We start from the raw sequence: 56,044 nt of genomic DNA on the forward strand, positions 1-56,044 counted from the left end.
ACACTGCGGCGTTGACCTGCAAGGTTTGCTTGTTCATGTCTGTCTCCTTGTTTCGAAACCGATCTGCGCCGGCTTGAAGAGAAAGAAACTATCGCTGAGGGCTGGGCACTGGCTTCGACAAGCTCAGCCCGAACGGGGGGGACTCGTGGACTGGCTTCGACAGGCTCAGCCCGAACGGGCGGGGGCGGGTCGGGGTCTCTGTCCGGGTCGGGGCCGGGATGAGACCATCCAAATCATCCTGCCCCGCTTCCCCCTGCCTTCCCCCCCACCCTCCAGGGCGTAGCGAGCGGGATCAGCTGCTAGGCGGACGGAGCACAGGAACCGGAACGTACTTCCTGTACGTGAGGGTTCCGAGCACCGCCCAACGACGCAGATGATCCGCGCAGTAGCCAACCCACTACAACGCCTCGATGATGCCGGCGGCGCCTTGTCCTGTCCCTACGCACATGGTGACCATGCCGTACTTCAGCTTGTGCCGGCGCAGCGCATGCACCACCGTCGCCGCCCGGATCGCACCCGTGGCGCCCAGCGGGTGTCCCAGTGCGATCGCGCCGCCCATCGGGTTCACCCGGCTCGGGTCCAGCCCCAGCGTATTGATCACGGCAAGCGACTGCGCGGCAAAGGCTTCGTTCAGCTCGAACCAGCCGATGTCTTCGTGCTTCAGGCCTGCATATCGCAGGGCCGCAGGGATCGCCTCGATGGGGCCGATGCCCATGATCTCGGGCGGCACGCCGCGGGCTGCGTAGCTCACGAAGCGGGCCAGGGGCGTAAGACCGAACTGCTTGACCGCCTTTTCGCTGGCCACTATGAGGGCACCGGCGCCGTCGCTGGTTTGCGAGCTGTTGCCCGCCGTGACGCTGCCGCGCGCCGCAAACACGGGCTTGAGCTTGGCCAGGCCTTCGAGGGACGTATCGGGGCGCGGACCTTCATCCAGGCTCACGGTGCGGCGCTTTTCCACCACTTCGCCGGTGGCAAGGTTGGGCGTGCGTTCCACGACCTCGAAGGGCGTGATTTCGTCGGTGAACTCACCGGCCTTTTGCGCCTTGATGGCGCGCAGGTGGGATTCGAGGGCGAACGCGTCCTGTGCCTCGCGGCTGACCTTCCACTGCTGGGCCACCTTCTCCGCCGTGAGGCCCATGCCGTAGGCAATGCCCACGTTCTCGTCCTTCGCAAAGATCTCGGCGTTGAACGACGGCTTGTTGCCGCCCATGGGCACGAGGCTCATGGACTCGGCGCCGCCGGCGATCAGCACGTCGGCCTCGCCCACACGGATGCGGTCGGCGGCCATCTGCAGCGCGGTGATGCCCGAGGCGCAGAAGCGGTTCACGGTCACGCCGCCCACGGGGTGGTCGAACGCCAGGCCCACGGCGATGCGGGCCATGTTCATGCCCTGCTCGCCTTCGGGGAAGGAGCAGCCGATGATGGCGTCTTCAATCGCCTTGGGGTCCAGCGTGGGGACCTGCAGCATGGCGCTCTTGATGGCGGCGACCAACAGGTCGTCGGGACGGGTGTTCTTGAAATAGCCGCGGCCCGAGCGCCCGATGGGCGTGCGCGTGGCAGCGACGATGTAGGCGTCCTGGACTTGTTTTTGAGCCATGGTGTTGAAACTCCTTCAATGCTTGGCGGGGCGGCTGGAAGGAATCCAGGCCCACGTAAATACACATTCGACCGGCTCCACGCCGGCTTCGTCGGTCACGGTGACTTGCACCTGCACCTCGCCCTTGTCGCTGGCCTGCATGGCGGCACGCTGCTCGGCGGTCAGCGTGGCCACGGCCTTCAAGCCGCCGGTGGCGCGCTTTTTGAACGCCATGGACAGCTCCTTGGCCAGCGGGATGCAGTCGTCGCGCACGTTCATGCCGACCACCATGCCGGTGGCCGTTTCGGCCAGCAGGTTCATGGCCGAGGCGTGCACGCCGCCGATGTGGTTGTGCACGCGGTGCTCATTGGGCAGGCGCACTTCCACACGCTCGGGCGTGAGCGACACGAACTTCACCCCGGCCGTGCCGGTGAAGGGCACGGCCCGGCGCAGGATGATGTTCTGCACGAAGCCGCGCATGAAGGCGGGTGCCTCGTCCAGGCGCATCAGCGAGCGCTGGAGTTTGTTGGGGGCGTGGTCCGTCATGGTGATGGCGGTCAGTTGCGGACTGGCTTGCCTGTCGAGAGCATGCCCAGGATGCGTTCATGCGTCTTGGGCTGGGCGATCAGGTGGCAGAACACCTTGCGCTCCAGCGTGAGCAGGTATTCCTCGCTCACCATCGCACCCGCATCCACATCGCCGCCACAGACCACCTCGGCGATCATCGCTGCGATCTTGAAGTCATAGGCGCTGATGAAGCCGCCGTCGCGCATGTTCACCAGCTGCGCCTTGATGGTGGCCAGACCGCTGCGGCCCGCCACGGGGAACAGGCGCTTGTGCGGCGCACGCCAGCCGCTGGCGGCCATGGACTTGGCTTCGTTGATGGCCACGAACAGCAACTCGTCCTTGTGCGGAACAATGACGTCGGACTCCAGCAGGTAGCCCAGCTTGCGCGATTCGAGCGCGCTGGTGCCCACCTTGGCCATGGCGGCGGCGGTGAAGCCTTCGGTGAGGAAGGGCAGTATGTCCTTGCCCGTGGATGCCGCCATGTTCTCGGCGGCGCGGCGCGCGATGTAGGTCAGGCCGCCCGCGCCGGGCACCAGGCCCACGCCCACTTCGACCAGGCCGATGTAGCTTTCCATGTGCGCCACGCGCTTGGCGGAGTACACGGCCAGCTCGCAGCCACCGCCCAGCGCCATGCCGTGGATGGCAGCCACCACGGGCACCTGGGCGTAGCGGATGCGCATCATCAGGTTCTGCAGCTCCTGCTCGATGCTTTCCACCGCATCGGCGCCGCCAACCATGAAGGCGGGCATGGTGGCTTCCAGGTCGGCGCCCACGCTGAAAGGCGCGTCGCCAGACCAGATCACCATGCCCTGGTACTCGGACTCGGCCAGTTCCAGCGCTTCCATCAGCGCTTCCATCACTTCGGGGCTGATGGCGTGCATCTTGTTCTTGATGCTGGCAATCAATACCTGGCCGTCGAGCGTCCAGGTGCGCAGGGCCTTGGACTCGGCAATGGTGGTGCCGGCGGTGCGCCAGTCGGGCAGGCTGGTCTCGCCCAGCAGAGCCTCGGGGAAGATCTGGCGCTCGTACACGGGCAGTTGGCGGCGGGGCACGAATTGGCCTTGCGACGCACTCCAAGAACCTTGTGCCGTGTGCACGCCACCGGCTTCGGCCACCGGGCCCTTGAAGACCCACTCGGGCAGCGGTGCCTTGCACAGCGCCTTCCCGGCGTCGATGTCTTCCTGGATCATCTTCGCGACTTCGAGCCAACCGGCTTCCTGCCACAGCTCGAAGGGGCCCTGCTTCATGCCGAAGCCCCAGCGCATGGCCTGGTCCACGTCGCGGGCGTTGTCGGCGATGGTGCCCAGGTGCACGGCGGCGTAGTGGAAGCTATTGCGCAGGATGGCCCAGAGGAACTGGCCGGGCGCGCCTTCGGCGTTGCGCAGCAGCTTGAGGCGTTCGGCGGCGGGCTTCTTGAGCATGCGCGCGTACACCTCGTCGGCCTTCTGGCCGGCGGGCACGTACTCTTCGCTTTCCAGCTCAAAGCGCATCACATCGCGCCCGACCTTCTTGAAGAAGCCTGCCTTGGTCTTCTGACCCAGGTTGCCCAGTTCCAGCAGCTTTTTCAGCACGGCGGGCGTGCCAAAGCTTTCGTAGAACGGGTCCGTCTCGATGCTCAGGTTGTCCTGCAGCGTCTTGATGACGTGGGCCATGGTGTCCAGGCCCACCACGTCGGCGGTGCGGAAGGTGCCGCTCGATGCGCGGCCGAGCTTCTTGCCCGTGAGGTCGTCCACCACATCGAACGTCAGGCCGAAGTTCTCGACCTCCTTCATCGTGGCCAGCATGCCGGCGATGCCGACACGGTTGGCCACGAAGTTGGGCGTGTCGTGCGCACGCACCACGCCCTTGCCCAGGCCGCTGGTGACGAAGGCTTCGAGCTGGTCGAGCACTTCAGGCTGGGTGGTGGGGGTGTTGATCAGCTCCACCAGCGTCATGTAGCGCGGAGGGTTGAAGAAGTGGATGCCGCAGAAACGCGGCTTGATGCTCTCGGGCAGCACTTCGGACAGCTTGGTGATCGACAGGCCCGAGGTGTTGGACGCCAGGATGGCGTGCTTGGCCACGTGGGGCGCGATCTTGGTGTACAGGTCGAGCTTCCAGTCCATGCGCTCGGCAATGGCCTCGATCACGAGGTCGCATTCCTTGAGCAGGTGCATGTGCTCTTCGTAGTTGGCCTGCTGGATCAGCGCCGCGTCGTCGGCCACGCCCAGGGGCGAGGGCTTGAGCTTCTTGAGGCCTTCGACGGCCTTGGTGACGATGCCGTTCTTCGGACCTTCCTTCGCAGGCAGGTCGAACAGCACCACGGGCACCTTCACGTTGACGAGGTGGGCAGCGATCTGCGCGCCCATCACGCCTGCGCCGAGCACGGCGACTTTCTTCACTTGGAATCTGGACATGGTTTGTGTCATTTCAAAACCGTTCGGGCTGAGCTTGTCGAAGCCATGGCGAGGAGTTTGCAACCAGCCCTTCGACAAGCTCAGGGCGAACGGAGTGTTGATAGGGAGTGGCGCTTACTGGACGCGCATCCAGGTTTGCGTGCGGCCGAACGGGCCGATCGAGCCGCGCACTTCGAGCTTCTTGCCCCCCTCGACGGGGGTCATGCGCAGGGTGTAGTTGCGGCCGTTCTCGGGATCGAGAATCTTTCCGCCCTCCCACACCTCTTTTCCGTCGGCCTTCTTGGCGCCGCGGATGATCTCCAGGCCCAGAATGGGCTTGCCCTTGCGGTCGTCCGAGCATTCGTCGCAGACCTCATCGGGCTTGGCATCCTTGGACAGGCGCTTTTCCAGCGCTCCGTTCAGCACGCCGCCGCCAATGTCGCGGATACGGATTTCGGCCTTGGCCTCGCCGGTCTTGTCGTCGATGTTGCGCCACAGGCCTTCGGGCGTTGCCTGCGCCCACGCGGGCACCGCCGACGCTACAAAAACAATAGCTACTACCGCTTTATACATAAGCGCTCCGTGCCAAAAAAGCTTGAAATCCGCAGATCCACCGGTCAGGCCAGGGCCAGATCCGTGTCCATCAGCACCTTGCTGCCCGCACGGGCCGTGCGCATCAGCGTGACGGTTTCGGGGAACAGCTTGGCGAAGTAGAAACGCGCGGTCTGCAGCTTGGCGCCGTAGAACGGGTCGGTGTTGCCGGCAGCGATCTCACGCAGCGCAACCTGGGCCATGCGGGCGAACAGGTAGCCGAACACCAGGTGGCCGGCGACGCGCAGGTAGTCCACGGCGGCAGCGCCCACTTCGTCGGGGTTCTGCATGCCCTTGAAGCCGATCTCGGTGGTGAACTTGGTCATCTGGTCGCCCAGCATCGCGATCGGGTTGATGAACTCGGCCATCTTCTCGTTCACGCCTTCTTCTTCCACCAGCTTGCCGATCAGCTTGCCCAGCTTCTTGAGCGTGGCACCGTTGTTGCCCAGGATCTTGCGGCCCAGCAGGTCCAGCGACTGCACGGTGTTCGTGCCCTCGTAGATCATGTTGATGCGGTTGTCGCGCACGTACTGCTCCATGCCCCATTCCTTGATGAAGCCGTGGCCGCCGAAGACCTGCATGCAGGCGTTGGTGGCAATGTGGCCGTTGTCGGTGATGAAGGCCTTCACGATGGGGGTGAGCAAGGCCACCATCTCTTCGGATTCGGCACGCACCTTTTCGTCGGGGTGGCTGTGCACCTTGTCCAGCAGCAGCGTGCAGAAGATCTGCAGCGCGCGGCCGCCTTCGGCGTACGCCTTGGCGGTGAGCAGCATCTTGCGCACGTCAGGGTGCACGATGATGGGGTCGGCGTCCTTGTCCTTGGCCTTCACGCCCGAGAGGCTGCGCATCTGGATGCGGTCCTTGGCGTAGGCCAGCGCGTTCTGGTAGGCCACTTCGGTCAGGCCCAGCGACTGGTTGCCCACGCCCAGGCGGGCGGCGTTCATCATCACGAACATGGCGGCCAGGCCCTTGTTGGGCTGGCCCACCATGGTGCCGATGGCGCCGTCGATGGCGATCTGCGCCGTGGCGTTGCCGTGGATGCCCATCTTGTGCTCCAGGCCCGTGCAGTAGATGGGATTGCGCTCGCCCAGCGAGCCGTCGGCCTTCACGTTGAACTTGGGCACGACGAACAGGCTGATGCCCTTGCTGCCCTTGGGCGCATCGGGCAGGCGGGCCAGCACCAGGTGCACGATGTTGGCGGTCATGTCGTGCTCGCCGGCGCTGATGAAGATCTTGTTGCCGGTGATCCTGTAGGTGCCGTCGACCTGCGGTTCGGCCTTGGTGCGCAAGAGGCCCAGGTCCGTGCCGCAATGGGGTTCGGTCAGGCACATGGTGCCGGTCCACTCGCCGCTGGTGAGCTTGGGCAGGTAGATCTTCTTTTGCTCTTCGGTGCCGTGGGCGTGCAGGGCTTCGTACGCGCCGTGCGACAGGCCGGGGTACATGGTCCAGGCCTGATTGGCCGAGTTCATCATTTCGTACAGGCACTGGTTCAGCACGAAAGGCAGGCCCTGGCCGCCGTAGGCGGGGTCGCACGACAGTGCCGCCCAGCCGCCTTCGACGTACTTGGCGTAGGCGTCCTTGAAGCCCGATGGTGGCTTGACCTCGTGCGTGGCCTTGTCGAGCACGCAGCCTTCGGTGTCGCCGCTGATGTTCAGGGGGAAGGTCACTTCGGCAGCGAACTTGCCGGCTTCTTCGAGCACGGCATTGATGGTGTCCACATCCACCTCGGCGTGGGGCGGCATCGCCTTGAATTCATCGCTGACCTTGAGCACTTCGTGCATGACGAATTGCATGTCGCGCAGGGGCGGCGTGTAGGTAGGCATGGGGTTTACTCCTTGGAGGTGGTGGTTTGGTTGGAAACTTTGCGGCGCTTGGCGACGGCAGGGGTGGCTGCGGGCGCGGCGGCCGGGGGACTGGTTTGTGCGCTGCTGTAGCGCGCCAGGATGTTCTGAAAGCCCTGCACGGCCCGGCCCATGGAGCCTGGTGTCTGCAGGAATCGCGCCTCGTAGTGCAGCGCGAGGATGAGGCCGTGGATCTCGAAAAGCATCTGCTCGGCATCGGTGTCCACTCGCAATTCGCCCAGGCCCTTGCACTGCTCGATGGCACGGCGCATGGCGGCGTGCCAGGTCAGCACCGAGCTGGCCAGCGCGTCGCGCACGGGGCCAGTGCGGTCGTCGAATTCAACGGCGCCACTGATGTAGATGCAACCCGAGTCGATTTCGATGGAAGTGCGCTTCATCCAGTTGTCGAACAGGGCCGACAGGCGCGCCACGCCACGCTCGGCGGACATGGCGGGGTAGAAGACTTCCTGCTCGAAGCGGGTGTGGTACTCGCGGATGACGGATATCTGCAACTCTTCGCGCGAGCCAAAATGGGCGAAAACGCCCGACTTGCTCATGCCGGTGACGTCAGCCAGCGCCCCGATGGACAGGCCTTCCAGCCCGATGTGCGTGGCCAGGCCCAGCGCCGCCTCGACGATGGCCGCCTTGGTTTGCTGGCCCTTTTGCAGGGCACGGCCGGTGCTGCTGCGGGCGCGTGGGGCGCGGCTGGCCTGGCTGGATTCAGAGGTGGCTGGCATGCTGGCAAATAAAAACGAACGTTCGTTCTATTCTGCAGCAATTTCAGGGCACCACCAAAACCCCTGAAAAAAATAGGGAGGGGCGTCCAAACAGGCGTTGCGATGGCGCCACCCCCGGGCGGGGCCGCCTCGCCCTCGGGGGCTGCTGCCGCAGCCCGCGTGACGGGAGACTGCTACAGCATCAGCGCGAGGCTGGCCTCGAGGTGTTCGGACGGCAGCCGCTTGAAACCCGAGCGGGCATAGCGCTGCAGGCGCCCCACCGCAAAGGCGGTGAGCACGCTGGCCGCCACCTGCGCATCCACCGTGGGCGTGGCCGACGCGGCCGTGGCGGGCCGCAGGCACTGGCGCAAGGTGGATTCGATGCGGTCGAAGAACTGGTTCATGCGCTGCTGCAGGCGTTCGTGCTCGAACACCAGGGCGTCGCCCACCATCACCCGCACCATGCCGGGATTGCGCTCGCCGAACTGCAGCAGCAGGCCCACGATGCGCGCAGCCTGGCGTGCGCCGACCTCCGCAGGCTGGTCTGGGTCGGGCACGTCGCGCCCCATGATCTGCGCCACCAGGGTGAAAACGGTCTGCTCGATGAAGTCGATGAGCCCCTCGAACATCTGGGCCTTGCTGGCGAAGTGGCGGTACAGCGCCGCCTCGCTCACCGACAGGCGGGCTGCCAGAGCGGCGGTGGTGATGCGCTCCGCGCCCGGCTGCTCCAGCATGGCGGCCAGGGCCTGCAGGATCTGCACGCGCCGCTCGCCCGGCTTGGGCCGCTTGCGCGCAGCGGGGGCGCCCTCCGCGTCGTCGGTGGAGACTGGCTCGGGCAGGGGCGAAAGTTCAGACATGCAGGACAGGCGCTCAGGTAGGGCCCGGCCGTCCATCCGCACACGCCATCGGCATCTGCGGCTTTACAGCAGGGCAAGGATCAACACGGCTTGCGCATCGGTCGGGCAGTGATGCCGCCCTCTGTGGCCAACGACCAAGGCCGTTGCCCATGTTTGCACAAGTCAATCTTGTATGTAAATGATTCTCGCACAGGGCTTTGCCCCGGCCGCAGCGCTTGTCGCTACGGCGGAAACACCACCGTGACGATCAGCCCGTGGCCTTGCGCGCCCGTGCCTAGCGTGAGGGAGGCCCGGTGCACACGAGCGATTTCGTCCGCAATGGCCAGCCCCAGGCCCGTGCCCTCCCCCACTGTGCCTGGCACGCGGTAGAAGCGCTGCATCACGCGCGCTCGCTCCGCCTCCGGTACGCCGGGGCCGTCGTCTTCGACCTCCAGGAACACGCGTGGCGGCCCCGTGCGCCCCTGGCGCATGCCGCAGCGGATGGTGACGATGCCGCCTGCGGGCGTGTACTTGATGGCGTTGTCCACCAGGTTGGAGAGCAGCTCGCGCAGCAGCCAGCCGTGGCCCGTGACGTGCACAGGCTGCACCTCCTGGCCCAGGTCCAGTCCCTTGCCGGTGGCAGGGTCGAGAAAGGTTTCGAGCAGCGTCTCGCACAGGTCCTTCAAATCCACCCGCTGTGTCTGCTGCGCATCCAGGCTGCGCGCGTCCGCGCGCGACAGGGCGAGTAGCTGGTGCGCCAGCTGCGAGGTACGGCGCGTGGCATTGCGCAGCTTCTCGATCTGATCAACTCCTAAAACAATAGCACCTTGCGCCCGACCATCGGGGGCTAGCGCCTGTTTTCCATAAAAATCTGGCAAAGACACCCGGGGCGGTGCCGCCGCCTTGGCCATCATGGCCCAGGCTTCCACCTGGGCCTGCAGGCCGGCCAGCGGTGTGCGCAGCTGGTGTGCAGCGTCGGCCACGAAGCGGCGCTGCCCTTCCGCCTGCGCATTGACGAGGGCGAACAGCCGGTTGAGCGAGTGCACGAGCGGTCGCACCTCGGCCGGGGACGAGGCTTCGTCGATGGAGCTCAGGTCACGGGGGGACCGGTCTTCCACCGCTTCGGCCAGGTCCACCAGCGGTTTGAAGGCCCGCCCCACGGCCCAGTGGATGGCCAGCGCCGCCGCCGCCACCAGCACGAGGTTGGGCAGCAGCACGCGCAGCAACAGTTGCTGCGCCCATTGCTGGCGCGGGTCGGAGCCATCGGCCAGGGCCACCACCAGCTCGCCGGCCCCGGTGCGCCCGCGCTGCACGGCCACGCGGTAGGTCACACCGCCGAACTCCACGCTGTGGAACTCCGGCGCCTGCGTGGTGGGCACGGCGCTGTGCACCCAGTCGTCGCCCAGCAGCAGCTTGCCCGACGGGTCGCGCACGCTGTAGCCCGAGAAGCCGGCGTTCTGGCGCAGGAAGTCCTCCACGGGCGGGGCCAGCAGCAAGAGGGGAGGCTCGTTGTCGCGGATGGCCGGGGCCAGCACCGAGTCGGACAGCGCGGGCAGCAGGCGCAGCAGGCGCTGGTCGTGCCGGTTGGCGGCCTCGTCGGCCGAGCGGTAGTCCAGCCACACCCCGACCATCGCCAGCACGCACAGTGGCAGCACGAGCAGCACCAGCAGCCGGTTGCGCAGGTCGGAGGTCATCGCGCGCAGACCGGGCCGCTGAGAGGGGGTGGGCCGGGTTTGCGTCATGGCGGTCAGGCAGACGGATAGAAGAAAAGAGAGGCAGGCAGGGCTGCGGGGGAAATGGATCGAAGACGCGGTGCCGGGTCAGGCCGCCTGGAGTTCAAGCCGGTAGCCGAACCCGCGGATCGAGCGCAGCGCCACCCCGTGGGGCTCGAGCTTGCCGCGAAGCCGGGAGACATAGACCTCGACCGCGTTGGGCGTGATCTCCTTGTCCCAGCCGGTGAGCGCCTGCAGCAGTTTGTCCTTGCTGGCGGGCTTGGGGGCGTTGATGAGCAGGTATTCGAGCACCGTCCACTCACGCGGGCCGAGCTCGATGACCTGCTCGCCCTCGCCTGCGCGCACCGTGGCACGGCGGCCTGCGGTATCGAGCTCCAGCGGGCCGAAGCTGAGCACCGCCGTGGTGGCAGCCTGCGAGCGGCGCAGCAGGGCGCGCAGCCGGGCCAGCAGCTCGGGCAATTCGAAGGGCTTGACCATGTAGTCGTCCGCCCCCAGGTCCAGGCCCTGCACGCGGTCGTGCAGCGCGTCCCGCGCGGTGAGGATCAGGACCGGCATGGACGGACTGGCCATGTCGGGGCGGCGCAGGCGGCGGGTGAGTTCGAGGCCGTCCATGGCGGGCAGGCCGATGTCGATGATGGCCGCATCGAACGATTCGGTGCGCAGCACTTCTTCGGCGCGCTCGCCGCTGCCCACCCAGTCCACCGCGTAGCCCGCGTCGGTAAGGCCCAGCTTGATGCCGCTGGCCACCATGACGTCATCTTCGACAAGCAGAAGTCTCACGCTTGCTCCCCCTGGTGGTCCACCGAAAGACGGCCCCCGCCCCGCATCATTGTGGCCTCAGTGGGAGCGGATCATGGTGCCGTAGGCCTGATCCGTCAGGATCTCCAGCAGCATGGCATGCGGCACCCGGCCGTCGATGATGTGCACGGCGTGCACGCCAGCCTTGGCGGCATCGAGCGCACCGGCGATCTTGGGCAGCATGCCGCCCGAGATGGTGCCGTCCGCGAACAGCGCGTCGATCTCGCGCGCGGTCAGGTCCGTGAGCAGGTTGCCCTGCTTGTCCAACACGCCGGGGGTGTTGGTCAGGAGCATGAGTTTTTCAGCCTGCAGCACAGTGGCGAGCTTGCTGGCCACCACGTCGGCGTTGATGTTGTAGCTCTCGTTGTTCTCGCCGAAGCCGATGGGGCTGATGACGGGGATGAAGGCGTCGTCCTGCAGCGCCTTCACCACACTCGGGTCGATGGAGACGATGTCCCCTACCTGGCCGACGTCGTGCTCGATGGCGGGGTTCTTGTTGTCCACCATCTTGAGCTTTTGCGCACGGATCATGCCGCCGTCGCGCCCGGTCAGGCCCACGGCCTTGCCGCCGGCCTGGTTGATCAGGCCTACGATGTCCTGCTGCACTTCGCCGGCCAGCACCCATTCGACCACTTCCATGGTTTCGGCGTCGGTCACGCGCATGCCCTGGATGAACTCGCCCTTCTTGCCCAGGCGGTTTAGGGCCGTCTCGATCTGCGGACCGCCGCCGTGCACGACCACGGGGTTCATGCCCACGAGCTTGAGCAGCACCACGTCTTCGGCGAAGTCGGCCTGCAGGGCAGGGTCGGTCATGGCGTTGCCGCCGTATTTGATGACCATGGTCTTGCCATGGAACTTGCGGATGTAGGGCAGCGCCTGGGCCAGAATTTCAGCCTTGTCGCGCGGTGCAATCGAAAGAAGGTCGGTCATGGAGGCGTGCCACCCGGAAGAAGAAAACTGTGAAGCGCAAATTGTGCCGCATTCGGGTCATGAGCAGCCAACCAGGGCGCCGCGTGGGCTTTTTGAGGGCCGATCAGTGCCGCAGCCAGTGCGGGACCTTGAATCGCACGATGGCGAGGTAGGCCATCACGTAGCTGATGACGAACAGGCCGCAGAACGCCATGAGCAGCGGCGTGTTGTTCCAGAACAGGACGGCAGGCACCACGGTCAGCAGCGTGAAGCCCCACAGATAGGGCGAAGTGCGGTTGTTGCGCATCAGCACCCGGCGCGATTCATCGTCATGGAACACGCCGCGCACGATGCGGCGATAGATCAGCTGGTGGAAATGCAGTGCGTCCGCCACGCCGGGAGATACGCCACGCACCGCTTTGCGGTAGATGGAGAAGATGGTCTCCCACACGGGGTAGATCAGCAGCAGCATGGGAAACCACGGCGAGACATCGGCGTTGCGCTGCACCAGCGAAATGCTGGCCAGGGCGATCACCACACCCCACACATACGCCCCACCATCTCCGGCAAAGAGCATCCCGCGGGGGTAGTTCCAGACCAGAAAGCCCCCGGTGGCGGCGGCCGTGGACACCAGAAGCGCCGCCAGGGCACGGTCGCCAACCTGCAGCGCCACATGGGCCAGCGCGAGACAGACGATCAGGGCCACCATGCCGGCCAGACCGTTGTACCCGTCGATGATGTTGAAGGCATGCGGCAGGCCCGCCACCGCCAGTACCACGATGGCGACACCGATCCACGGGGCCGCCGCCAGTGCGGCATCCAGCCAGGGCCAGCCCATGCGCGGCAGTGTCAGGTCCAGCAGCATCACCGCAAGGACGCCAGAGGCTCCTGTGAGTATCAGGCGGTAGCGTACCGAGAGCCGCTGGGTCATGTCTTCGGCAATGCCGCCCAGCGCCGCCGGCAGCAGCACCACCAGCCAGCCACCCACCCAGATCCCCAGGCGCAAGGAGCCGGGATCTCCCCATTTCAGGGACTGCAGCATTCCCAGGCCCCATCCGCACCCAATGCCGACAAGCAAGGCCGCGCCGCCCAGCCGGGGTACGTCACCCAGGTGAAAGCGCTGAGGCATGCCGTTGCCATAGACCGCGGCATGGCTGCGCATCCACCGTACGATGTAGCCAGCAGCCAATGCTGCGACGATGAATGCGACCACAGACAACCAGATCATGAGCGGCCGATGGTAACTGCACTCGGTACACACGCCTGTAATAAAGCGCTAGAGCGGGCGTCCTTCCGCAGCGACAGCCACCCTCCCAGGTGAAATGATGCCTTTTGCGGCGACTGGCCGGCAGATGCCGTGCGCCCAGGACGACAAGCCCGGGTTGCGCAGGGCCGATTCGACTCGCAATACACCATCGAGAGGACGCCTGGCCTTGTGGAGCGGGGGGTCAGCGGACCAGCCCGCGGTAGAAACGCATGACCTTTTCCACGTACTGCTGCGTTTCCGGATAGGGCGGTATCTTTCGGCCGTGCTTGATGACAGCGCCCTCGCCTGCGTTGTACGCCGCCAGCGCGAGTTCCTTGTCACCATCGAACATGCGCAGCAGATCTGCGAGATAGCGGGTACCGATCTGCGCGTTGACCTTGGGCTCCATGGCTGCATGCTCGCCCTCGTGGGCCGGACGCGACGCCACCCCGTACCGCTCGGCGGTGGCGGGCATGACCTGCATCAGGCCGAGCGCGCCCTTGCGCGACACGGCCTTGACGTTGAACGCGGACTCCGCAGCCGCGACCGCGATCACGAGCGCGGGGTCCAGCGACTGCGCCTCGGCTGCGGCCTCCAGGTGTTGCTTCACATCGCCGTATCCCGCAAACTGCGACGCGGAGCTGCCGCGAGGCTCCTTGCCCTTGGCCGACGAGGCGGCTGGCACCCGGCTGAGCCACACCAGCCCCCGCGGCGCCGACGAAGGAGGCACATTGCCGATATGGGTCACGCCGTCCTTGTCCACAAACTCCCAGACCTGGTCTGCGCGGGCGGCCGACACCCCTCCCCACAGAAGGAGCAGCAGGAGCGCGACACCCCACAGCCTGTGCGCCATGCCGTGCCTTGACTCGACCTCGTCAGAGCGCCTTGGCCAGATGCTTGCATTCATTGGGAAACACGCCCCATCCCTAGTAAACCCTTGAGTCTTGACATCCACCGCTGACGCAGGCCGGCCACCGGAGGCTGGCTCGCGCCGGCCCAGGCATCGCCCCGCCGGGCACGGATCAGGCGGGCAGGAACTCCCGCAGCCACCATGCCTGCGGGCACGTCTTGGCGCACCACGGACCCCGCAGCGACCACCGCCCCGCGGCCGATGGTCACGCCCTCCAGCACGATCGCGCCGGCACCGATCCAGGCGCCGTCTTCCACCACGATCTTTGCGCGCGTGATGCGGTTGCGCGCAATGATCACGTCAGCGCCCTCGTCGATGGCGTGGCCTGCGGACAGAATCTTGGCATGCGCACCAATGAGGACGTCCTCACCGATGTCCAACCCGCCCTCGCCCGAGAGGTACGCGCCCACATTGACGATGGTGCGCGCGCCAATCCGCATGCCCACGCATTCGTCTGCAACCACATCACCCAGAACGAGCCGCGTATAGGAATAAAGGCTCACGCCGTCACCCAGCCGCAGCACGCCCTCCCGCTGGCTGAAGCGCATCACGGACACCGTAGGGTCCACCCGGCAATCCACACCCATCTCGTCAATACCGGGGTGGGACCGGGTGAAGTCCGGCACACCCAGCAACGTGGCCTGCGTCATGGAGTATCCGCCCCCTCAGGCCTGGCCCTTGGAGCCCAACCAGCGCCGCATCCTGGATGCAGGGCGCGCAGCTGCCTCGGCCTGCGCCGCGAGCTTCTCCTGGCGCAGGGCCTCTGCCTCACGCTGGGCAGCCTGCAGGTCTGCCTGCATCTTCTCGATGATGGTCTTGGCTTCGGCAAACGCTTTCTGGTGCTCCAGCAGCGATGCATGTTCGCTGGCGTGCACCAGTGTCAATGCCTGCAGCTCGTCCCGCATTTTCTCGCTGGCAACCCGTGCCTCGCGCACGGCCCAGGCGGATGCGTCCACCAAGGGCGTGGCAACCACCATCCACTCATAGACATCAAAATCCACGCAACCCGAGGCAAGGCTTTGCCGCTGCGCTTCGGAGATGGCGTTCCAGCACGATGCGAACTCGCTGGCCTCGATGGGGTGCCGGTACGGCTCCCAGTAGCGGGGCGACCAGCCCAGCTCCAGCAGCGACTGCTCCATGCTGCGGCGCGTGAAGAACCGCAGGTGGGTGCGATCCAGCAGCCCGATATCGGTGTAGTCGAAGACACCATTGATCAGGCCCGCAACCACACCGCCGTACGACACATTGGGTATCGAAATGATCAACGCGCCCGCAGGCTGCATCATCGCTGAAAGAGCCTTGAGCACGGCGTCCGGGGATCGCAGGTGCTCCAGCACGTCGCAGGCCAGGATGGCATCGAAGCGGCGCCCCTGCAACGCTGCGATCCAGCCGTCGCCGTCCAGGTCGGCGTTGATGACCTCCACGCCCATCCCGGTCAGGCTTGGCAGGGCGCCCGGATCGTTTTCCACCACGGTCACGCTGTAGCCGCGGTCCACCATGACCTTGGTCATCGCGCCCGGGCCGGGGCCCAGTTCGAGCACGGCGCCTTGCGGAGGAAGGCGACGCAGCAAGCGGGCAGCCCACGCATCCCCATCGGGATCGAAGGCGTAGTTGTATCTATCAATGTCTGTCAAAGCCGTTCCTCCCCATTTGTCCGCTGCCACATGTTGTCCAGAACCCCCCATTGCCACCAGGCCCAGGGGCGCTCTCGAACATCCCGCTCCAGCCGCTGGATGACAGCATCCACGGCGGCTTTGGGATCTTCCGGCAGAGGGTCCACGTCCACCCGCAGGTGGTCCACCGCCTGCGTGTAGCTGATCGCATGCACCAGGGGCACACCCGTGGACTTTGCCAGACGCTCGATGCCGGTGGGCAGGCTGATTTCCCCACCCAAAAAAGGATGTTTTCGCAACCGGCCGAATGTGGGCTGCCAGACATCCGCCAGAATGATCCAGACCTCGCCGGCGGCCAGCCCTTCGTGCACGGGACGCAGACTCTCGCTGGTGCTGCGGTACTGCCCCTGCATCACGCCCACGAGGTTGTTGACCTTGCGGGTCAGGAACCGGCGGTGCACCGGATCCAGATCGGGGTTGTCCAGCACCGGCATCGTCAGGGCATTCATCTTCAGGCCCTTGCGCGCGAACGCCACCAGGCTTGTCATCAGCCGGTCAAAGTGGGTCAGGACAATGATGAAACCTTTTTTCCGGTCCACCAGCCTCTGCACATGCTCCCACCCCTCAAGTTCGATGGAAGGCCCGTTGGCGCCGCCAAGGCGTGGCAGGGCCGTGCCGTCGATCATTTCCAGGGCCAGCATGTCCATGTGGGCACAGGCCCACTGCATGCGCTGCGCCGGCGTGGACTGCGGGAACATCTGCTCGAAACGCATGAGCAGGAAGTCCTCCGTGGAACGGCGCGCTTCGCGCGGGTCGCGCCCCAGGCGAGGCGCCAGCTTCCAGGGCAGGGTTCCCGGCAATCTGGCCAGGCCAGGGTAGCCATATTGCATCCGCCAGTCGTTGCTCATTCGACCGCCACCCATTCATGGTCCAGGGCCACCAGCCCGAATTCCGTGTTACGCAAATTCAGTACCGTGAAGGGCTGTACCAGCTCGGCCATGTCCAGCATCTGGATGGCCGTATCGTCCAGGGTGTAGACACTCCAGAGGTACTCCCCCGACAGCAGGGGCAAAGACGGGAACTTCACCCGCAGGCGGTGAAGGCCCACGCCCCGCAGGCCGCCCTTGGGCTCGCGGAACTGCGTGCCCGTTCCGAAGACGTTGTCCTTGTCCGGCCGCACGATGAAGAAGGCCACATGGAACGGTGCGTCGGTGTACGCCTCGACCTCGATCTCCACCGACAGGTCCTGGAACGAATCCACCTGTGCCGGATTGATGCCGTCGCCCGTTTCGGTGGTGATGCGCACGATCTTGACCAGCGGCGTGTCCACAGGCACGGGCGCTGCGCTTGCCATCTGCGGGGCGCCGTCCGCAGGCCGTTCCGAGGATACGCTGGCGCGTAAATAGGCATAACGGCGGCGCTCGTGGGCTTCGTAGGCGGTCACTACATCTTCGGTCTTGCCCATGGCCTCCACGCGCCCGCCATGAATCCATGCGGCTCGCTGGCACAGGCTGCGAACCTGGTAGAGGTTGTGGGAGCAGAACAGCACCGTCGCACCGCGCTCGCGCAGCCCCAGGATGCGGTCCAGGCTCTTCTTCTGGAAATGCAGATCCCCGACGGACAGCGCTTCATCCACGATGAGCACGTCGGGGTCGATGGCCGTCGCAGCCGCAAACGCCAGCCGCATGAACATGCCCGATGAATAGGTCTTCACAGGCCGCTCCAGCGTCTCGCTCGACAGCTCCGAGAATGCCGTGGACCGCACGATGAAATCTTCCATCGCCGGCCCCTCCAGGCCATGGAGTGCAGCCATGAAGCGGATGTTGTCGTGGCCCGATTCTTCGGGGTGAAAGCCCGCTCCCAGCTCCAGCAACGCGGCCACCCGCCCTGCTTTCGTGACATGTCCGCGCGTGGGCCGTATCGTGCCCGCAGCGATTTTCAGCAAGGTGCTCTTGCCTGCACCGTTCTCGCCGATCAGGCCGAATGTCTCGCCGGCCTGGACCTCGAAGTCCACGCCGGTCAAGGCCACATGCACCCGGTGGCGCGGGCGGCGCGTCACCCATTCCCACAGCCTGTCCTGGGGACGCGTGTACACCTTGTAGGTTTTCTCGATGCCGTCAAAGCGTATGGTCATGGCTTACAACGCCTCGCCGAGTGCAGATTTCATCGACCGGAAGAACCACCAGCCGCCTCCGCCGAGCAGCACCACCCAGATGGCCAGGGCCACGGGGGTCCCCGGCGGCACGGGCATGTGCAGTACGGTGCCCTGCACCATCAGCACCAGGCACGCGACGGGGTTGAAGAGAAACCAGCCGTGAAAGCGCTCTGGCACCTGGGACAGCGGGTAGACGATGGGCGTGATGTAAAACCACAGCTGCAGGGCAAAGGCCACCATCGAACCCACATCGCGCCACATGAAGTGCGCCATGCTCAGCAGCAAGGTCAGGCCAAAGGTCAACACGATCTGCGCCACAACCAGCACAGGCAACCAGGCCAGCGAGAAATAGGGCCCCACGCCCTGCGCGGCCGAGAGCACCAGAAGCAATCCGTAACCGATGCCCAGCACCAGCAGGCTGCCGCCCACCGATACCGCCGGAAGTATCTCGGCCGGCATGGGCTGCTTGCGCAGGAAGTCCTCGTAGGCGACCAGGCTGCCGACTCCGCGCCCTATGGCATCGGTGAAAGGCAGCCACACCGCCAGGCCCGCCAGCAGATGCAGCAGGTAGCCATTGTTGACATCCAGGCCCGGCACGCGCACCGCCAGCACCAGGCCGAACAGCACATAGAAAATCGCCAGTGTGGCCAGGGGCTGCACGAAGGCCCAGGCAAAGCCCAGCACCGAGCCCGCATAGCGGGTCTTGAACTCGCGCACCATCCAGTAGCGCCACAGCACCCACAGCTGCCGCGCCCGCTGGGCCCCGGCAGGTTGCACAGCCGCCAATGAAGAAGATTCGGAACGCGTCATGAAATGGTTCGCAGCCACTGCACTGCCATGGCCATGCCATCGTCGAACGCCGTGGTGGGCGCCCAGAGCAGCTCATCCTTGGCGCGCTGAATGTCCAGCACATTGACCGGCGGATCAAATGGGCGCGCGGGGAAAATCCTGCGCTCCACGGGTTTGCCCAACAGTTGCTCGAGCGTCTGGATGATGTCATTGACGCTGTGCCCGGAGCCGCCACCGATGTTGAATGTGCGCGTCTCGCCTTCATGCCGAGCCGCGCGCACGAAGGCGCTCCCCACATCCGCCGCGTACACGAAATCGCGAACCACGGAGCCATCACCCCAGACGTCCACGGGCTGACCGCGCAAAGCCCGATGGGCAAATACGGCAATCACCCCTTGCACGCCGTAAGGCTGCTGCCACTCGCCGTACGGGTTGCTCAAGCGCAGGATGCGGCTTGGCAGGCCATGCAGCGCCTCTTCGATGCGCAGGTGGTGTTCAATGGCCAGCTTGGTCGCCCCGTAGGCGCCCATGGGCATGGCAGGATGCGTTTCTGCGAGTGGCACGAACTGGGGCCTGCCATACACCGCACCGCCGGACGAGGCATACAGCAGCCTGGGGCGCGCATCTCTCTTGCGAAGCTCTTGCACCAGACGCAAGGTCCCCACAAGGTTGGCTTGAACATCCTGAATCGGGTCTTCGGTGGCCGTGGCGGGCACGGAGGACGACGCCAGATGGACGATGACGTCGGCACCGCCAACGGCATCCCACCACGAGCCCAGGTCCAGGGCATCGGCCTGCAGTTCTCCCGCCAGCCAGGGTGCGCTTCCCGGCGCCGGCAACGCGCGGTCCACCGACCATACCTCGGCACCGTCTTCGGCCATGGCTCGGCCAATGTGGTGGCCCAAAAACCCAGCCCCGCCCAGGATCACGCACCGCATCAGGGCTGACTCCGTGCCGTACCCTGGTCGCGTGCCTGCAGTAACGCATCCTCGAACTCCTGCGCCACGGCTTCCCACTGCATTGCATTGGCGAAGGCCTCGGCGCGTTCGGTCAGCGCGCGGCGCTTCTCGTCGTCCTGCATCAGCGTACAGACTGCGTCCGTCAGGGCTTCGGGCGACATGTGCGCGAGAAGGGCCACATCGTCGTTGAGCAACCACTCGACGTTCTCGCCGCGGTTGGACACCACGGCGCAACCGCAGGCCATCAGTTCAAGCGGCAACAAGGATGCATTGGTCAGAGACAGCACCAGCGCGACGTCGCACTGGGCATAGAGGTCCGGCAGGTCATCGAGCGACACCGTACCGCACGAGAGGTGCGGGAAGGGGATGCGGTAGCCGGTGGTGTCCCAGCCAGCCAGCACGAATTGCACGTCCGGCATGCGCTTCCACACCTCATTGAGTACCAGCAGTCCAATCTCGAAGGCACGGCGGGGTGTGGGTGGGCGGGCGTAGAAGAACACCCGGCGGATCTCCGGCTCGCGGCGCGGCAAGCGGCGGTAGCGGCTACGTTCCACGCCGAAGCCCATCGAGCGGGTGGTCATTCCGTATTCCTGCGCCAGCTTCGTGCTCAGCCACGTGCCTGCCGTGATGCCGAAAAACCCGAAACCGTAGGTATTGGATGCCAGCACGGACTCCGATCCCACCGGAAAGAAATGCGGCTCGTAGTCCTGCACAAAGTACAGCTTGTGCGCCGCACCCGTGAACGCGCGCACCTGGTAGGCGGTGTCCCATCCCGTGGCCACGGCGAATTCGCTGGCGGGCAGGTCGTCAAAGCCCATCACCACCCGGGCCTTCAGCGGAAAGAAATGCTCGCGTATGGCGTGTTCCGCCTCCTGTACATTGATGTGCACCGCCGGGTGGCCGATCACGATTGTCGAGGTATAGCCCTTCTTCTCCAGATGCCAGATGGTTCGGAAGATGTTCAGGTGCCCACCCGAGCCGAGGTTGAAGTCAGGAATGAACCACAGCAGGGTATTTGGCTTGGCCTCCCCGGGCAGAGGCGGCAGTTCGTAGGGCAGAGCGAAAGAGTAGTGCCGCAGGACGTCGGTGTAGTGGGTCGGCCCCTGTCGAAGGCGGCGCACCACGGCACGTACTGCCGCTGGAATGCCTTCCTTGCGTGCCATTTCCCTCACGCGCCAGATTTTGTGTGCGATTTTCGAAGCCATGGTCATCGGGCTCCCGCGCGCTGCAATTGTTCGTCGCGCGACACCGAGCGCAACACCCACATGGGCAACCGGTCGTGGCGGGTGCCCAGATACTGACCAGCGACCCGCGCCATTTCAATGAAACTCATATAAAGCGCATTCTTGAACAGGCGCCACCCACGAAGGCCGCCCGTGCGCAGCCAGGCGAAGTCTCGCTTGGCCAGGTACGCGGCGGACTTCACGGCATTGCGGAGGTTGTCCTGAATGCGGTATCCGAAGTAGAGGTTGAAAGATCGCGCTTCGTCAAAATTGCGCTGCAATGTTTCCCACACGCCAAAGTCGTGGGAATGAAAAACCACCGCATCCGGAACAAAGGCCTTGGAATGGCCTGCCTCGATGGCGCGCAGGGCCCAGGTCTGGTCTTCCGCAAACGCCACTTCCGGCAACGGAAGCTGCTCCCAGACCGAGCGGCGGATACAGGAATTGTTGCTGGAGAAGAAGTGCAGGAACTGCCGGTAGCCGGGGTCTGAGTCGAACCGGGCCCGGTCCTCCAGTCGCACCACCGAGAGCTTGTCGCCAAATCCGGCGAAATGCTGGTTCAGCTCACAATGTGTGACATGCCGGGCTTCGGGGTGCGCGCGGTGCGGGCCGAAAGCGCCCGCCACTGCAGGCTCTGAATCGCAACCGCGCACCATGTTATGCAGCCATTGCGGGCTGGCGGGCCTGGCATCCTGGGTGATGAACACCAGAAACTGACCCGAAGCCATCGACGCCATCAGGTTGCGGGTGCGGCCATGTGCGAATTCGGCCGCAGGAATCGTCTCCACCCGCACGCCCCGCGCGCGCGCCAACTCCACCGAACCATCCGACGAGCCCGAATCCACCACGATCACCTCGAAGGGCCAGGGGGTCTGCTGGGCCAGCACGGCGTCCAGCACCTCACCGAGCAAAAGACCGCCATTCTTGACGGGGATCAGCACGGAGGCGTGTATTGGATTCATTGTCTGGTTGCTGCTCATGTTTGCTCGAGGTCTCATGCCCGAGCGCCCACAAGCAACTCACGTCAACAGGACACGGCATTCCACGGAACCGCACATTGTACTGTGCGTCCCCGGCAGGACAAGGCGCACGGACGCCCGCCCTTGTATCGGGCTGTGACCTACTTTGGAGAATCCGGGCGCTTGAACATGTCCCGGATGGCGGCCTGGTCCAGCACCACGCCGTACTTTTCAAACAGCCGTGCCTGCAACTGCTTGTTGGACTGCTCGCGGCAGTAGCGCACCGCACGGTTGGGCACCGAAGCGGCCACATCCTCCCAAGCCACCTGGCGCGCTTCGCGCTTGTCGAGGATGGAGAAGAAGTACACGAAATTGCCCTCGCGCACCGGCCCCACCATGTCGCCGGCCTTGGCATCGCCCAATGCCCGCAGGATGGAGAGGTCATCCGTCAGGGTCACCCAGCCCAGGTCGCCCTGCGGGTCCAGCTTGTAGATCGTGTTGGCACGCTCGACGACATCCTCGAACTTGCGCTTGCCGGATGCGACGGATTGGGCCTGCCCCATCAGCCAGGCGCCTGCCTTCTCGCCGTCCACCATCTCCTCCACAGGCAACATGACACGGCTCACGCGCGCCATGGGCGGCACGCGGAATGCCTGGGGGTTGGCATCGAAGAACTGACGGGCAGCCGCCGCATCTGCGGGAGGCTCGCACGCGGGTGCCAGCTTCTTGTAAACGGCCAAGCTGTAGACGTCATCGAACCGGTCGGTCTCTTTGCCCTCACGACGACGCTCGCCCATGGCTTCGCCTTCGAGCACCAGAGCGCGGCCCATGGCCATTTCCTGCAACGCCGCCTGCACGCCAAAGGAGCTGCGGCTGGCTTGCCGCATGTCGATGCGGCGCGCAAAGAAGTCTGAGAGATCTTGCTGGGTGATGGTCTCTCCGTTCTTGAAGTTGACCAGCACGGTCTTGTCGGCTTGCGCCATCGCTGCGCTGACCATGCAGAAACCCAGGGCGGCCAGCGCCCCACGAACGAAGTTCCGGTTCAATCTCATCACACTTGTTCCTTTTATTTCTTCACCACAGGGCGCTGCAGCGCCCGTTCCCACAAGGGGCCATAGATCACGTCGGACTTGGTGCCGGCCGAGTTGAGCACGACCGCGTCAAGCACACCATCACCATCCACATCCAACACCTGCAGGTCGGTGGAGAAGCCGCTGGCGGGCAACTCGCCCGACTCCAGCACCGCACCCTGCGCATCCAGCCGCTGCATGATCAGCCGGCTGTCCTCACCCCAGAGCACCAGGTCATCAGACAGCGCCACCACCGACACCGACCCATTCGGAGAAGCTGCAATCCACTGAAGTTCCCCGGTTTGCATGTCGATACGGGCATTGCGCGAGCCCGTCTCCAGGCCCACATACAACCAGCGTCCCGATGGCGATGGCGCCACGCGGCGAGGGATGGCATTGAACGTGGCCAGCACCGTGGGCGTGGCCATCGGGTCGCTGTCCGGCACGGCCACCACACGCTTGTCATCCAGGCAGGCCACCACCACGCCACCGCCACTCATTTTGGGAAGCTGGCTCACCTTGGCGGGGTGCCAAGGGGATTTGCACCAAGCCGCAGGCGTCACCTTGGCTGCGCCGCCCACTCCGTCAAGCAAGTCGATCCACGCTACTTTGTTGCCGCTATAGGGTGTGGCGAGCAGGCGATAACGCCCCGCCCCCGCCTGAATCAACGTCACATCACGTGGCCCAAACGCGAGTCCGACCCCTTGAAGTTTGACCAATTTTTCATCTACCAAGCGGAAGATATCTACGGTGGCACCGTCTTCGACGGCGGCGGCCAGGATATCGTCTTCAAGCCACACTGCCGAATCCGGATGGTAAGGAACGCTGAACTTGGACAATAAGCGCGAAGTACGGTTCTTATCCAGCCTGTGCACCACAACGGTATTTTTCTCGTGTTCCACCGCCGCCAGCAAGCAGCCGGACGCACCACAGCGCACATCACCGCCCCACGCATCAGGGAGGTCCAACTGCAGCCGGCCCTTGTCAGCAGCAACGCTTTCAACCCCTGACGCAGGGTTCTTGGGCGCCACCTTCTGCGGCTGTGTCTGGCAACCCGCCAACACCACACCCACCGCCATCATCGACAACACCCGCCACACTCTCTTGGACATCACCATGAAATCATTCCTTCAAAAAAAATAGCGCCTTGCGGCGCTATTTTGGGCGATCTGTTTAACGAGATCGCTGGCTTTTCGAGCCGGAGATGACGCAAGCGCCACCCCCAGCCTACGAAAAATTACAGGTGTGCACCCAGGATGGTTTGCGCAGCACCGAAGGCAGGAGCGTTGATCACGCTGTACGTGAACACGGAACCACCGACGGCAAACAGGGAACCGGCACCACCAGCTGGCGTGTAGTCAGCTGGCAGAGCAGCCACAGGAGCCCACTCGATGAAACCGTCAACGAAGGCAGCAGGACGGCCAACGATGGTTTCTGGATCGAACCAGTCCAGTTCAGCGTGGTCCAGCTTGAAGTTCACCGACTTACGCTCTTGCGCGTCGTTGTACATGTTCACGGTGTGGGTGCCCTTGTGGCTGCCGGTGGACCAGACCACCACGCGGGTGTCAGCACCGCTGTCAACCACGCCGTCCACGTAGTAGCGCATGCTGAACGACACTGGATCAGGACCAGCAGGAACTTGCAGAGCGCCAGCAACAACGGTCAGATTGTCTGGACCCATCGTGCTCAGGTCGCCAGTGATGGTCAGAGGACCGTCGATCACGGGGGTGTAAGCCACGTCCTTGGCAGCCAGGTCCACTTGGAACGCGCTAGCGGAGATCAGAGCAGCTGGGTCTTGAGCAGCGGAGTTAGCTGCTTGGCAAGCGTTGGCAACGGTAGGAGCAACGACTGGCAGGCCAGCGGCGAACACCAGGTAACCGCGCTTACCTTCCAGGCCCACGCCGGAAGCTGCAGACCACACGAAAGCGTGCGTGTCCTTGGGGGTCAGGGGGAAGCAACCGTCGGTCACGTGGTTGGAGTCTTGGTCGAAGAACGTCCAGAACACAGGCACAACAGCGGCGGTTTGGTTGATCAGGCCCACAGTGGTGGTCGCAGTCGCGCCGGTGTGGATCACGTTAGGAACCACCACGCCGTTGGAGAAAGTACCTTGCGTGTACGCTTGGGCAACGCCTGCAGTCATTGCTGCTGCAGCGACGGCTGCCATTGCAAATTTTTTCATCTCTAAGTCCTTAGATAATTGAACGAAGCTTCCCCACGATTGCGGGATATGCAACCCATCCGTCACTTCGTTTGGGTTGAGGCTATCTTAGCTGTAGCGACATTGGTTTTCAACCAAATACACTCAGAAATCGGATTCAGCGTCATTTGTTGCAACAAAGCGACGCTTCAGTTCTTGGAGTCGGGGAAATTGGCGCTTCGGCGCAACACGTGGTGCCACACCCCATCAATCTTGCGCCACTTGTCTTGCACTACACCCTCCTGGTTTTTCAAGCGCAGCAGGGGCAGGCTGTAGCGCATCCAGACATCCAGCACGGCTTCATCGCCCTCGATGCTGCGCACACCACGCACTTCCACAGCGTCGTAGGTGATGCCACCGCGCTTGATGTACCCCTCCAGGGTCATGGACTGGCCCTTGGAGACATCCTCATAGGGCCAGGCGGCCACGCTGTCATTCACGCGCGATAGGTCCCAGTAAGTCTGGGCACGCTTTTGCAGCGCAGCTTTCTCAGCTTCCAGAGACACCGGCGCAGCACCCGTAGCGGCGCAACCTGCCAGGACCACAGCCACCATTGGCGCAGCCAGCGTCATGACAAAACGGCGTCGGAGGGGGGATTGTGACATGTAACAAATCTCCTATTTGGCTAAATACATGTAAAAAGAGGACTGTGCAACCGTTAACTTCAAGGCACGGGCCTGGAAGGAACTTCTTGCGTCCCGGCGGGGAAAGGCTTGGATTCCAACGACAGCGAGCGCATGCGGTCGCGCATTTCGGCGCTGGCCGCGCGCAGCTGGTCGTCGTTTTCGAGCACACGGGGGGTCAGCAGGACCAGCAGCTCGGTACGGTTGTTGTTGTCGGTGGTGTTTCCGAACAGAGCTCCAACCACCGGCAGGCTCGACAGCACAGGCACACCGGCGCGGCCCGTCGTTCCGTTTTCGCGGATCAACCCCCCCAGCACCACGGGCTCGCCAGAGCGAACCGCGACTCGGGTGTTGATCTGCCGCGTGAGGAACGCACGTTGCTTGGTGACGGTGTCTTCTTCACCCGCATCGGTGACCTGTTGCGAGATATCCAGGCTGATGAGCCCGCCAGCATTGACCGATGGCGTCACGGACAGCATCACCCCCGTGTCCTTGTATGTGATGGATTCCGTCACCACGTTGCTCCCCGTAGACAGGGCTGTGGAAGTCTTGATAGGCGTTTGCTGGCCGACCAGGATGTTGGCGTTGTGGTTGTTGAGCACCAGCAGCGAGGGGTTCGACAACAGCCGCACCTGGGATTTTTCGGCCAGCGCATTGAGCGTGGCACGGACCATGCCGGCCTTGTTGAAGATGGTGTACGAGAACCCTGGCTGTTGCGGACCGATGGAGCCCGAGTTCCGCATGTTCAGCAGCGCCTGCCCTTCGCGGCCGTTGGAAAGGCTGTTTTGCACAAACCACTCCACGCCGTACTGCAGATTGCCCGTAAGGCTGACTTCGACAATGCTGGCTTCGATCAGCACCTGGGACGGCGCCTTGTCGAGCTCGCGCAGCGCTTGCTCGATGCGGCGGTACTCCGTGCGCGGCGCGCGGATCAGCAGCGCGTTGCGCTTCTCGTCGGCCACCACCCGCACATTGCCATCGAGCTGGCTGGTCGAGGTCAGCGACATGTTGTTGGGCGAGGTGCGGTTGCCCGCTGCGGCAGAGAGGCCGCCGCTGCCAGAGTTCAAGCCCATGGAGCCGGAGCTGGTGCCCGTTGTGCCTGTGTTGCCGGAGGACCCACCGAACGGGCTGGAGTTACCGGTGTTGCCGCCCGACGCCAGCCCGGCGCTCTGGTTGAACTGCGTGGGCGCAGAGCCACCGGCCACGCCCGCGCCCGCCTTGTTTTGCGTGGACTGCCCGCCGAACAGGCCATTGAGCATCTCTGCCATCTGCAGGGCCGAGCCGTTTTGCACGGGGTAGACGAACAGGTTGGCTTCCAGGGTGTCGGTGGGGCGGTCCAGTCGGCGGATCCAGGTTTCCACCTGGGTGAGCAGGTGAGCGCGTGGCGTGACGACCACCAGGGCATTGAGGCGTTCGACGGGGAAAACGCGGATGAGCCCCCCTAGAGGATTCGCCAATGCGGCCGACGCGCCAGCAGCACCGCCGGATGCCGACGCGCCAGAAGCGCCCGCCGCCCCACCCGGGAGCGCCCCTGCCGGGGCTGCCGCGGCAGCACCACCATAAGGGTCGGACGACTTGTCAGAGCCCAGCATGGACTGCAGCGCATCGCGCACGACGTTGACGTTGGCGTTTTCCAGAACGAACACGCCCAGCGACATGCCGGAGAGAAAGTCCACGTCGAAGGCTTCCACCATCTCGAGCCAGCCGCCCAGTTGCGCCTTGCTGCCCTGCAAGACAAGCAGGTTGCGCATGGTGTCCACATAGACGATGGACTCCTTGGGTGCGATGGGCGCCAGGATCTTGGCCATTTCGGCCGCCGCGATGTGGTTGAGCGGCACGATCACTGTGCCGGAGCCCGACAGGTCCTTGAAGTTGGAGGACCCGACCACAGGGCGCGCGCCCACGGTGACCGTGCGCTTGGTGACGTGGTACACCCCCGCGTTGTCGCGCACGATGGCCAGATCGTGCGGCAGGAGCACGGCGTCCAGCACGTCGAGCACCTGGTTGCGCTGCAGCGGCTGGCGGGTGTGCAGGCTGACGACCGTTTCACCCCCGGCATCCACGGTGTAGTTGAGCTTGAGCAGGTCGCCCAGCAAGGCCGTGGCCAGGTTGGCGACCGTGACGTTCTCGAAGTTGAGCGCCACCCGGTCACCGCGCGCCAGCACGGGGTCTACCTTGGGACCCACGTCGCGCTTGAAGAGCTTGTCGTCTCCGGGGAACAGCTTGGTGGTTGCAGCGGGGCGCTGCTGGCCGTCTGCGCCATTGGCGGCTGAGGCTGCGGATGCGGAGGCCGGTGACTGGGGAGAGACAGAGGCCGGCACGCCCGCCGCAGCCGCAGGGGCTGCACTGCCTGCCACGCCCGCCGTTGCGGCGCCCGCAGCTCCGGGGGCTACCGATGCTGCGGTTGGCGCCGAAGGGGACGCAGCATTTGGAGCGGAACCATCCTGCGCGGTGGCGTAGCCTGCAGCCAGCAGGGCCAGGAGAAGGATGGAAGGCCGAATATTCATAGGGTGTAACTCCACAATGTTGGTGCGTGCGCTGCGGCTTGCTATTGGTTGGACGCAGGCTTGCGTGCGCGGTCCATGACGGGCCCCGGCGGCGTCCTTGCCGCCGCAGGAGGGGCACCCGCTTCCAGCGGCCGCTCCACGCGCCCGTCGTCCGCAGACACGAATATGGCCTTGCGGCCGTCGAATGCTTCAATGCGCCAGGGCTTGGTGTCCGTGGTGATCTTGAGCGTGCTGCCATCCGCACGCTGAAGAATGGCCACGCGCTCACGCCCTGATTCGAATACAGCCGTGAGCCGCGACTGCGTCAGCTCGCGTGCCAGGCTGTTCTTCTTGTCGTCCACTTCCACCGGGCGGCGCGACGCCCAGAACACGGGACGCTCCACCGCCTGCCGCGCTCGCACGCTGGGGTGCTGCGCAAGGGGTTCGACCTTGGGCAGGTCGGGCTTGAGCGCGGGAGGCGGAACCCAGCGGTCTTTTTCGGCCTGCCACCAGTAGGCGCTGGCCGCCAGGGCGGCGGCTGCGAGCACCGGGAGCATGTACCAGGGCTTGATCATGGCTTGGCCTTTTCTGGCGCCAGCGGTGCCTCCAGCTGCAAAGCAAGCCGTGCGTTCTGGGGGCCTGAGCCGGAGCTGGCGCCTTCGCGGGTGATGTTGACGGTGCGCACCCAGAACGGCGGGCGGTGCACCTGCAGGCTTTCCATGAAGCGCACCAGCTTGGGCCATTCTCCGGTGACGGTGGCCGTGAGCCGGATGCGTGCGAGCTTGCCGTCTGTCGCCGGCTCCAGGGCCGCTTGCGAGGACACCAGGGTGCTGCCAGAGGCCATGATCATGGCGCGAAGCTGCTGCTGGATGTCGTTTTGCGCCGTGTCGCCGGCGGGATGCAGCAAGGGCGCAACCGCACCACTGGCCGTGCCCAGCAGGGTTTCGATCTCCGAGCCGGCATTCACCACGCCTTCGAGCCGCTCGCTGCGAGGCTCCAGCTGTGCAAGAGCGCTGTCGTAGCGGTTCCAGAGTGCGCGATACACCAGCGATGCCCCTGCAACAGCAACCAGCAGCAGCACCGCCAGGGTGGCTGCAGAACGCTGCAGCCAGATGTTTTTCTTGTGACTCATGGCTTTGCCCCCTCGACCTTCCACCGCATCTCGAAGGTGAAGCGTTCCTTGTTCAACGCCCCGTCACGCACATTGGCGCCCGTGGCGCGAATGTCTGCCAGGCCCGGCTGACGGCCCATGTGCGCTATGAGTTCCGTAGCATTGGACGTCAGTCCGGTGATGCGGATCTCATGGCCGTTGATTTCGACGCGGTCCAGCCAGGTGTCCGCAGGCAGGGCAGCGGACAGGCTGTCGATGACGCTGGCCAGCGGCAGGTCGGAGGCGATGTTCTTGCGCAGATCTTCTGCAATGCTCGCCTGGCGACGCAATTCATCCATCTTTTCGCGCAGGGGAGCTGCCTGGGGCACCAGGACATTGACATGCTCCACGGCCCGGACGACCGCCTGGCGCTTGAGCACCAGAGGCATCAACGCGGGGAGCGACAACGCCGCCAGCGTGACCACCAGCAGCAAGACGCCAGCCCCATCCATCCAGCGCTGGCGGCTGGCCTGCCGCTGCCAGGCCGGGTTGCGCACGGCCAATGCACGGCCCTGCCGCACGAGGAACACAGCGGCGTCTTCGCGCAGCCCATGCTGGGCCAGCAGCTGGTCTCGCGCACTGCGCCGGCACATGCTCCACTGCACGGTCCAGCCGCCTGCGGCGTCCGGCTCGGCCCGCCAGGCGGCGACGATCTGGTCTGGCGGCAAGGGGGACACGCGCCAGAGGGCCTCCTCCACCGCACCATTGAGCGCCTTGCGCAGCATGGGCGGGAACTGCACGGTGCCCGACAGGCATTCGGACTCGGACACCAGCAAGCTCACGGCCTTGCCGCCGCCCGTCTTCTTGCGAAGGCGGCCGCCGGTCACGGCCCAGCGCCCGCCATCGGTCGACACGGCCACACTGGTTCCTGCGGGCCAGGCCCCGCGCTCGATCAGTACGCGCTTGAGATCGCCAACGCCCCATGCGAGCCGGTCCAGGGCGGCTTGCACGCGAGAAGATAGTTGCCCACGACCTGTCATGGCTTGAATTCCTGTTCCGGCTTGCGAAAGCGGCGTGTTGGCTCTATCGAGAGCGTTGTCCAGGGAGTGAGGGCATCCGGGCGCTCTGAGAGGTCGATCCATGCCTCGCGCACCCACCAGCGATCACTCTCGGCACGAACAAATGCCTTGAACCGCATCGTTTGTGCCCCCGACGATCGAGCGGGCGAGAAAAACTCGGCGGCGGCTCCGGAGAGAAGCGCGCCAGCCCGTGTTTCGGGAGGGGAATTGCGAATGCGCGCACCAAGCCCTGGTTGACCCGTCAAGGCGTCTATCAGCGCGGGAGGCGCAGAATCAATCTCGATGCGTTGCTGCCCGTTGATGCCCAAATGGGGCGCGATTATCTCATACAGGGTTGGCGTCATCCCCAGCACCGACTTGAGCTCGGAAGTGTCGTCCAGGGCCGAATTGCGTGGCAGGGACGGCCAGCCGGCGGCCCGGTACTGGGCCGCTTCCGCGCCCCCGACCCCGCTCGGTGTGTCGTCGGGATCGAGGTAGTCGCGCACCCGCGCCGCGAGGATGGTCGCTTCGCCGGGCGAAAGCCCGCCGGTCCTCTGGAACAGGGCCTGCAGCAATGCATCGCTGGCCACGTTCACATCCACGAGGCCTCCGGAAGGCGTGGTCTCCACCCACACGTCGTTGCTTCCGAGTCCCAGCCGCTGAATACGGTACTGGCTGTCCTTGCCTTTGTCGGAAAGCAGCTTCTGGGCCGTGAGCTGGATGGCGGCATCGAGAACGGACTCGGCACGCAGGCGCTCCATGTCCAGTGTGGCCCGCTGGGCCTGCTGGCGCACGCCCTGGGCGCCGGCGAGCACCACCAGCGACAACGCCGCCACCAGCCACAGCACCATGATCAGTGCCGCGCCCGAGTCTGTCTTGCGGCCGTGCCTGCGTGCCACTGCCATCACCGGGACCTCGCCAGAGGAAAGACCAGAGGAGGCCAGGCGCCGCGCTCATCGGCGATCTCCAGCCGGATCCGGGCGGGATAGCCGCCCTGGGAGGAGTCCCACTGCTGGGTCCACTCTCCGGTGCGGCCGTCCTGGTAGAACCATTGGAGCGTACGGACATCCTGGAGCAAGGTCTCGCGCAAGGCGCTGCTCCAGTCCAACGCCATCATCGCCCCATCGTAGGGAATGGCCTCCACAGTCAGATCGACCCGCCCGTTGTCGTGGCGCAGCGGTGTGGTCCGAAAGACGTGAAGCCCCCCGGCATCGCCACGCTCCGGGAGCGGAGCGACCCAGATGGCCCCTGCGGCATTGCCGCTGAAGAAACTCACGAACACGTTTCCGTCCCGCCGGCTGAGCAGCCGCAAGCCGTCGAACTTGCGGCCGAGCCATTGGCTGACCACGAGCATGCGCTCGGACCGCTCCATCACACGCTGGTTGCGCTCTTCAGAGCGGCCGATGGTGCCGAAACCCGCGAACATGAGCGCGACCACGGCAGCCGTCACTGCCAATGCGATGAGCAACTCCAGCAGGGTGAAGCCGCGGGATGCCAACATGGGAATGCGTTTCATGGCGCAGCCCGATAGGGTTTCCAGGTGGTCCAGGACATCACCACCGGGCCGCCCTCGCCCCGCGCGACTTCGACGGTGACCATCGCTGCACGCAACGGTGCGCCGGGTGCCGGACGGCCATCCTCTTCCCGCACGGTCACCTGCTCGGGCTGCATGCGGATGCGCCAGTGCCAATTGCCCGCGGTGCCGGCGGGCTGCCGCTCCACGTCTTCGGCGAAGGTGGTGGCTGCCAGCGCCGAACGGGCGACGAGCGCGGCCTCGATGCGCGACTCGACGTCCACGGCGCCTTTGGAGCTTTGCCCCACCGTACGGTAGAGGGTGGCGAGCGCGATGGAGGCGATGGACATGGCCACCAGCGCCTCCAGCAGGCTGAACCCCCGCTGGCGCCGGTGCTGCCGAGCCACATCCGGGCTGCAGCCCGCCACGCGGGGCACCAGGCGACACCATCGACTGCGCGCGTTCGTGTTCATGGAGCGGCCGCAGCGACGGACGTTTCAATGGTACCCAGCAGCCAGTTCACCCGAAAGGCAACGCCCTGCTCGCCGCGCAGCACCACCAGGCGCCCGCCACGGGCGCCACCGTCGGCATTGAAGACGAAGATCGGGAAGCCCGCGCCCGATGGTGTCTTGGCATTGCGCTCGGCCACATCCCATTGCACACCCAGGGAAGGCGGAATGTCGAGGTACACGCCCCCGTCGATCATCAGCTTGCGAATCTCTGGCTGGTAGGTGACGGCCACGGCCCGCCCTTCCTGCACGCTGAGGGCGCGCGCCTGGCGCAGCTGGCTGGAGATGTCGCGCACGGTCTGGTGGTAGCGCGACCGCTCCAGGTACGACTGCCCTCCCACGCCCACCACCGCCACGGCAATGCCGGCCACGACCAGCACCACCAGCAACTCCAGCAGTGTGAAGCCGCCCGTGCGGGCGCGCGAGCGCCATGCGCCGAAGGACGTCTTCATGCGATGCGAATCAGCTGGCAGCCGTGTCGTTGCACCCCGACGCTCGGTCAGTTGTAGACGTCAGCGTTTTCGCCGTCGCCCCCGGGCTTGCCGTCGGCCCCCAGGGAGAACACGTCCGGACCACCGTTGCGGCCGGGGTTCTTGTACAGGTAGGCGGCACCCCATGGATCGGTGGGCAGGCCCTTCTTGAGATAGGGCGCCGTCCAGCCCTGCGCAGTGGCAGGTTTCTCCACCAGCGCGCGCAGGCCTTCGGCGTCATTGGGGTAGCGGCCCACGTCCAGCTTGAAGAGGTCCAGGCTTTGCTCGATCTCGGAGATCTGGATCTTGGCCGTCTTGGATTTGGCGCCGCCCAGCTGGTCAAGCACCTTGGGGCCAACCAGGCCTGCGAGCAGCGTCAGGATCACCAGCACCACCAGCAATTCGATCAGGGTGAAACCCCTGGAACGGCGGGACTGCATGGATTGCTTGATATTGGAGATATTCGGGATATTCATGGATATTCTTTGACAATCGAAATATGAAAATCTAGATGGTGTCATTAATCGACAATACACCGCCCAGGATGGCAATAATGATAAATGCAACCAAAGCGCCCAGCACGATAATGATCAAGGGCTCCACGGCGGCCAGCACCCGGCCCATGGTGCGCCGGCCTTCGTCCTCATAGCGGTCCGCCAGGCCCAGCAGCGTCACGTCGAGCTGCCCTGTTTCTTCCGCCACCCGGATCAGTTGCGGGGTGCTGGACTTGCCCAGATAGGGCGAGACAAACCCGGAGGAAAGCCGCTTGCCGGCCTTCACCAGCGCGACCAGGGGCTCGATGTCCTTGCGCAGGGCGGTGTTGGTCAGTGTATCGACCGCGATGCGCAAGGCATCCACGATGGGAACGCCGCGCTGCAGCAGGATACCGAAGGTCCTGAAGTAGACCGCAAACTGCAGGTTGCGCAGAACCTTGCCAAAAAGCGGCAGGTCCAGCAGCAGGCTGTCCAGGCGCAGGCGCCCGCCCTCAGTCACGGCCCAGCGCGAGCCCAGGTACAGAACCGCCGTCACCGCCAGCATGATGGCCATCCAGTGCGAGCGGATCGCATCGCTCATGTTCACCACGAGGCGGGTCGTGTAAGGCAGCTTGTCCCCCATGGAGTCGAAGATCTCACGGAACTGCGGCACCACGAAAGCCAGCAGCAGCACGACGGACAGCACAGCCACCACCAGCAGAATGACCGGGTAGGTCATCGACGAGATGACGTAGTTGCGCAGCTTGTCGGCGGCCTCCAGCTGCACCGTCAGCTCCTTCATGACCACATGCAGCGAGCCCGAGGTTTCCCCCGCACGGATCAGCACCAGGTACTGGCGGCCCAGGTCGCGCTCGAAGGGCAGCAGCGACTGATACAGAGACTTGCCGCCGCGCACGCCTTCTTCCACCCTGGAGATGAAGACTTTCAGGCGGTCGGAATCGGCCGTTTCCTTGAGCATGGCCAGCGCCTTGTCCAACGGCATGTTCGCCTGCTTCAGGTGGGCCATCTCGCGGCTGAACAGGAGGATGTCCGCTCGGGTGAGTCTTGCGCTGCGGCCCTGTGGCGTGTCCTGCGAAACGGCGCCAGCCGCGTCCGCAATGCGCACCGGTGTCACGCCCTGGCCGAGCAGGCGCAAGCGCGCGGTCTCCTCGTTGGGCGCACGGATGGACCCCTGGCAGGCCTTGCCGTCGGCCATCACACCATCGTATTGAAAATCAATCATTTTGACGAGCGACGCGCAACACTTCCTCTGCGGTCGTCAGACCCTTGAAGACCTTGGTGGCGCCATCCTGCAACAAGTTCCCCCCGGCATAGGCCCCGCCGTCATTGCCAAGGGACGAACCCTTCTCCAGCACGACCTTCTTCACCTCGTCCGTCAGGACGAGCAACTCATGCACGGCCACCCGTCCGCGGTAGCCCGTGCCGCGGCACGCGGGGCAGCCGACGGCACGGTACAGCAATTGCCCGGGTGGCGCGGCCACACCCAGCGATGCGGCTGCGGCCTGCGACTGCTCGGGCGACAGCGGCGCCTTGCACTCGGCGCACAGCTTGCGCACCAGCCGCTGCGCCAGAACACCCACCAGGGACGCGGTGATGAGGTATGGCTCGACCCCCATGTTGATGAGGCGGACGATGGCGCCCAGCGCACTGTTGGTGTGCAGGGTCGAGAGAACCAGATGCCCCGTGAGGGCGGCCTGCACGGCGATCTCGGCGGTCTCGCCGTCGCGCATTTCCCCGATCATGATCACATCGGGATCCTGGCGCAGGAAGGAGCGCAGCGCCTTGGCGAAGGTCAGGCCGATCTGGGGCTGCACCTGCACCTGGTTGAGCCACTGCAGGCGGTATTCCACCGGGTCCTCCACGGTCAGGATCTTCAGGTTCTCGCCTTCCAGCTCCTGCATCGATGCGTACAGCGTGGTGGACTTGCCCGAGCCCGTGGGCCCCGTCACCAGGAAGATCCCGTGCGGCACGCTGAGCATCTCGCGCATCGCCTTCAGCGTGGGCGGTGTGAAGTTCAGGCTTTCCAGGGAGAGCAGGTCGAAGTTCTTCTCCAGAAGCCGCATGACCACCGATTCGCCGAACATGGTGGGAATGGTCGACACCCGTGCGTCCATTTCCTTGCCATGCACACGCAGCTTGGTGCGGCCGTCCTGGGGCATGCGCCGCTCCGCGATGTCCAGCTGCGACAGGATCTTGATGCGCGAAACGACGGCGGGCGCGTCCTTGTTGTCGATCTCGTCGATGGGAAAGATCTCTCCGTCCACCCGGATGCGCACCACCGATTTTTCCTCGTAGGTCTCGATGTGGATGTCCGACGCCTGCGCGGCCACGGCCTGCGCCAGGATCTGGCTCACGCGCTGGATGATGGGCGCCTCGGACGCCATGTCGCGCAGGTGCTCTATGAATTCCGATGCCTCGGGCTGGTCGCCCAGGGCTTCCTCGTCCTGAGCCGCATCCTGCAGGTACCACTCGTTCAGCTGGCTGGATATCTCCGATTCAAGCCCGAACGCGATGCGCGGCAGGCTGCCAAAGACCAGGCGCAAGGCGCTCTGGAGCTGGGCATCCCGCGGGTCTACCGAGGCAAAGTCTGGCAACGCGTCTTCGGCCAGTGCATCCCCGAGGGGCAACAGGTTGTGGGCGAGCAGGAAGCTGGTGTTCAGCAAAGGCGTGGAAGGCTTCTCCTTGGGAAACGCATCCTGGCGCACCAGAGGCAGCGCCGCCTGGCGCGCCAGCGCACCGTAGACATCGACTTCGGACACCAGCCCCAGGCTGATGAGGAGGCGGCCCAGGCGCCCGCCCATGGACCGCTGCACTTCCAGCGCCCGGTCGAGGTCATTGCGCGAGAGCTTTTGCTCGGCCAGCAGCATCTCCCCCAGCTTGGGCGCGACGGCTTCAACGCGTTCCATTTCAATTGTTTCAGCCGAGGATTTCATGACCTGCGCCTTTGCATAATTCCGAACCAGAAATTCTGGACTTGTCGATATTCAGGTGTGAGACACCGCTAAAACCACAGCAAACAGCGGCTCAGCCGGTCCAGCTCGGGGCCGAAATAATAATGGCGATACCCCGCCAGCCTCACCCATAACGGACGGGCTCTCCAGGAAAGATATTTTGACACGTAGGCCCCGTCCGCCCCCTGCACGCGCAGGCGCCCGAGCAAGGCCTCGGACTGCAGGCGGGTGGCGCGGCCCAGTTCGCGGACCCTGCGCACGACCCCGGGGCCGTCCGTGACCATGCGCCTGAGGCGGGTCCTCAGGCCCCGGTCCTTCGCGCCCAGCTGGTTGGCGCCATGCTGCCGGTACAGGATCAAGGGGGTGTCGATGTACGACCGGCGACCACTGCTGCTGATGAGGGCACACCACCAGTCGTGCATGATGGTCTCCGCCGGGAGCGGCAGGGCCAGCTGCAGCAAAGTGCGGTTGACCATCATGGTGCAGCCCGTGACCTGGTTCACGCTCAGCAGCGACACATCGGAGCAGTCTGCGGGGTCCATCCGCTGGTACCGAGCAAAGGACGGCGAGAGCACGCGCAAGCCTTCGTCCACCACCGTGAGGTCCGAATGGACCAGGCATGGCAGGGCAGCCGCCCCGCTGTCGCCTTCGATCCGCACCATCTCGCGCCACAGCGAAGCGATCTTTTCGGGCAGCCAGACGTCGTCCTGATCGGCAAAAACCGCCCACTGCGCCACGCCGTGGTCCAGGCTGGCCTGCATCAGGTTGCCAAAATTGCGGACCACCCCTGACCCGGCGGACGGGTTGGGCACCAGCACCAGGCGCTCGCCCAGGCGCGCCTGGTAGCGCCGCAGGATCTGCGGGGTCGCATCCGACGAGCCGTCGTCGCTCACCAGGATGCGGAATGCCTGGTGCGTCTGCGCCAGGATGGAATCGAGCTGCGCCTCCAGGTACTTCGCACCGTTGTAGGTGGCCAGCAGCACATCGACCAATGCCGCACTCATGCGCACCGGCTCCCTGCGCCGTACCCGCAGCGGCAGCGCGCGCCTGCGCATGCGCGGGGGCCCGCCTTCCTCACGGCGCGGCCTCTCGCGCGGGTCGGCATTGCGCATGCATCAGCGCTTCGTAGGCGTCCGTGATGCCTTCCCAGGTGTAGTGGGTCGCGACGATCTCGCGCGAGCGCCGGGCACGCTGGGACTGAAGGGCGGCCCCTTCGCTCACCAGGCGGTCCAGGCTGCGGGCCAGTTGCTCCGGCGTGCTGAAGTACTCGGCGGCATCGCGCGCCACCTCGCGGTTGTAGGGGTTGTCGTGCGCGATCACCCAGTTGCCACAGGCCAGCGCCTCCAGCAGCGAAGGGTTGGTGCCGCCCACCGAGTGGCCATGCAGATAGCATGCGGCGTGCACGCGCAGGCTCTTGAGCTGCTCGGCGTCGTAGATGCCGCCCACAAAGCGCACCTTGTCACTCGCCAGTGCCTTCAACTGCCGCTGGTAAGGTGTGTTGCCAGACACGTCACCTACCACCACCAGCGGCCATGCGCCTGCGTGCCGCACATACCCCTGCACGATCTCCAGGATGTGGTTTTCGGGCTCGGGCCGCGCCACGACCAGCATGTAGCGATGGGGCTCGAGCCCCCATGCCGCAAGCAAGGAGGGATCGGCCTCGCCGGCCTGCACCAGGTCCGCGCCATAGGCGATGAAGCTGCTGGGCGCCCCGCCCGGATAAGTCTGGCGAAACCTCTGCGCAATGGCCTGCGCATCGGCAATGAGGCGCGTGGCCACCTTGGCCGCCACCCATTCCATGCAGCGCAAGTAGGTGCGCGCGGCCCAACTCCACTTGCTGCGCGCCCATTCCAGGCCATCCACGTTGATCCAGACGGGCACGCCGTACACCCGGGGCCACCAGCAGGCCCATGCAGCGCCGTAGCCCAGCATGTACACCAGGTCGTACCCCCGGCGCGCGTCCCAGAGACACGCGCTGTCATAGGCCAGCACCGAGGCCGGACCCCAGCGGGGACGTCGTCGGGACCTTACCCGCACCCCCTGGTAGAGGATGTCGGCCACCGGCTGGTCGCCGCATTCCGCATAGACGGTGACCTGGTGCCCGCGTGCCGCCAGCCGCGTCGCCAGTTGCTCGGCAAATGTCTCGAAGCCGCCGTAGTTGGCCGGGATGCCGCGTGCGCCCAGGATGGCTATCCGCAAAGCGGCGGGCTGCCCGGCGCTGGCTGGTGCGGCCTGCGGCGCACTCTCGACAGAAACGCTCAAAGGTCTGCCTCGGCCAGCAGCACCCCGGCCTGGTCCTTCGCCGAGAGCTGGATCGCAACGTCCAGCGCCGGCCAGTCAATGCCGATCGCAGGGTCGTCCCAGCGGATGCAGCGCTCATGCTCCGGGCTGTAATAGTCGGTGGTCTTGTAGAGGAAATCCGCCGACTCGGACAGCACGAGAAAGCCATGGGCCAGGCCCGGTGGCACCCACAGCTGCCGGTGGTTGTCCTCCGTCAGCAGCGCGCCCACCCATTGGCCGAACGTGGGGGAGCCCTTGCGGATGTCGACGGCGACGTCGAAGACGGAGCCGCGCACTACGCGCACCAGCTTGCCCTGGGCGCGGGGCGGCAGCTGGTAGTGCAGGCCGCGCAGCACGCCCTTGCTGCTGCGGCTGTGGTTGTCCTGCACGAACGCATGCTGCACGCCCGTGGCCTCCCGGAAGGCCTTCTCGTTGAAGCTCTCGTAGAAGAACCCGCGGCTGTCTCCGAACACCTTGGGTTCGATCAGCACGACGTCTGGAATGGCTTGCCGTATTGCTTGCATGGCGGATCAATAAACCTTTTCGTTCAGCAGGTGCTTGAGGTACTGCCCGTAGCCATTCTTGGCCAGGGGCTGGGCCAGGCGCTCCAGCTGGGCGCTGTCGATCCACCGGGAGCGCCAGGCGATCTCTTCCGGGCAGGCGATCTTCAGGCCCTGGCGATGCTCCAGCGTGGCGATGAACTGGCTCGCCTCGAGCAGGCTTTCGTGGGTGCCTGTGTCCAGCCACGCGTAGCCGCGGCCCATGATCTCGACATTCAGCTGCCCCTGCTCCAGGTACAGCCGGTTCAGGTCGGTGATTTCCAGCTCGCCCCGGGGAGATGGCTTGAGGCCCTTGGCCATCTGCGCCACCTGGCTGTCGTAGAAGTACAGGCCGGTGACGGCATAGCTGCTCTTGGGCTGCGCGGGCTTTTCCTCCAGCGACAGCACCTTGCCACTGGCATCGAACTCGGCCACGCCGTAGCGCTCCGGGTCATGCACGTGGTAGGCGAACACGCTGGCACCCTGGGTGCGCTGCTGAGCGTTGCCCAGCAGTTCGTGGAAGTCGTGTCCGTAGAAGATGTTGTCGCCCAGCACCAGCGCACTGGGTGCACCGGCCAGGAAGGACTCTCCGATGATGAACGCCTGCGCCAAGCCATCCGGGCTGGGCTGCACGGCATATTGCAGGTTCAGGCCCCACTGGCTGCCATCGCCCAGCAGCTGCTCAAACCGCGGGGTGTCCTGCGGCGTGCTGATGACCAGGATGTCACGGATGCCCGCGAGCATCAGGGTGCTCAGCGGGTAGTAGATCATGGGCTTGTCGTACACCGGCAGCAGTTGCTTGCTGATGGCCAGGGTGGCCGGGTGCAGCCGGGTACCGGAGCCTCCGGCAAGGATGATGCCTTTGCGTTGCGTCATGTGAGGGTGCCGATCAGAGAATTTCAGCCAGCATGCGCGCCACGCCGGCTTGCCAGTGCGGCATCTGCAAGCCGAAGGTGGCTTGCAGCTTGCCAGTGTTCAGGCGCGAGTTGTGCGGGCGCACCGCTGGGGTCGGGAAGGCGCTCGTCGGGACGGGCGCAACCTCATTTGCTTTGATTTTGATAGCAGCCTGCGCAAGCTGCGCCTGCGCAATCACGAATTTTGCGTACTCATTCCAGTTCGTTTCACCGGCTGCGACGCAGTGGTACAGGCCTGCGTCCTGCGGACGCTGCTGCAGGTGGCGCAGTGCATGCGCCGTCACGTCGGCCAGCAGGTCGGCCCCCGTGGGCGCCCCCCATTGGTCGTCGATCACGGTCAGGCGATCGCGCTCCTGTGCCAGGCGCAGCATGGTCTTGGCGAAGTTGCCGCCGCGCGCAGCGTAGACCCAGCTGGTGCGCAGGATGAGGTGCCTGGGGCCCGCCTGGACGATGAGTTGCTCGCCCTCGAGCTTGGTGCGGCCGTACACGCTCAAGGGTGCGGGCGCGTCGGTCTCGACCCAGGGGCGGCTGCCGCTGCCGTCAAAGACGTAGTCGGTGCTGTAGTGCACGAGCCATGCGCCAAGCTTTGCAGCCTCCTGCGCGATGGCGCCGGGCGTGGTGGCATTCAGGGTGCGGGCGAAATCGGCCTCGCTCTCGGCCTTGTCCACGGCGGTATGGGCCGCGGCATTGACGATGACATCAGGACGCAATGCACGCACCGTCTCGGCCACACCGGCGGGGTTCGCGAAGTCCCCACAGTGTTCGGTGCTGTCGAAGTCCAGCGCCGTGACCGTGCCCAGCACGGACAGGCTGCGCTGCAGCTCCCAGCCAACCTGGCCGCCTTTGCCAAACAGCAGGATGTTCATGCGCGGGCGTCCGCCGCGGGGGTGGGCTGCTGCTCGTACTGGGTCTCCACCCAGTCGCGGTACGCACCCGTTTGCACGTTGGCCACCCACTCGGCATGCTCGAGGTACCACTGCACGGTCTTGCGGATGCCGGTGTCGAAGGTTTCGGCGGGCTTCCAGCCCAGCTCGCGCTCGATCTTGCGTGCATCGATGGCGTAGCGGCGGTCGTGGCCGGGGCGGTCCTTCACGTAGGTGATCTGGGTGCGGTAGCTCTGGCCGTCGGCGCGGGGGCGCAGCTCGTCGAGCAGGCCGCACACCATGTTCACGATCTCGATGTTGGGCTTCTCGTTCCAGCCGCCCACGTTGTAGGTCTCGCCGGGGGTACCGGCTTCGAGCACGCGGCGGATGGCGCTGCAGTGGTCCTTCACATACAGCCAGTCGCGCACCTGCATGCCGTCGCCGTACACCGGGAGGTTCTTGCCCGCCAGGGCGTTCACGATCATCAGCGGGATCAGCTTCTCGGGGAAGTGATAGGGCCCGTAGTTGTTGCTGCAGTTGGTGGTGAGCACCGGCAGGCCGTAGGTGTGGTGCCAGGCGCGCACCAGGTGGTCGCTGGCGGCTTTGCTGGCGCTGTAGGGGCTGTTGGGCTCGAAGCCGCGTGTCTCAGCGAAGGCGGGGTCGGTGGGCGCGAGCGAGCCGTACACCTCGTCGGTGGAGACGTGCAGGAAGCGGAAGGCCGCGCGCTCGCCCTCGGGAAGCGCGCCCCAGTAGGCGCGCACGGCTTCAAGCAGGCGAAACGAGCCCACGATGTTGGTCTGTATGAAGTCCTCGGGCCCGTGGATGGAACGGTCCACGTGCGATTCGGCCGCGAAGTTGACCACCGCGCGCGGCTTGTGCTCGGCCAACAGGCGGGCCAGCAGGGCCGTGTCGCCGATATCGCCCTGCACGAAGATGTGGCGGGGGTCGCCCTGGATGCCGTCCAGGTTGTGCAGGTTGCCCGCATAGGTGAGCTTGTCGAGGTTGACCACGGGCTCGCCGGAGGCGGCAAGCCAGTCAAGAACGAAGTTGGCGCCGATGAAACCTGCGCCGCCGGTAACCAGAATCATAGGGTGGGCTGTGTGAAATGCCAGCTCGGCAGAACCGGCGATTATCCCACCCTGCCCGGCCGCCCGGTCACAGAGTGCAACGCGGTGCTGCCGGGGCGGGTGGCCGAGGCTCAGAAGTGGATGCCGCGCATCATCTGCTGCAACGCCACCGCTTCGGCCGACAGCTGCGGCTTGGCGCTCTTATCCCCTTTGGCTGCAGTGGAATCCGGGAACATGCGAAAGCTCGTGTTCATCGTGATCTGCGCCACGCGCGGCACCAGCGCGTGCAGGATCTGCCCGGTGATACCCAGGCGCGTGGCGATGCGAACCGGTTTGAAGATGCAGGCCTGCGCGATCATGTCGGCCGCCTCCTCGGGGCTCAGGGTGGGCACGTTGTTGTAGATCTTGGTGGGCGCGATCATGGGCGTGCGCACCAGCGGCATGTTGATGGTGGTGAAGGTGATGCCCTGGTCTGCGAACTCGCTCGATGCGCAGCGCGTCCAGGCATCCAGGGCTGCCTTGCTGGCCACGTAGGCCGAAAAGCGCGGCGCGTTGGTCAGCACCCCGATGGAGCTGATGTTCACCACATGGCCCTTGCGCTTGGCCACCATGCCGGGCAGGAAGCCCATGGTCACGCGCAGGCAGCCGAAGTAGTTGAGCTGCATGGTGCGCTCGTAGTCATGGAAGCGGTCGTAGCTCGACTCGATGGCGCGGCGGATGGAGCGCCCCGCGTTGTTGATGAGGAAGTCCACGCCGCCGTGCTTGTCGATCAGGAGCTGCACGAAGCGGTCGCAGTCGGCCATGTCGGCGATGTCGGCCGCGTAGGCGATGAACTCATAGCCCTTGGCCCGGGCTTCTGCACAGGCCTCGTCGAGCTTGTCCTGGTCGCGCCCGCAGATCACCGTGGTGGCGCCCGCTTCGGCGAACTTGTGCGCGGCTGCCAGGCCGATGCCCGAGGAACCCCCCGTGACCAGCACCACCTTGCCGCCCACCGTGCCCTTGAGGGTGCGGTCGATGAACAGCTCGGGGTCCAGGTTGCGCTCCCAGTAGTCCCACAGGCGCCAGGCGTAGTCCTTGAGGTTGGGGCAGGTCACGCCCGAGCCCTTGAGCGCCGCCAGGGTCTCGCGGCAGTCGAAACGCGTGGGGTAGTTCACGAAGGTGAGCATGTCCTCGGGCAGGCCCAGGTCCTTCATGACGGCGTTGCGCACGCGGCGCACCGGCGCCAGCGCCATCAGGCTCTTCTTCACGCTCTTGGGGATGAAGCCCAGCAGCGCGGCGTTGACGAACAGGTTCATGCGCGGCGCGTGCGCGGCGCGGCTGAAGATGTCCAGCACGTCGCCCACGCGGTAGCCCACCGGGTCCACCAGGTGGTAGCACTTCTTGGTGATGTCCTTCTGGTGGCTGATGACGTTGAGCGCGTTGACCACGAAGTCCACCGGCACGATGTTCACGCGCCCGCCCTCCAGGCCCACGGTGGGCATCCAGGGCGGCAGCAGCTGGCGCAGGCGCTGGATGAGCTTGAAGAAGTAGTACGGGCCGTCGACCTTGTCCATCTCGCCGGTCGTGCTGTCGCCCACCACCATGGCGGGGCGGTACACCGTCCAGGGCACCTTGCAGTCCTGGCGCACGATCTTCTCGCTCTCGTGCTTCGTCTGGAAGTATGGGTGGTCCAGGCCCTCGGCCTCCTCGAACATGTCCTCGCGGAAAACGCCCTCGTACAGGCCGGCGGCCGCGATGGACGAGACATGGTGGAAATGCCCGGCATCGATGGCCCGGGCCAGGTCCACCGTGTTGCGCGTGCCTTCGATGTTCACCGCCACCTGGGTCTCTTCGTCGGCGCCCAGGTCGTACACGGCGGCCAGGTGGTAGAAGTGGTCGATCTGGCCCTTGAGCTTCTTGATGTCCTCTGCCGCAACACCCAGCTTCTTCGCGGTGAGGTCGCCGAACACCGGCACGGCGCGCGCCGCCGTCACGCCCCAGAAGCTGCGCAGGTCGGCCACCTTGTCAGCGCTTTCGCGGCGGATCAGGAAGTGAACCACCGCCCCCTTGCGCTCCAGCAGCTTCTTGACCAGCCGCTTGCCGATGAATCCCGTTGCTCCCGTCACGAAATACTGCATGGAAAACTCCTGTGTAATGCCGGATTCTTGCCCAGGGGCTGCACCCACGGATTCAGCAGAAACCCGCGCCGATGCTGAGGGCGGGCTGTTCACGCTCAGTAGACGGCGCGCTCTACACTTTTAGGAGCCGATGCCTACACCTTGCGCGCCGTGCGGCGTACAGTCCGGCCAGGCGTCCAGAGGCAGCCTGCCCTGGCAAACCCAACCCATCTCATCGACGGAGGCCCCATGGTCAAGAAACTGCAGAAACTCAGCGCTGACAACAAGAAGAGCAACGCCCAACTGTCCGGTACCGTGAAGGACTCCGCCCAGCAGATCTGGCTGGCCGGCCTGGGCGCCTTCTCCAAGGCACAGGAAGAAGGCGGCAAGGTGTTCGAGGCCCTGGTCAAGGAAGGCCTGACCATCCAGCGCAAGACCCAGGCCGTCGCCGAGGAAAAGATCTCCGAAGCCACCAGCCGCGTGACCAACATGGCCAGCGACATCGGCTCCAAGGCACAGGGCCAGTGGGACAAGCTTGAAAACATCTTCGAAGACCGCGTGGCCAAGGCCCTGTCCAAGCTGGGTGTTCCTTCTGCCCGCGACATCGAGGCCCTGAACGCCCGCATCGACGCCCTGTCCAAGGGCACGGGCAAGACGGCCCCCAAGGCTGCAGCAACGAAGAAGGCAGCCCCCGCCAAGAAGGCTGCTGCCACGAAGGCGCCCGCCAAGGCCGCTGCAGCACCGGCCAAGAAGGCCGCCGCCAAGCCACGCGCCGCCGCGAAGAAGGCAGCGCCCGCAGCATCCAACTGATGCCGCAGCATCCCACGGCGCAGGCCATCCGCCTGCGCTGAAGAGCGAAAGAAGAAAACGGCTGGCATGCCTTGGCGTGCCGGCCGTTTTGCCGTGCGGCCCGTGCGCAGCGCTCCGCGCATGGCCTATCAGATTTGATGCAATGCAGCATCTGCCGCTCGGTTAGAGTGTCGCCAGAGACAAGCACATACCGATCCCCATAGACGCGAAGAGGGCCCGCCCACATGGTGAAGAAAGCGCCGCGACGCACCGCAGAACGCATTCTGGAAGTCACGCTCGACCTGTTCAACCGGTTCGGCGAACCCAACGTCTCCACCACCCTCATCTCCGCCGAGCTGCGCATCAGCCCCGGCAATCTGTATTACCACTACCCCGCCAAGGACGAGCTGATCAACGCACTGTTCGACCGGTACGAACAGTCGCTGACCGAGCTGCTCGCCGCCGCCGATGGCGTGCGCAACGTGGAAGATGCGTGGTTCTTCATGCACACGCTGTTCGAGCTGATCTGGCAGTACCGCTTTCTGTACCGCGACCTCAACGACCTGCTGTCCAAGAACCGGCGCCTGGAGACGCATTTCCAGGCCATCCTCAAGAACAAGACACGCGCCGTGCGCGCCATGCTCGACGGCATGGGCCGCGCCGACGCGCTGCACATCGACACGCGTGAACTGGAGGCCACCGCCACCAGCATGGTGGTCGTGCTGACCTACTGGCTCAGCTTCGAATACGTGCGCGACCCGCGCCGGGCGCTGGAGCCCGAGAGCGCGCAGGCAGCGCTGCTGCGCGGCGCCCACCATGTGCTGAACCTGTTGATGCCCTACCTGGAAGCAGGCCAACGCGCACACCTGCTCGAACTTGTGGGGGCCTACGCGACACCGCCCGGCTGACACCGGCGCCCACCGCCAAAGCGCTACAGAGCCAGCCACCTATTTCACCAACAAGAACCTTCAGGAGACACAGACCATGCCCAAGTGGACCTCTTTCCCACATGCTGGTGAATACCCGCTCGACGCCGCGGGCGTCAAGAAGCAATGGGCCCGCCTGCACGCCGGCGATGCGGAAGCCTGTCCCAAGGACACGGCCGTGCTGGACGCCTGGGCGCTGTTCCACAGCGGCGATTTCGAGAAGGCCGCCGCCGCCGGCATTGCCGCGGGCGGGGCCGGCATCACCGTCGCCAACAAGGCCACGGCGATCTACGCCAATTACCTCGAGCCCAAGGAAAAGACCCGGCTCGACCTCTTCATGCAGGTGGCCGAGCGCGCCGAAGCGCAGGCCGCCGCGGAGCCCGGCAACGCCAATGCCTGGTACTGGCACGCCTACGCACTGGGCCGCTACAGCCAGGGCATCAGCGTGGCCAAGGCGCTGGCGCAGGGCCTGGGCGGCAAGGTGAAGGACTCACTGGAGAAAGCCATCGCGCTGTCGCCCAAACATGCCGACGCCCGCATCGCCCTGGGCGCCTTCCACGCCGAAGTGATCGACAAGGTGGGCTCGCTGATCGGCGGCATGACCTACGGCGCGAAGAAAGACACGGGCCTGAAGCTGTTTCAGGAAGCGCTCAAGATCAACCCTGGCTCGGCCATCGGGATGATCGAATACGCCAACGCGCTGGTCATGCTCGAAGGCGACAAGAAGATGAAGGAGGCCACCCAGCTGTACGAAAAGGCCGCCGCCAGCGAGCCGGCCGACGCCATGGAACGGCTCGATGTGGAAATGGCACGCGCGGAACTGGAGGAAGAGTAAGGTGGGGGGCACCTCCCCAAGGCGCCTCGCGCCCTCCCCGTGCCCCGAACCACTGCGTGATTCGGGATGGGGAAAAACCGCCCTCAGCCCCCGAAGCGCCGGGCGGCGATCTCCAGCAACCCGTCGAAGATCAGGTTGTCCACCAGCTCGAACGGACGGGTCATGCTGGGCGCCATCTTCCAGCCCGCGCCGCCGGTCATGAGGCAGGCGGGCTCTTCGCCACAGTGCTGGATCACGTGCTGCACCATGCGTTCCACCGCGCCGGCAATGGCGTAGGTGCCGCCGCTGGTCAGCGCATCGCTGGTGTTGGTGGGGAAAAGGCGCACTTCGCCGGTGGGCACGTGCAGGCCCGCCGTGCCGGACTCCAGCGCGCGCAGCATGATGCCGTGCCCGGGCAGGATCAGCCCGCCCATGAAGCGGCCTTGCGCATCGATGCATTCCACCGTGACCGCCGTGCCCACCATCACCACCACCAGCGGCCGTGCGGGCCCCTGGCGCAGCACGTGGTGGCGCGCGCCCACCATCGCCACCCAGCGGTCGGAGCCCAGGCGCGTGGGGTGGTCGTAGCCATTGATGAGGCCAGCCTCTTCCACGGAGGAGACCACCCAGGTGGGCTGCACGTCCCAGATCTCCATCTGCTCCTGCACGCGGCGCTTGACGGCGTCGCCCGCCACCACGCAGCCCAGCATGCGGTCAGGGTGGTCCAGCTGCGCCCAGTTGCCCTCGGCCAACCGGTCGATGTTGTCCAGGAATTCAGCGCCGTGGCCCAGCAAGTCAGCCCCGGGGCGGGGTGCGTCGTACAAGGCCCATTTGAGGCGGGTGTTGCCGACGTCGATGGCCAGAAAAGTCATGCAGCAGATTATCCTGAGTTTTGTCCCGCGACCTGCTTCGGCCGAGACATGACCTGCTGTTCGGTGCCTGGCAGCCGCATTGTCAGGAATCGTTTCACGCGCGTTTCTGACACGCTGCGCGGCGACTTTGCCGCTAAAGTGGGTCTCCCGTTCTTGTTCAACTCCAGGAGGTACGACATGGGTCTTTTCAGTTTCATCAAGGAAGCCGGCGAAAAACTGTTCGGCGGCAAGGACGCCCAGGCGGCCACGGCAGCAGCCCCCACGCAGGATGAACTCAACGCCAAGGCAGCCAAGGCCATCGAGACCTACATCGCGTCCCAGAACCTGGGAGCCAGCAACGTGCAGGTGGCCTTCGACGGCACGCAGGGCAAGGTCACCGTGAAGGGCACGGCCCCCACGCAGTCGGCCAAGGAAAAGGTCACCCTGTGCTGCGGCAACGTGGCCAGCGTGACCAGCGTGGAAAACCTGATGGACGTGACCAACCCCGAACCCGAGGCGCAGTACCACGACGTGGTGCGCGGCGACACGCTCTCGGCCATTGCCAAGAAGTTCTATGGCGACGCCAACAAGTACCCGGTGATCTTCGAGGCCAACAAGCCCATGCTGTCGCACCCCGACAAGATCTATCCGGGCCAGAAGCTGCGCATCCCTGGATTGAAGTAACCCCCCTGAGTCGCCTTCGGCGCCTTCCCCCCAAAGGGGGGACGCACCCCGTGGCCCGGCAGAGCCGGTTCCACGGGTGCTCTGGCGGAGGGCGGGGGTGGTGCGACAGATTGTGGGAACGGGGCCTCAACGAAGGCTGCCCCAGTAGCGCCGCAAGGCAAAATTCGAACCAAAATGGCTGCTACCGCTTGATAGACAAGCGCTGACAGCTATTTTTTTAGGAGCATCAGCCCTGCTTCCATGGCAGGCCGTGGAAGCGCCAGCCGCCGCGTGTGCCGCGGTGGCCCTCTGCGTCGGGGTCGCCTTCGAAGCCTTCGAGGATGTTGTAGGCGGTCAGGCCCAGTTCCGTGGCGCGGCGGGCGGCGGCGATGGAGCGCACGCCGCTGCGGCACAGCAGCACGGCGGGAGTGCCGGCGGGCACGGCGGCGCGGATCTGCGCGTCAAAGTCTGCGTTCATGGCCATGCCGGGCCACTGCTTCCAGGCCACGGCCGCGGCGCCGGGCACCTGGCCGACCCAGTCGCGCTCGGCGTCGCTGCGCACGTCCACCAGCACGGCCTGGCCGGCCTGTACCCATTGCCAGGCTTGCTGGGGCGTGATGTCGCCGGCGTAACCGTCGGCGGGCGTGAAAGTTTGGTTTTCGGTCATTGGTCAGTCCTTTCTAGGTTTCGGCACAGCGTTCAAATCGACGCAGCCCACGCGAGGGACGCCGAGCAAGGGCCGCCCCGCAGCAAGGGCGTCGTCCCCCTCAGGGGGAAGGTGCCGCAGGCGACTCAGGGGGAGTCACCATACAGGCGCGGGCTCCTCGCGCAGGTGGCTGCGCAGCTGCGCGTAGTCGGGCACCACCGTGGCCACTGTGTCCCAAAAGCGCGGGCTGTGGTCCATCACGCGCAGGTGGGCCAGCTCGTGCGCCACCACGTAGTCGATGACGGCCGGGCGGTAGTGCAGCAGGCGCCAGTTCAGGCGGATGGAGCCGTCGGACTTGGCGCTGCCCCAGCGGGTCTGTGCACTCGACAGGCGCAGGCTGGCCCAGCGCACACCCAGGAGCGGCGCGAAGTGGTCGAGCCGCGCGGTGAAGTGGCGGCGTGCATCACGCATGAGCCAGGCCTGCACGGCATCGCGGATCTGCGCGGGGCTGGCGCTGTGGGGCAGGCCGATGTGCAGGGTGCGCGTTGCGGGCGCTTCAGGCGCTCCTGGAGTTGCCGGCGCCGCCGGGTCCGCAGGCGCTGCAGAGGACACCAGCGCCCCGCCCTTCCCTGTGAACCCGTGGCTCGGGTCCAGCACCACCGTGAGCGGCTCGCCCAGGTACGGCAGCACAGCGCCATGGGCCCAGACGATGCGCCCGCCCTCCATGCGCTGCTGGCGCTCGCGGGCCTCGGAGAGCTTGCGCAGGATCCAGTCGGCCTTCTCGCGCAGCGCGGCGTCTACCGCCGAAAGCGTGACCCAGCTGGGTGCGCGCACCGCCAGGCCGTCGGCCCCCACGGTGAACCCGATGGTGCGGCGCCGCGCGCGTGTGAGGGCATAGGCCACCAGGGCGTCGCCCAGCAGCACTTGGCGATTGGATTGCGGGTGGCGGAACTCGGCGGGGTGCAGCAGCGAAGGCAGCGGCACCGCAGGCGGGTGGGCAGGCGGCAGCACCTTGCCAGCAGCGCCTGGCTGCGGCGTCGGTGCCGGTGAAGGCGCGGCAAACGGTGCAGGCGCGGGCGCCGCCACAGCGGGCGGTGCCAGGGGCGCATCGAACAGGTCCAGCGCCAGTTGCACAAGCCGCTGCATCACGGGGTTTACTTCTCGGTGGTGGCGGCGGCTGCTGCAGCGGGTGCCGCCGCAGGATACGCCTCGGGGTCCAGGCGGCGCATCTCGGCCTCGATCCAGGCCTCGACCTCTCGCATCAGCTCGTCGGGCTGGCGGCCGGCGCTGGGGATGGGCTTGCCGATGGACACGTCCACCACGCCTGGCCGCTTGATGAACGCCTTGCGCGGCCAGACCTTGGCAGAGGTGACGGCAATCGGTACCACCGGCGCGCCGGTGTCGATCGCAAGGCGCGTTCCACCTGTCTTGTAGTTGCCCTTCTGGCCCCGCTCGATGCGCGTGCCTTCCGGGAACATGATGATCCAGATGCCCTTGGCCAGCAGTTCCTTGCCTTGCTGCACGACCTTGTTGAAGGCCTGCGTGCGCTGGTTGCGGTCGATGTGGATCATGTCCAGCCGCCCGATGGACCAGCCGAAGAACGGAACGTGCAGCAGCTCTCGCTTGAACACGTAGGCCAGGGGGTGCGGCATGATCGACGGCATCAGGAAGGTCTCGTACGTGGACTGGTGCTTGACCAGCAGCACCGCTCCCGCGCTCTCGCCCTGCGGCAGATTCTCCATGCCCATCACGTTGGCACGCACGCCCAGGATCACCCGGGCACTGCTGATGCACAGCGACAGCCACGCCCGCGCAATGCGGTACAGGGGCCGGCCCCGCATGCCGAACAGCGAGCCCAGCATGATGGCCAGCGTGTAGGGCACCACGGTGATGCCCATCCAGAGAAAGTGAACGAGAGAGCGGATGAAAGCCATGTGTTGGAGTCTTTTGGGTCGTCAGCGCTTGCTGGGCAAACGCCGGCAGCTATCAATTAAATAGTGTCAGAGGAGCTGACGGCCGCAGCCGGCGCGGTGGGTGGTGCTGCTACGGGCACGGCTGGCAGCAGTTGGTCCACAAAGTCCTTCAGGCTGGCATGAAGCACGGTACCGGCAGGCATCCCCTCCGGGACAGCGCCCAAGGCGTCGATGTGCGCCGACTGGCCCGTGCACACCAGGTGCAGTTGCTGCGCCCCGGCCGCCGCGCCCGCCTGCAGGTGGACGGCGCAGCTGCCCACCACCTGCATGTCATGGCGTTCCACACCGTAGCGGTCGCAGATCTGCTCGAGCAGGCCCGGCGCGGGCTTGCGGCAGGCGCAATCCTCGTCAGGCGCGTGGGGGCAGTAGAACACCGCATCGATGCGCCCGCCCACGGCAGCCAGCTGGCGGTGCATCTTGGCGTGGATGGCGTTGATGGCCATCACGTCGAACAGCCCGCGCCCCAGCCCCGGCTGGTTGGTGGCCACCACCACGTGCCAGCCCGCGTGGTTGAGCCGCGCAATGGCTTCGAGCGCGCCCGGCACGGCCGTCCACTCGTCGGCGGTGGTGATGAAGTCCTCCCCCAGCGGGTTGAGGGTGCCGTCGCGGTCGAGGATGGCGAGTTTCATGGGGCTTGATTACCTTGTGAGAATCGCCAGCCTATCAGCTTGGGCCATCCGGTCAAACGGCCAGACGGGAAAGGTCGGCCACGCGGTTCATCGCGTTGTGCAGCATCTTGAGCAGGCCCAGGCGGTTCATCCGCACATCCAGCTGCTCGGCGTTGACCATGACGTCGTCGAAGAACGCATCCACCGGCGCGCGCAGCACGGCCAGGGTCTGCAGGCTGGCGGTGTAGTCGCCCGCGTCGAACTGCGCATTGGCCTCGGGCACGAAGCGCTGCAGCGCGGCGTACAGGTCCTGCTCGGCCTTTTCCTGCAGCAGCTCGGGGTTCACATGGGCGTCCACCGGGCCTTCGACTTCGGCCTTTTTCAGGATGTTGCCCACGCGCTTGTTGGCGGCGGCCAGCGCCGGGCTTTCGGGAAGCGCGGCAAAGGCGCGCACTGCTGCCAGCTGCTTTTCGACCAGGGCCAGGCGCTGCGGGCGCAAGGCCATGACGGCGTCCACTTCCTGCGCGCGGTAGCCCTGCTCACGCAGGCTGCCGGCGAGGCGGTCGTAGATGAAGTCGGCCAGGGGCGCCGATGCGTCGGTGATCTTGTCGCCGAACGCAGGCACGGCGCCGGCCAGCAAAGCGTTCAGGTCCAGGGGCAGATCTTTTTCGACCAGCATGCGGATCACGCCCAGCGCATGGCGGCGCAGCGCGAACGGGTCGCGGTCGCCCGTGGGCAGGTTGCCGATGCCGAACATGCCCACCAGGGTTTCCAGCTTGTCGGCGAGGGCCACCACCACACCAGCGGTGTTGCGCGGCAGCGCGTCGCCCGCAAAGCGCGGCTTGTAGTGGTCTTCAATCGCGTTTGCCACGGTCTCGCCCAGGCCGTCGTTGAGCGCGTAGTAGCCGCCCATGATGCCCTGCAGCTCGGGGAACTCGCCCACCATGTCGGTGACGAGATCGGTCTTGGCCAGTTGCGCGGCCAAGTCGGCGTCTTGCACCAGTTGCGCATCGCCCAGCTGCTGTGCGATGGCCTTGGCAATGGCGCGCACGCGCTCCACGCGCTCACCCTGCGTGCCCAGCTTGTTGTGATAAACCACCTTGCCCAGGCCCTCGACGCGCGAGGCCAGGGTCTTCTTGCGGTCCTGATCGAAGAAGAACTTCGCATCGGCCAGGCGCGGGCGCACCACGCGCTCGTTGCCGCCAGTCACGAAGCTGGTGTCCTCGGGGCTGATGTTGCTCACCACCAGGAACTTGTGGGTCAGCTTGCCTGCGGCGTCCAGCAACGGAAAGTACTTCTGGTTGGCCTTCATCGTGAGGATCAGGCATTCCTGCGGCACGCCCAGGAACTGTTCTTCAAACTGGCAGACGACCACGTTGGGGCGCTCGACCAGCGCGGTCACTTCGTCGAGCAGGGCTTCGTCCTCGATGGGGCGGGCGCCGTTGCCCACCTTGGCAGCGGCAGCGGCCAGCTGGCGGGCGATCTCGGCCTTGCGCTCGGCAAAGCTGGCGATCACGGCGCCGTCCTTCTTCAGCGTGGCGGCGTAGCTGTCTGCGTCGGCCAGCACCACGGGCGACACGGCGGCTTCAAAGCGATGACCGGTGGTGCTGTTGCCTGCCGTCAGGCCCAATGCCTTGACCGGCACCACAGCAGCGCCATGCAGCGCCACCAGGCCGTGCGCGGGGCGCACGAAGTTCACGCTGGTCCAGCCGGGCAGTTCGCAGTCGGTCTCGAGCTGGTAGCTCATGACCTTGGGGATGGGCAGCTTGGCAATGGCCTCCTGCAGCGCCTTCTGCAGGCCGTCCTGCAGCGTGGCACCGGGCACCACGCTGTCGTAGAACAGGGCCTCGGCCTTGCCGTCCTGCGCGCGCTTCAGGGCGGCGACAGCGGCTGCAGGGTCGGACACATCGGCGCCCAGGGCCTGCAGCTTCTTGAGCAGCGCGGGCGTGGCGTTGCCGCCGGCGTCGAGCCCCACGGTCACGGGCATGAGCTTTTGCTGCACGGCCTTGTCGGCCGCCTTGCCGGCCACGGTGGTCACGTGCGCGGCCAGGCGACGGGGCGAGGCAAAGGGCGTGACCACCGATGCGGCAGAGGCCAGGCCCTGCGCCTTGAGCTGGTCGCACAGCACGGTGGCAAAGGCATCGCCCAGTTTTTGAAGCGCCTTGGGCGGCAGCTCTTCGACAAACAGTTCTACGAGAAGGTTTTGGGTCGTCGTCATGTTCTTGTTCTCTTTCGTCCGCTCAGGCTGCCTTCTTGGCCATTTGCTCCACCCACTCGCGCGGCGCCATGGGGAAGCCCAGGCGCTCGCGGCTCTCGTAGTAGCTTTGCGCCACGGCACGGGCCAGGTTGCGGATGCGGCCGATGTACGCGGCCCGCTCGGTCACGCTGATCGCGCCGCGCGCATCCAGCAGGTTGAAGCTGTGCGCGGCCTTGAGCACCTGCTCGTAGGCGGGCAGCGCCAGCTGCTGCTCCATCAGGTACTTGGCCTGCTTCTCGTGCGCGTTGAAGGCGGTGAACAAGAAGTCCGCGTCGCTGTGCTCGAAGTTGTAGGTGGACTGCTCCACCTCGTTTTGCTTGTACACATCGCCGTAGCTCAGCGTGTCGGTCCACTTGAGGTTGTAGACGTTGTCCACGCCCTGCAGGTACATCGCCAGGCGCTCCAGGCCGTAGGTGATCTCGCCGGTGGCGGGCTTGCAGTCGATGCCGCCGACCTGCTGGAAGTAGGTGAACTGCGTCACCTCCATACCGTTGAGCCACACCTCCCAGCCCAGGCCCCAGGCGCCGAGCGTGGGGTTCTCCCAGTCGTCCTCGACGAAGCGGATGTCGTTCTTCTTGAGGTCGAAACCGAGGGCTTCGAGCGAACCCAGGTACAGCTCCAGGATGTTGGCCGGCGCGGGCTTCAGGACCACCTGGTACTGGTAGTAGTGCTGCAGCCGGTTGGGGTTCTCGCCATAGCGGCCGTCCTTGGGGCGGCGGCTGGGCTGCACGTAGGCGGCCTTCCAGGGCTCAGGGCCGATGGCGCGCAGGAAGGTGGCGGTGTGCGAGGTGCCGGCGCCCACTTCCATGTCGTAGGGCTGCAAGAGGGCGCAACCCTGCGCGTCCCAATAGGACTGCAGCTTCAGAATGATTTGCTGGAATGTCAACATGGCGTCTGTGGCACTGGCAAGCCAGGGCCGGGCAAGTAGGAGGAGAAAAAGAAAACGATGCCAAGCGTTGGCGCGACGCCTGCTGACCACCCCAGGCAGCACGGACGGGCATCGCACACGCGAACCGATCATTTTACGGCGCCGCAGCAAGGCCGCCCTGCAAACACCGCGACGCCAGCGCCAGTTGCTGCCAGCAGCCAGAGGTCCAAACCGCCCGCCCCATGAAAAAAGGCCAGGGCCCTCGTGGAGCCCCAGCCTTTCCAACCCATCCGCGCCGCCCATAAGCCACCGCGTGCAGGTGCCGCCCTTGCAGGCAACCATCGGCGCACAGCTGTGCGCCAAATCAATAAAAATCCGTCGCCCGACTCGCACAACCCAACGCCCAACTGGACGCGCCGTCATCGCGAGAGCACCCGTGGATCTGGCTTAGCCAGGCCACCGGGTGCGTCCCCCCTCCGGGGGGAAGGCGCGCAGCGACTCAGGGGGGGCTTCAATACTCCCAGAAAATGCGCTGCAGTTCCTTGCTGTCATTGGTCTTGGTCAGGGCCACCATCGCCAGGATGCGGGCCTTTTGCGGGCGCAGGTCGTGCGCCACCACCCAGTCGTACTTGTCATCGGGCTGCTCGGCATTGCGCAGCACGAAGCCGTCGGGCACGCGGGCCGAGCGGATGACCTGCACGCCCTTGCCGCGCAGGGCCTTGAGCGAGTCGACCGCCTGGGCAGCCACGGAGCCGTTGCCGGTGCCGGCGTGGACCAGCGCCTTCACGCCGGCCTTGCTGTAGGCCTCGATGCCGGTGGTGTTCATGTTGCCGTAGCCGTACACGATGTCCACGGCGGGCAGGGCCTGGATCTCGTCGATGTTGAACTCGGAGTTCGCTGTGTGGCGCTTGACGGGCGCACGGAACCAGTAGTTCCTGCCTTCCACCACCATGCCCAGCGGACCCCACTGGCTCTTGAAGGCCTCGGTCTTGATGTTGATGGTCTTGCTCACGTCGCGGCCGCTCTGGATCTCGTCGTTCATGGTGACGAGCACGCCCTTGCCGGCAGCGTCCTTGCTGGCGGCCACGGTCACGGCGTCGTACAGGTTCAGCGCGCCGTCGGCCGACAGGGCCGTGCCGGGGCGCATGGAGCCGACCACCACGATGGGCTTGCTGGTACGCACGACCAGGTTCAGGAAGTACGCGGTTTCTTCCAGCGTGTCGGTGCCGTGGGTGATGACGATGCCGTCCACATCGGCCTGCTTGGTCAGGGCCGAGACGCGCTGGCCGAGCTTGAGCAGATGCTCGTTGGTGAAGCTTTCGGACGCGATCTGGAACACCTGCTCGCCCGAGACCTTGGCGACGTTCGCCAGCTCGGGCAAGCCGGCCAGCAGCTTGTCCACCGGCACCTTGGCGGCGGCGTAGGTAGCGCTGTTGGCAGCCGACGCGCCGGCGCCGGCGATGGTGCCGCCCGTGGCCAGCACCACGACGTGGGGCTTGGCGGCCTGGGCCATGGCGACGGCGGACGCAGCCGACAGCAGCAGGCCAGCGAGCCAGCGGTGGGCAGGTGAAGAAATACGCATGGTGAAAAGTCTCCTGGGAACGATGTTGTCAATTCACGGCCCTGGCGGTGCCGC

At 65.6% G+C, this 56,044-nt stretch carries 55 protein-coding genes (1 of these 55 cut by a window edge); 4 read left to right on the forward strand and 51 right to left on the reverse strand.

Translation table 11 applies throughout. The annotated features are described in order from the left end of the window. The 43 genes from KW835_RS03890 to KW835_RS04100 form a co-directional block, all read right to left on the reverse strand. Nucleotides 1–37: the start of an alpha/beta fold hydrolase gene (locus KW835_RS03890; RefSeq protein ID WP_218380943.1), read on the reverse strand. The gene continues 863 nt to the left of window position 1, outside the view; only the first 37 of its 900 coding nucleotides appear in the window; its start codon is at nt 35–37; its stop codon lies off the left edge, out of view. A gap of 360 nt (nt 38–397) precedes the next feature. Next, complete coding sequence (locus KW835_RS03895; RefSeq protein WP_218380944.1) at nt 398–1,597, reverse strand: acetyl-CoA C-acyltransferase; 1,200 nt, start codon at nt 1,595–1,597, stop codon at nt 398–400. Between the two features lie 15 nt (nt 1,598–1,612). Further along, nucleotides 1,613–2,122 (reverse strand): DUF4442 domain-containing protein, encoded by a 510-nt coding sequence (locus KW835_RS03900; RefSeq protein WP_218380945.1) that lies wholly within the window; start codon nt 2,120–2,122, stop codon nt 1,613–1,615. Nucleotides 2,123–2,133: 11 nt separating this feature from the next. After that, the gene (locus KW835_RS03905) at nt 2,134–4,536 is read right to left on the reverse strand and encodes a 3-hydroxyacyl-CoA dehydrogenase/enoyl-CoA hydratase family protein (protein WP_218380946.1); all 2,403 of its coding nucleotides are present in this window, start codon (nt 4,534–4,536) and stop codon (nt 2,134–2,136) included. Between the two features lie 114 nt (nt 4,537–4,650). Continuing rightward, on the reverse strand, nt 4,651–5,088 hold the full coding sequence (locus KW835_RS03910; RefSeq protein ID WP_218380947.1) for a DUF2147 domain-containing protein: 438 nt from the start codon (nt 5,086–5,088) through the stop codon (nt 4,651–4,653). 44 nt (nt 5,089–5,132) lie between these two features. Continuing rightward, nucleotides 5,133–6,929 (reverse strand): acyl-CoA dehydrogenase C-terminal domain-containing protein, encoded by a 1,797-nt coding sequence (locus KW835_RS03915; protein WP_218380948.1) that lies wholly within the window; start codon nt 6,927–6,929, stop codon nt 5,133–5,135. A gap of 5 nt (nt 6,930–6,934) precedes the next feature. Next, nucleotides 6,935–7,684, reverse strand: a complete 750-nt coding sequence (locus KW835_RS03920) for a TetR/AcrR family transcriptional regulator (RefSeq protein ID WP_218380949.1) — start codon at nt 7,682–7,684, stop codon at nt 6,935–6,937. A gap of 173 nt (nt 7,685–7,857) precedes the next feature. Further along, nucleotides 7,858–8,520: a nucleoid occlusion factor SlmA gene (gene slmA, locus KW835_RS03925; RefSeq protein ID WP_218380950.1), complete on the reverse strand. Its 663-nt coding sequence runs from the start codon at nt 8,518–8,520 to the stop codon at nt 7,858–7,860. A 221-nt stretch (nt 8,521–8,741) separates the two neighbouring features. Continuing rightward, complete coding sequence (locus tag KW835_RS03930; protein ID WP_218381055.1) at nt 8,742–10,193, reverse strand: sensor histidine kinase; 1,452 nt, start codon at nt 10,191–10,193, stop codon at nt 8,742–8,744. Nucleotides 10,194–10,319: 126 nt separating this feature from the next. Further along, nucleotides 10,320–11,012, reverse strand: coding sequence for a response regulator transcription factor (locus tag KW835_RS03935; protein ID WP_218380951.1), 693 nt, complete (start codon nt 11,010–11,012; stop codon nt 10,320–10,322). A gap of 57 nt (nt 11,013–11,069) precedes the next feature. After that, the gene (argB, locus tag KW835_RS03940; RefSeq protein ID WP_056164040.1) at nt 11,070–11,960 is read right to left on the reverse strand and encodes an acetylglutamate kinase; all 891 of its coding nucleotides are present in this window, start codon (nt 11,958–11,960) and stop codon (nt 11,070–11,072) included. 103 nt (nt 11,961–12,063) lie between these two features. Beyond that, the gene (locus tag KW835_RS03945; protein WP_218380952.1) at nt 12,064–13,167 is read right to left on the reverse strand and encodes a glycosyltransferase family 4 protein; all 1,104 of its coding nucleotides are present in this window, start codon (nt 13,165–13,167) and stop codon (nt 12,064–12,066) included. 220 nt (nt 13,168–13,387) lie between these two features. Then, the gene (locus KW835_RS03950) at nt 13,388–14,038 is read right to left on the reverse strand and encodes a lytic transglycosylase domain-containing protein (RefSeq protein WP_255593221.1); all 651 of its coding nucleotides are present in this window, start codon (nt 14,036–14,038) and stop codon (nt 13,388–13,390) included. Between the two features lie 50 nt (nt 14,039–14,088). After that, the gene (locus tag KW835_RS03955; RefSeq protein ID WP_304505159.1) at nt 14,089–14,745 is read right to left on the reverse strand and encodes a DapH/DapD/GlmU-related protein; all 657 of its coding nucleotides are present in this window, start codon (nt 14,743–14,745) and stop codon (nt 14,089–14,091) included. A 15-nt stretch (nt 14,746–14,760) separates the two neighbouring features. After that, complete coding sequence (locus KW835_RS03960) at nt 14,761–15,729, reverse strand: methyltransferase domain-containing protein (RefSeq protein ID WP_218380954.1); 969 nt, start codon at nt 15,727–15,729, stop codon at nt 14,761–14,763. Then, nucleotides 15,726–16,616 (reverse strand): lysophospholipid acyltransferase family protein, encoded by an 891-nt coding sequence (locus KW835_RS03965; protein WP_218380955.1) that lies wholly within the window; start codon nt 16,614–16,616, stop codon nt 15,726–15,728. Before KW835_RS03965 ends, KW835_RS03960 begins: the two co-directional genes overlap by 4 nt. Further along, nucleotides 16,613–17,842, reverse strand: a complete 1,230-nt coding sequence (locus KW835_RS03970) for an ABC transporter ATP-binding protein (RefSeq protein WP_218380956.1) — start codon at nt 17,840–17,842, stop codon at nt 16,613–16,615. Before KW835_RS03970 ends, KW835_RS03965 begins: the two co-directional genes overlap by 4 nt. Before the next feature lie 3 nt (nt 17,843–17,845). Continuing rightward, entirely contained in the window at nt 17,846–18,673 is an 828-nt protein-coding gene (locus tag KW835_RS03975; RefSeq protein WP_255593223.1) for an ABC transporter permease, read from the reverse strand. Beyond that, the gene (locus KW835_RS03980) at nt 18,670–19,590 is read right to left on the reverse strand and encodes an NAD-dependent epimerase/dehydratase family protein (RefSeq protein WP_218380957.1); all 921 of its coding nucleotides are present in this window, start codon (nt 19,588–19,590) and stop codon (nt 18,670–18,672) included. Before KW835_RS03980 ends, KW835_RS03975 begins: the two co-directional genes overlap by 4 nt. Beyond that, the gene (locus tag KW835_RS03985) at nt 19,590–20,774 is read right to left on the reverse strand and encodes a glycosyltransferase family 4 protein (protein WP_255593225.1); all 1,185 of its coding nucleotides are present in this window, start codon (nt 20,772–20,774) and stop codon (nt 19,590–19,592) included. Before KW835_RS03985 ends, KW835_RS03980 begins: the two co-directional genes overlap by 1 nt. 44 nt (nt 20,775–20,818) lie before the next feature. Next, a complete protein-coding gene (locus tag KW835_RS03990; protein ID WP_255593226.1) occupies nt 20,819–21,814 on the reverse strand; it encodes a glycosyltransferase family 2 protein in 996 nt (331 codons plus the stop codon). Between the two features lie 140 nt (nt 21,815–21,954). Continuing rightward, the gene (locus tag KW835_RS03995; protein WP_255593228.1) at nt 21,955–22,845 is read right to left on the reverse strand and encodes a peptidylprolyl isomerase; all 891 of its coding nucleotides are present in this window, start codon (nt 22,843–22,845) and stop codon (nt 21,955–21,957) included. 14 nt (nt 22,846–22,859) lie between these two features. Beyond that, on the reverse strand, nt 22,860–23,981 hold the full coding sequence (locus KW835_RS04000) for a hypothetical protein (RefSeq protein WP_218380959.1): 1,122 nt from the start codon (nt 23,979–23,981) through the stop codon (nt 22,860–22,862). Between the two features lie 119 nt (nt 23,982–24,100). Continuing rightward, nucleotides 24,101–25,042, reverse strand: coding sequence for a hypothetical protein (locus KW835_RS04005; protein ID WP_218380960.1), 942 nt, complete (start codon nt 25,040–25,042; stop codon nt 24,101–24,103). A 167-nt stretch (nt 25,043–25,209) separates the two neighbouring features. Beyond that, on the reverse strand, nt 25,210–25,665 hold the full coding sequence (locus KW835_RS04010) for a hypothetical protein (protein ID WP_218380961.1): 456 nt from the start codon (nt 25,663–25,665) through the stop codon (nt 25,210–25,212). Nucleotides 25,666–25,724: 59 nt separating this feature from the next. Next, nucleotides 25,725–28,190 carry a type II secretion system secretin GspD gene (gene gspD, locus KW835_RS04015; RefSeq protein ID WP_218380962.1) on the reverse strand — a complete coding sequence of 822 codons (2,466 nt, stop codon included), beginning with the start codon at nt 28,188–28,190 and terminating at the stop codon, nt 25,725–25,727. 41 nt (nt 28,191–28,231) lie between these two features. Next, nucleotides 28,232–28,744 (reverse strand): hypothetical protein, encoded by a 513-nt coding sequence (locus KW835_RS26765; protein ID WP_255593229.1) that lies wholly within the window; start codon nt 28,742–28,744, stop codon nt 28,232–28,234. Then, complete coding sequence (gene gspM, locus KW835_RS04025) at nt 28,741–29,301, reverse strand: type II secretion system protein GspM (RefSeq protein WP_218380963.1); 561 nt, start codon at nt 29,299–29,301, stop codon at nt 28,741–28,743. The genes KW835_RS26765 and gspM overlap by 4 nt, the downstream gene beginning before the upstream one ends. Further along, nucleotides 29,298–30,299 (reverse strand): PilN domain-containing protein, encoded by a 1,002-nt coding sequence (locus tag KW835_RS04030; RefSeq protein ID WP_218380964.1) that lies wholly within the window; start codon nt 30,297–30,299, stop codon nt 29,298–29,300. The genes gspM and KW835_RS04030 overlap by 4 nt, the downstream gene beginning before the upstream one ends. Next, on the reverse strand, nt 30,296–31,222 hold the full coding sequence (locus tag KW835_RS04035) for a general secretion pathway protein GspK (RefSeq protein ID WP_218380965.1): 927 nt from the start codon (nt 31,220–31,222) through the stop codon (nt 30,296–30,298). Before KW835_RS04035 ends, KW835_RS04030 begins: the two co-directional genes overlap by 4 nt. Continuing rightward, nucleotides 31,222–31,818 (reverse strand): prepilin-type N-terminal cleavage/methylation domain-containing protein, encoded by a 597-nt coding sequence (locus KW835_RS04040; RefSeq protein WP_255593230.1) that lies wholly within the window; start codon nt 31,816–31,818, stop codon nt 31,222–31,224. The genes KW835_RS04035 and KW835_RS04040 overlap by 1 nt, the downstream gene beginning before the upstream one ends. Nucleotides 31,819–31,829: 11 nt before the next feature. After that, nucleotides 31,830–32,303 (reverse strand): prepilin-type N-terminal cleavage/methylation domain-containing protein, encoded by a 474-nt coding sequence (locus KW835_RS04045; protein WP_218380967.1) that lies wholly within the window; start codon nt 32,301–32,303, stop codon nt 31,830–31,832. Beyond that, nucleotides 32,300–32,791 carry a GspH/FimT family pseudopilin gene (locus tag KW835_RS04050; RefSeq protein ID WP_218380968.1) on the reverse strand — a complete coding sequence of 164 codons (492 nt, stop codon included), beginning with the start codon at nt 32,789–32,791 and terminating at the stop codon, nt 32,300–32,302. The genes KW835_RS04045 and KW835_RS04050 overlap by 4 nt, the downstream gene beginning before the upstream one ends. Before the next feature lie 47 nt (nt 32,792–32,838). After that, nucleotides 32,839–33,285, reverse strand: coding sequence for a type II secretion system major pseudopilin GspG (gspG, locus tag KW835_RS04055; protein WP_255593231.1), 447 nt, complete (start codon nt 33,283–33,285; stop codon nt 32,839–32,841). A gap of 31 nt (nt 33,286–33,316) precedes the next feature. Then, nucleotides 33,317–34,525, reverse strand: coding sequence for a type II secretion system F family protein (locus KW835_RS04060; RefSeq protein WP_218380969.1), 1,209 nt, complete (start codon nt 34,523–34,525; stop codon nt 33,317–33,319). Next, nucleotides 34,518–36,236: a GspE/PulE family protein gene (locus KW835_RS04065; RefSeq protein WP_218380970.1), complete on the reverse strand. Its 1,719-nt coding sequence runs from the start codon at nt 36,234–36,236 to the stop codon at nt 34,518–34,520. The genes KW835_RS04060 and KW835_RS04065 overlap by 8 nt, the downstream gene beginning before the upstream one ends. Before the next feature lie 68 nt (nt 36,237–36,304). Continuing rightward, the gene (locus KW835_RS04070) at nt 36,305–37,258 is read right to left on the reverse strand and encodes a glycosyltransferase family 2 protein (protein WP_218380971.1); all 954 of its coding nucleotides are present in this window, start codon (nt 37,256–37,258) and stop codon (nt 36,305–36,307) included. Nucleotides 37,259–37,328: 70 nt separating this feature from the next. Further along, on the reverse strand, nt 37,329–38,516 hold the full coding sequence (locus KW835_RS04075) for a DUF1972 domain-containing protein (RefSeq protein WP_218380972.1): 1,188 nt from the start codon (nt 38,514–38,516) through the stop codon (nt 37,329–37,331). Continuing rightward, entirely contained in the window at nt 38,513–39,058 is a 546-nt protein-coding gene (gene rfbC / locus KW835_RS04080; RefSeq protein WP_218380973.1) for a dTDP-4-dehydrorhamnose 3,5-epimerase, read from the reverse strand. Before rfbC ends, KW835_RS04075 begins: the two co-directional genes overlap by 4 nt. A 6-nt stretch (nt 39,059–39,064) precedes the next feature. After that, entirely contained in the window at nt 39,065–39,949 is an 885-nt protein-coding gene (rfbA, locus tag KW835_RS04085) for a glucose-1-phosphate thymidylyltransferase RfbA (protein ID WP_218380974.1), read from the reverse strand. Between the two features lie 13 nt (nt 39,950–39,962). Then, nucleotides 39,963–40,853, reverse strand: a complete 891-nt coding sequence (gene rfbD, locus KW835_RS04090) for a dTDP-4-dehydrorhamnose reductase (RefSeq protein ID WP_218380975.1) — start codon at nt 40,851–40,853, stop codon at nt 39,963–39,965. Further along, the gene (rfbB, locus tag KW835_RS04095) at nt 40,850–41,938 is read right to left on the reverse strand and encodes a dTDP-glucose 4,6-dehydratase (RefSeq protein ID WP_218380976.1); all 1,089 of its coding nucleotides are present in this window, start codon (nt 41,936–41,938) and stop codon (nt 40,850–40,852) included. The genes rfbD and rfbB overlap by 4 nt, the downstream gene beginning before the upstream one ends. Nucleotides 41,939–42,048: 110 nt before the next feature. Beyond that, complete coding sequence (locus tag KW835_RS04100; RefSeq protein ID WP_218380977.1) at nt 42,049–44,034, reverse strand: SDR family oxidoreductase; 1,986 nt, start codon at nt 44,032–44,034, stop codon at nt 42,049–42,051. 228 nt (nt 44,035–44,262) lie between these two features. Here KW835_RS04100 and KW835_RS04105 point away from each other — a divergent pair, with 228 nt between their 5' ends. From KW835_RS04105 to KW835_RS04115, 3 genes are all read left to right on the forward strand, one after another. Further along, nucleotides 44,263–44,823 (forward strand): phasin family protein, encoded by a 561-nt coding sequence (locus KW835_RS04105; protein WP_218380978.1) that lies wholly within the window; start codon nt 44,263–44,265, stop codon nt 44,821–44,823. Between the two features lie 224 nt (nt 44,824–45,047). Continuing rightward, a complete protein-coding gene (locus KW835_RS04110; RefSeq protein ID WP_218380979.1) occupies nt 45,048–45,710 on the forward strand; it encodes a TetR/AcrR family transcriptional regulator in 663 nt (220 codons plus the stop codon). A 76-nt stretch (nt 45,711–45,786) separates the two neighbouring features. After that, nucleotides 45,787–46,563: a hypothetical protein gene (locus tag KW835_RS04115; RefSeq protein ID WP_218380980.1), complete on the forward strand. Its 777-nt coding sequence runs from the start codon at nt 45,787–45,789 to the stop codon at nt 46,561–46,563. A gap of 83 nt (nt 46,564–46,646) precedes the next feature. Here the strand turns inward: KW835_RS04115 and KW835_RS04120 are convergent, their stop codons facing one another. After that, the gene (locus KW835_RS04120) at nt 46,647–47,414 is read right to left on the reverse strand and encodes a type III pantothenate kinase (RefSeq protein ID WP_218380981.1); all 768 of its coding nucleotides are present in this window, start codon (nt 47,412–47,414) and stop codon (nt 46,647–46,649) included. Between the two features lie 177 nt (nt 47,415–47,591). Between KW835_RS04120 and lysM the strand changes: the two genes are divergently transcribed. Further along, on the forward strand, nt 47,592–48,077 hold the full coding sequence (gene lysM / locus KW835_RS04125) for a peptidoglycan-binding protein LysM (protein WP_218380982.1): 486 nt from the start codon (nt 47,592–47,594) through the stop codon (nt 48,075–48,077). Between the two features lie 226 nt (nt 48,078–48,303). On the opposite strand, the gene KW835_RS04130 is transcribed toward lysM, so the two are convergent. The 7 genes from KW835_RS04130 to KW835_RS04160 all read right to left on the reverse strand — a co-directional run bounded on the left by KW835_RS04130 (nt 48,304) and on the right by KW835_RS04160 (nt 55,990). Further along, on the reverse strand, nt 48,304–48,723 hold the full coding sequence (locus KW835_RS04130; protein ID WP_218380983.1) for a rhodanese-like domain-containing protein: 420 nt from the start codon (nt 48,721–48,723) through the stop codon (nt 48,304–48,306). Nucleotides 48,724–48,858: 135 nt separating this feature from the next. Then, nucleotides 48,859–49,848, reverse strand: a complete 990-nt coding sequence (locus tag KW835_RS04135; RefSeq protein WP_218381062.1) for a M48 family metallopeptidase — start codon at nt 49,846–49,848, stop codon at nt 48,859–48,861. Between the two features lie 8 nt (nt 49,849–49,856). Beyond that, the gene (locus tag KW835_RS04140) at nt 49,857–50,636 is read right to left on the reverse strand and encodes a 1-acyl-sn-glycerol-3-phosphate acyltransferase (protein ID WP_218380984.1); all 780 of its coding nucleotides are present in this window, start codon (nt 50,634–50,636) and stop codon (nt 49,857–49,859) included. A gap of 56 nt (nt 50,637–50,692) precedes the next feature. Continuing rightward, entirely contained in the window at nt 50,693–51,304 is a 612-nt protein-coding gene (gene gmhB, locus KW835_RS04145) for a D-glycero-beta-D-manno-heptose 1,7-bisphosphate 7-phosphatase (protein ID WP_218380985.1), read from the reverse strand. A gap of 52 nt (nt 51,305–51,356) precedes the next feature. After that, on the reverse strand, nt 51,357–53,501 hold the full coding sequence (glyS, locus tag KW835_RS04150; protein ID WP_218380986.1) for a glycine--tRNA ligase subunit beta: 2,145 nt from the start codon (nt 53,499–53,501) through the stop codon (nt 51,357–51,359). A gap of 22 nt (nt 53,502–53,523) precedes the next feature. Further along, entirely contained in the window at nt 53,524–54,429 is a 906-nt protein-coding gene (gene glyQ / locus KW835_RS04155) for a glycine--tRNA ligase subunit alpha (protein WP_056413984.1), read from the reverse strand. Between the two features lie 490 nt (nt 54,430–54,919). After that, nucleotides 54,920–55,990: a type II asparaginase gene (locus KW835_RS04160; RefSeq protein ID WP_218380987.1), complete on the reverse strand. Its 1,071-nt coding sequence runs from the start codon at nt 55,988–55,990 to the stop codon at nt 54,920–54,922. Nucleotides 55,991–56,044: the final 54 nt, after the last annotated feature.

It is taken from the genome of Acidovorax sp. sic0104 (assembly GCF_019219095.1).
GTDB lineage: Bacteria > Pseudomonadota > Gammaproteobacteria > Burkholderiales > Burkholderiaceae_C > Acidovorax.

Excerpts from the sequence above, each read along its gene's own strand:
- gspM (WP_218380963.1), bottom strand. The coding sequence starts at position 29,301 with ATGAGTCACAAGAAAAACATCTGGCTGCAGCGTTCTGCAGCCACCCTG.
- KW835_RS03975 (WP_255593223.1), bottom strand. The coding sequence starts at position 18,673 with ATGACGCGTTCCGAATCTTCTTCATTGGCGGCTGTGCAACCTGCCGGG.
- KW835_RS03995 (WP_255593228.1), bottom strand. The coding sequence starts at position 22,845 with ATGAGATTGAACCGGAACTTCGTTCGTGGGGCGCTGGCCGCCCTGGGT.
- KW835_RS04035 (WP_218380965.1), bottom strand. The coding sequence starts at position 31,222 with ATGGCAGTGGCACGCAGGCACGGCCGCAAGACAGACTCGGGCGCGGCA.
- rfbB (WP_218380976.1), bottom strand. The coding sequence starts at position 41,938 with ATGATTCTGGTTACCGGCGGCGCAGGTTTCATCGGCGCCAACTTCGTT.
- KW835_RS04115 (WP_218380980.1), top strand. The coding sequence starts at position 45,787 with ATGCCCAAGTGGACCTCTTTCCCACATGCTGGTGAATACCCGCTCGAC.
- gspD (WP_218380962.1), bottom strand. The coding sequence starts at position 28,190 with ATGAATATTCGGCCTTCCATCCTTCTCCTGGCCCTGCTGGCTGCAGGC.
- KW835_RS03910 (WP_218380947.1), bottom strand. The coding sequence starts at position 5,088 with ATGTATAAAGCGGTAGTAGCTATTGTTTTTGTAGCGTCGGCGGTGCCC.
- KW835_RS04050 (WP_218380968.1), bottom strand. The coding sequence starts at position 32,791 with ATGAAGACGTCCTTCGGCGCATGGCGCTCGCGCGCCCGCACGGGCGGC.
- KW835_RS03920 (WP_218380949.1), bottom strand. The coding sequence starts at position 7,684 with ATGCCAGCCACCTCTGAATCCAGCCAGGCCAGCCGCGCCCCACGCGCC.
- KW835_RS26765 (WP_255593229.1), bottom strand. The coding sequence starts at position 28,744 with ATGATCAAGCCCTGGTACATGCTCCCGGTGCTCGCAGCCGCCGCCCTG.
- KW835_RS03970 (WP_218380956.1), bottom strand. The coding sequence starts at position 17,842 with ATGACCATACGCTTTGACGGCATCGAGAAAACCTACAAGGTGTACACG.
- KW835_RS03930 (WP_218381055.1), bottom strand. The coding sequence starts at position 10,193 with ATGACCTCCGACCTGCGCAACCGGCTGCTGGTGCTGCTCGTGCTGCCA.
- KW835_RS03950 (WP_255593221.1), bottom strand. The coding sequence starts at position 14,038 with ATGGCGCACAGGCTGTGGGGTGTCGCGCTCCTGCTGCTCCTTCTGTGG.
- KW835_RS03955 (WP_304505159.1), bottom strand. The coding sequence starts at position 14,745 with ATGACGCAGGCCACGTTGCTGGGTGTGCCGGACTTCACCCGGTCCCAC.
- glyS (WP_218380986.1), bottom strand. The coding sequence starts at position 53,501 with ATGACGACGACCCAAAACCTTCTCGTAGAACTGTTTGTCGAAGAGCTG.
- glyQ (WP_056413984.1), bottom strand. The coding sequence starts at position 54,429 with ATGTTGACATTCCAGCAAATCATTCTGAAGCTGCAGTCCTATTGGGAC.
- argB (WP_056164040.1), bottom strand. The coding sequence starts at position 11,960 with ATGACCGACCTTCTTTCGATTGCACCGCGCGACAAGGCTGAAATTCTG.
- KW835_RS04000 (WP_218380959.1), bottom strand. The coding sequence starts at position 23,981 with ATGGTGATGTCCAAGAGAGTGTGGCGGGTGTTGTCGATGATGGCGGTG.
- KW835_RS04120 (WP_218380981.1), bottom strand. The coding sequence starts at position 47,414 with ATGACTTTTCTGGCCATCGACGTCGGCAACACCCGCCTCAAATGGGCC.
- KW835_RS04010 (WP_218380961.1), bottom strand. The coding sequence starts at position 25,665 with ATGTCACAATCCCCCCTCCGACGCCGTTTTGTCATGACGCTGGCTGCG.
- KW835_RS03990 (WP_255593226.1), bottom strand. The coding sequence starts at position 21,814 with ATGAGCAGCAACCAGACAATGAATCCAATACACGCCTCCGTGCTGATC.
- rfbA (WP_218380974.1), bottom strand. The coding sequence starts at position 39,949 with ATGACGCAACGCAAAGGCATCATCCTTGCCGGAGGCTCCGGTACCCGG.
- KW835_RS03985 (WP_255593225.1), bottom strand. The coding sequence starts at position 20,774 with ATGGCACGCAAGGAAGGCATTCCAGCGGCAGTACGTGCCGTGGTGCGC.
- KW835_RS04065 (WP_218380970.1), bottom strand. The coding sequence starts at position 36,236 with ATGAAATCCTCGGCTGAAACAATTGAAATGGAACGCGTTGAAGCCGTC.
- gmhB (WP_218380985.1), bottom strand. The coding sequence starts at position 51,304 with ATGAAACTCGCCATCCTCGACCGCGACGGCACCCTCAACCCGCTGGGG.
- KW835_RS04135 (WP_218381062.1), bottom strand. The coding sequence starts at position 49,848 with ATGCAGCGGCTTGTGCAACTGGCGCTGGACCTGTTCGATGCGCCCCTG.
- KW835_RS03905 (WP_218380946.1), bottom strand. The coding sequence starts at position 4,536 with ATGTCCAGATTCCAAGTGAAGAAAGTCGCCGTGCTCGGCGCAGGCGTG.
- KW835_RS04070 (WP_218380971.1), bottom strand. The coding sequence starts at position 37,258 with ATGAGTGCGGCATTGGTCGATGTGCTGCTGGCCACCTACAACGGTGCG.
- KW835_RS04140 (WP_218380984.1), bottom strand. The coding sequence starts at position 50,636 with ATGGCTTTCATCCGCTCTCTCGTTCACTTTCTCTGGATGGGCATCACC.
- KW835_RS03895 (WP_218380944.1), bottom strand. The coding sequence starts at position 1,597 with ATGGCTCAAAAACAAGTCCAGGACGCCTACATCGTCGCTGCCACGCGC.
- KW835_RS03945 (WP_218380952.1), bottom strand. The coding sequence starts at position 13,167 with ATGATCTGGTTGTCTGTGGTCGCATTCATCGTCGCAGCATTGGCTGCT.
- KW835_RS03915 (WP_218380948.1), bottom strand. The coding sequence starts at position 6,929 with ATGCCTACCTACACGCCGCCCCTGCGCGACATGCAATTCGTCATGCAC.
- rfbD (WP_218380975.1), bottom strand. The coding sequence starts at position 40,853 with ATGAACATCCTGCTGTTTGGCAAAGGCGGCCAGGTTGGCTGGGAGCTG.
- KW835_RS04060 (WP_218380969.1), bottom strand. The coding sequence starts at position 34,525 with ATGATTGATTTTCAATACGATGGTGTGATGGCCGACGGCAAGGCCTGC.
- KW835_RS04130 (WP_218380983.1), bottom strand. The coding sequence starts at position 48,723 with ATGACCGAAAACCAAACTTTCACGCCCGCCGACGGTTACGCCGGCGAC.
- rfbC (WP_218380973.1), bottom strand. The coding sequence starts at position 39,058 with ATGCAAGCAATACGGCAAGCCATTCCAGACGTCGTGCTGATCGAACCC.
- KW835_RS04110 (WP_218380979.1), top strand. The coding sequence starts at position 45,048 with ATGGTGAAGAAAGCGCCGCGACGCACCGCAGAACGCATTCTGGAAGTC.
- KW835_RS03900 (WP_218380945.1), bottom strand. The coding sequence starts at position 2,122 with ATGACGGACCACGCCCCCAACAAACTCCAGCGCTCGCTGATGCGCCTG.
- KW835_RS04005 (WP_218380960.1), bottom strand. The coding sequence starts at position 25,042 with ATGAAAAAATTTGCAATGGCAGCCGTCGCTGCAGCAGCAATGACTGCA.
- KW835_RS04040 (WP_255593230.1), bottom strand. The coding sequence starts at position 31,818 with ATGTTGGCATCCCGCGGCTTCACCCTGCTGGAGTTGCTCATCGCATTG.
- lysM (WP_218380982.1), top strand. The coding sequence starts at position 47,592 with ATGGGTCTTTTCAGTTTCATCAAGGAAGCCGGCGAAAAACTGTTCGGC.
- slmA (WP_218380950.1), bottom strand. The coding sequence starts at position 8,520 with ATGTCTGAACTTTCGCCCCTGCCCGAGCCAGTCTCCACCGACGACGCG.
- KW835_RS03980 (WP_218380957.1), bottom strand. The coding sequence starts at position 19,590 with ATGCGGTGCGTGATCCTGGGCGGGGCTGGGTTTTTGGGCCACCACATT.
- KW835_RS04045 (WP_218380967.1), bottom strand. The coding sequence starts at position 32,303 with ATGAACACGAACGCGCGCAGTCGATGGTGTCGCCTGGTGCCCCGCGTG.
- KW835_RS04030 (WP_218380964.1), bottom strand. The coding sequence starts at position 30,299 with ATGACAGGTCGTGGGCAACTATCTTCTCGCGTGCAAGCCGCCCTGGAC.
- KW835_RS03965 (WP_218380955.1), bottom strand. The coding sequence starts at position 16,616 with ATGAGCAACGACTGGCGGATGCAATATGGCTACCCTGGCCTGGCCAGA.
- gspG (WP_255593231.1), bottom strand. The coding sequence starts at position 33,285 with ATGAATATCCCGAATATCTCCAATATCAAGCAATCCATGCAGTCCCGC.
- KW835_RS04160 (WP_218380987.1), bottom strand. The coding sequence starts at position 55,990 with ATGCGTATTTCTTCACCTGCCCACCGCTGGCTCGCTGGCCTGCTGCTG.
- KW835_RS04100 (WP_218380977.1), bottom strand. The coding sequence starts at position 44,034 with ATGCAGTATTTCGTGACGGGAGCAACGGGATTCATCGGCAAGCGGCTG.
- KW835_RS04105 (WP_218380978.1), top strand. The coding sequence starts at position 44,263 with ATGGTCAAGAAACTGCAGAAACTCAGCGCTGACAACAAGAAGAGCAAC.